At 67.1% G+C, this 55,354-nt stretch carries 55 protein-coding genes (1 of these 55 cut by a window edge); 28 read left to right on the top strand and 27 right to left on the bottom strand.

The window, feature by feature from the left end:
* Positions 1–697, top strand: the 3' portion of a protein-coding gene (locus VL129_RS13245) for a phosphoenolpyruvate carboxylase (protein ID WP_325413439.1). Its footprint begins 524 nt before the window's first position; 697 of the gene's 1,221 nt are visible here — the last part of the coding sequence; its start codon lies off the left edge, out of view; the stop codon is at positions 695–697.
* Positions 682–1,509, top strand: coding sequence for a DUF7281 domain-containing protein (locus tag VL129_RS13240; RefSeq protein ID WP_325413437.1), 828 nt, complete (start codon positions 682–684; stop codon positions 1,507–1,509). The genes VL129_RS13245 and VL129_RS13240 overlap by 16 nt, the downstream gene beginning before the upstream one ends.
* A gap of 259 nt (positions 1,510–1,768) precedes the next feature.
* Here the strand turns inward: VL129_RS13240 and thrH are convergent, their stop codons facing one another.
* Positions 1,769–2,386, bottom strand: a complete 618-nt coding sequence (gene thrH / locus VL129_RS13235) for a bifunctional phosphoserine phosphatase/homoserine phosphotransferase ThrH (RefSeq protein ID WP_325413435.1) — start codon at positions 2,384–2,386, stop codon at positions 1,769–1,771.
* A gap of 173 nt (positions 2,387–2,559) precedes the next feature.
* Here thrH and VL129_RS13230 point away from each other — a divergent pair, with 173 nt between their 5' ends.
* A complete protein-coding gene (locus tag VL129_RS13230; protein WP_325413433.1) occupies positions 2,560–3,294 on the top strand; it encodes a phosphoadenylyl-sulfate reductase in 735 nt (244 codons plus the stop codon).
* Positions 3,295–3,345: 51 nt separating this feature from the next.
* Here VL129_RS13230 and cysB read toward each other — a convergent pair whose 3' ends face one another.
* Positions 3,346–4,317 (bottom strand): HTH-type transcriptional regulator CysB, encoded by a 972-nt coding sequence (gene cysB, locus VL129_RS13225; protein ID WP_325413431.1) that lies wholly within the window; start codon positions 4,315–4,317, stop codon positions 3,346–3,348.
* Positions 4,318–4,555: 238 nt separating this feature from the next.
* Here cysB and VL129_RS13220 point away from each other — a divergent pair, with 238 nt between their 5' ends.
* Complete coding sequence (locus tag VL129_RS13220; protein ID WP_325413429.1) at positions 4,556–5,629, top strand: 3-deoxy-7-phosphoheptulonate synthase; 1,074 nt, start codon at positions 4,556–4,558, stop codon at positions 5,627–5,629.
* Positions 5,630–5,670: 41 nt separating this feature from the next.
* On the opposite strand, the gene VL129_RS13215 is transcribed toward VL129_RS13220, so the two are convergent.
* On the bottom strand, positions 5,671–5,943 hold the full coding sequence (locus VL129_RS13215) for a GNAT family N-acetyltransferase (RefSeq protein ID WP_325413427.1): 273 nt from the start codon (positions 5,941–5,943) through the stop codon (positions 5,671–5,673).
* 364 nt (positions 5,944–6,307) lie between these two features.
* On the opposite strand from VL129_RS13215, the gene VL129_RS13210 reads away from it, so the two are divergent.
* Entirely contained in the window at positions 6,308–6,559 is a 252-nt protein-coding gene (locus VL129_RS13210) for an Lpp/OprI family alanine-zipper lipoprotein (RefSeq protein WP_325413425.1), read from the top strand.
* A gap of 67 nt (positions 6,560–6,626) precedes the next feature.
* Here VL129_RS13210 and VL129_RS13205 read toward each other — a convergent pair whose 3' ends face one another.
* The 3 genes from VL129_RS13205 to VL129_RS13195 all read right to left on the bottom strand — a co-directional run bounded on the left by VL129_RS13205 (position 6,627) and on the right by VL129_RS13195 (position 8,670).
* Positions 6,627–7,598, bottom strand: coding sequence for a L,D-transpeptidase family protein (locus VL129_RS13205; RefSeq protein WP_325413423.1), 972 nt, complete (start codon positions 7,596–7,598; stop codon positions 6,627–6,629).
* Positions 7,599–7,736: 138 nt separating this feature from the next.
* Positions 7,737–8,021, bottom strand: coding sequence for a hypothetical protein (locus VL129_RS13200; protein ID WP_325413421.1), 285 nt, complete (start codon positions 8,019–8,021; stop codon positions 7,737–7,739).
* A gap of 55 nt (positions 8,022–8,076) precedes the next feature.
* Complete coding sequence (locus VL129_RS13195) at positions 8,077–8,670, bottom strand: arylesterase (protein WP_325413419.1); 594 nt, start codon at positions 8,668–8,670, stop codon at positions 8,077–8,079.
* Positions 8,671–8,680: 10 nt separating this feature from the next.
* Here VL129_RS13195 and VL129_RS13190 point away from each other — a divergent pair, with 10 nt between their 5' ends.
* Genes VL129_RS13190 through greB form a run of 3 tightly spaced genes read left to right on the top strand, consistent with a single transcriptional unit; the run spans position 8,681 to position 12,392 of the window.
* The gene (locus VL129_RS13190) at positions 8,681–9,364 is read left to right on the top strand and encodes an ABC transporter ATP-binding protein (RefSeq protein ID WP_325413417.1); all 684 of its coding nucleotides are present in this window, start codon (positions 8,681–8,683) and stop codon (positions 9,362–9,364) included.
* A complete protein-coding gene (locus VL129_RS13185; RefSeq protein ID WP_325413415.1) occupies positions 9,364–11,871 on the top strand; it encodes an ABC transporter permease in 2,508 nt (835 codons plus the stop codon). The genes VL129_RS13190 and VL129_RS13185 overlap by 1 nt, the downstream gene beginning before the upstream one ends.
* A gap of 17 nt (positions 11,872–11,888) precedes the next feature.
* A complete protein-coding gene (greB, locus tag VL129_RS13180; RefSeq protein ID WP_325413413.1) occupies positions 11,889–12,392 on the top strand; it encodes a transcription elongation factor GreB in 504 nt (167 codons plus the stop codon).
* A gap of 14 nt (positions 12,393–12,406) precedes the next feature.
* On the opposite strand, the gene VL129_RS13175 is transcribed toward greB, so the two are convergent.
* Positions 12,407–12,694 carry a class I SAM-dependent methyltransferase gene (locus tag VL129_RS13175; RefSeq protein WP_325413411.1) on the bottom strand — a complete coding sequence of 96 codons (288 nt, stop codon included), beginning with the start codon at positions 12,692–12,694 and terminating at the stop codon, positions 12,407–12,409.
* A 171-nt stretch (positions 12,695–12,865) separates the two neighbouring features.
* Here VL129_RS13175 and thpR point away from each other — a divergent pair, with 171 nt between their 5' ends.
* The 4 genes from thpR to VL129_RS13155 all read left to right on the top strand — a co-directional run bounded on the left by thpR (position 12,866) and on the right by VL129_RS13155 (position 16,237).
* Positions 12,866–13,402, top strand: coding sequence for an RNA 2',3'-cyclic phosphodiesterase (thpR, locus tag VL129_RS13170; protein WP_325413409.1), 537 nt, complete (start codon positions 12,866–12,868; stop codon positions 13,400–13,402).
* 114 nt (positions 13,403–13,516) lie between these two features.
* Entirely contained in the window at positions 13,517–13,831 is a 315-nt protein-coding gene (locus VL129_RS13165) for a lipase secretion chaperone (protein ID WP_325413407.1), read from the top strand.
* Positions 13,832–13,861: 30 nt separating this feature from the next.
* Positions 13,862–14,683 carry a TatD family hydrolase gene (locus VL129_RS13160; RefSeq protein ID WP_325413406.1) on the top strand — a complete coding sequence of 274 codons (822 nt, stop codon included), beginning with the start codon at positions 13,862–13,864 and terminating at the stop codon, positions 14,681–14,683.
* Between the two features lie 78 nt (positions 14,684–14,761).
* On the top strand, positions 14,762–16,237 hold the full coding sequence (locus VL129_RS13155; protein ID WP_325413405.1) for a methyl-accepting chemotaxis protein: 1,476 nt from the start codon (positions 14,762–14,764) through the stop codon (positions 16,235–16,237).
* Between the two features lie 44 nt (positions 16,238–16,281).
* On the opposite strand, the gene VL129_RS13150 is transcribed toward VL129_RS13155, so the two are convergent.
* The 6 genes from VL129_RS13150 to selD all read right to left on the bottom strand — a co-directional run bounded on the left by VL129_RS13150 (position 16,282) and on the right by selD (position 23,186).
* Positions 16,282–17,070, bottom strand: coding sequence for an acyl-CoA thioesterase (locus tag VL129_RS13150; protein ID WP_325413404.1), 789 nt, complete (start codon positions 17,068–17,070; stop codon positions 16,282–16,284).
* Positions 17,071–17,128: 58 nt separating this feature from the next.
* Positions 17,129–19,096: a transglutaminase TgpA family protein gene (locus tag VL129_RS13145; RefSeq protein WP_325413402.1), complete on the bottom strand. Its 1,968-nt coding sequence runs from the start codon at positions 19,094–19,096 to the stop codon at positions 17,129–17,131.
* Positions 19,093–20,028, bottom strand: coding sequence for a DUF58 domain-containing protein (locus tag VL129_RS13140; RefSeq protein ID WP_325413401.1), 936 nt, complete (start codon positions 20,026–20,028; stop codon positions 19,093–19,095). The genes VL129_RS13145 and VL129_RS13140 overlap by 4 nt, the downstream gene beginning before the upstream one ends.
* Positions 20,028–20,921 (bottom strand): AAA family ATPase, encoded by an 894-nt coding sequence (locus tag VL129_RS13135; protein WP_325413400.1) that lies wholly within the window; start codon positions 20,919–20,921, stop codon positions 20,028–20,030. The genes VL129_RS13140 and VL129_RS13135 overlap by 1 nt, the downstream gene beginning before the upstream one ends.
* A 130-nt stretch (positions 20,922–21,051) precedes the next feature.
* Positions 21,052–22,152 (bottom strand): tRNA 2-selenouridine(34) synthase MnmH, encoded by a 1,101-nt coding sequence (mnmH, locus tag VL129_RS13130; RefSeq protein WP_325413399.1) that lies wholly within the window; start codon positions 22,150–22,152, stop codon positions 21,052–21,054.
* Positions 22,152–23,186 (bottom strand): selenide, water dikinase SelD, encoded by a 1,035-nt coding sequence (gene selD, locus VL129_RS13125; protein WP_325413396.1) that lies wholly within the window; start codon positions 23,184–23,186, stop codon positions 22,152–22,154. Before selD ends, mnmH begins: the two co-directional genes overlap by 1 nt.
* A gap of 135 nt (positions 23,187–23,321) precedes the next feature.
* On the opposite strand from selD, the gene VL129_RS13120 reads away from it, so the two are divergent.
* Positions 23,322–24,305 (top strand): patatin-like phospholipase family protein, encoded by a 984-nt coding sequence (locus VL129_RS13120; protein ID WP_325413394.1) that lies wholly within the window; start codon positions 23,322–23,324, stop codon positions 24,303–24,305.
* A gap of 129 nt (positions 24,306–24,434) precedes the next feature.
* Here VL129_RS13120 and VL129_RS13115 read toward each other — a convergent pair whose 3' ends face one another.
* The 10 genes from VL129_RS13115 to VL129_RS13070 all read right to left on the bottom strand — a co-directional run bounded on the left by VL129_RS13115 (position 24,435) and on the right by VL129_RS13070 (position 32,969).
* Entirely contained in the window at positions 24,435–25,502 is a 1,068-nt protein-coding gene (locus VL129_RS13115) for an AI-2E family transporter (protein WP_325413392.1), read from the bottom strand.
* Between the two features lie 70 nt (positions 25,503–25,572).
* Entirely contained in the window at positions 25,573–26,373 is an 801-nt protein-coding gene (locus VL129_RS13110) for a DUF4892 domain-containing protein (RefSeq protein ID WP_325413390.1), read from the bottom strand.
* 8 nt (positions 26,374–26,381) lie between these two features.
* Positions 26,382–27,044, bottom strand: a complete 663-nt coding sequence (locus tag VL129_RS13105; protein WP_325413388.1) for a glutathione S-transferase family protein — start codon at positions 27,042–27,044, stop codon at positions 26,382–26,384.
* A 52-nt stretch (positions 27,045–27,096) separates the two neighbouring features.
* Positions 27,097–27,960: an alpha/beta hydrolase gene (locus tag VL129_RS13100; protein ID WP_325413386.1), complete on the bottom strand. Its 864-nt coding sequence runs from the start codon at positions 27,958–27,960 to the stop codon at positions 27,097–27,099.
* A complete protein-coding gene (locus VL129_RS13095) occupies positions 27,957–28,751 on the bottom strand; it encodes an alpha/beta fold hydrolase (RefSeq protein WP_325413384.1) in 795 nt (264 codons plus the stop codon). The genes VL129_RS13100 and VL129_RS13095 overlap by 4 nt, the downstream gene beginning before the upstream one ends.
* A gap of 105 nt (positions 28,752–28,856) precedes the next feature.
* Complete coding sequence (locus VL129_RS13090) at positions 28,857–29,297, bottom strand: hotdog fold thioesterase (protein WP_325413382.1); 441 nt, start codon at positions 29,295–29,297, stop codon at positions 28,857–28,859.
* A complete protein-coding gene (locus VL129_RS13085; protein ID WP_325413380.1) occupies positions 29,242–30,969 on the bottom strand; it encodes an AMP-binding protein in 1,728 nt (575 codons plus the stop codon). The genes VL129_RS13090 and VL129_RS13085 overlap by 56 nt, the downstream gene beginning before the upstream one ends.
* A 144-nt stretch (positions 30,970–31,113) precedes the next feature.
* A complete protein-coding gene (sixA, locus tag VL129_RS13080; protein ID WP_325413378.1) occupies positions 31,114–31,569 on the bottom strand; it encodes a phosphohistidine phosphatase SixA in 456 nt (151 codons plus the stop codon).
* Positions 31,566–31,901, bottom strand: coding sequence for a DUF4389 domain-containing protein (locus tag VL129_RS13075; protein WP_325413376.1), 336 nt, complete (start codon positions 31,899–31,901; stop codon positions 31,566–31,568). Before VL129_RS13075 ends, sixA begins: the two co-directional genes overlap by 4 nt.
* A 45-nt stretch (positions 31,902–31,946) precedes the next feature.
* Positions 31,947–32,969 carry an NAD(P)H-dependent glycerol-3-phosphate dehydrogenase gene (locus VL129_RS13070; RefSeq protein ID WP_325413374.1) on the bottom strand — a complete coding sequence of 341 codons (1,023 nt, stop codon included), beginning with the start codon at positions 32,967–32,969 and terminating at the stop codon, positions 31,947–31,949.
* A gap of 133 nt (positions 32,970–33,102) precedes the next feature.
* On the opposite strand from VL129_RS13070, the gene VL129_RS13065 reads away from it, so the two are divergent.
* The 7 genes from VL129_RS13065 (at position 33,103) to VL129_RS13035 (ending at position 42,533) form a co-directional block, all read left to right on the top strand.
* Positions 33,103–35,061, top strand: a complete 1,959-nt coding sequence (locus VL129_RS13065) for a TonB-dependent receptor plug domain-containing protein (RefSeq protein ID WP_325413372.1) — start codon at positions 33,103–33,105, stop codon at positions 35,059–35,061.
* Between the two features lie 4 nt (positions 35,062–35,065).
* Positions 35,066–35,983 (top strand): ABC transporter substrate-binding protein, encoded by a 918-nt coding sequence (locus tag VL129_RS13060; RefSeq protein ID WP_325413370.1) that lies wholly within the window; start codon positions 35,066–35,068, stop codon positions 35,981–35,983.
* Complete coding sequence (locus tag VL129_RS13055) at positions 35,980–37,920, top strand: ATP-binding protein (RefSeq protein ID WP_325413368.1); 1,941 nt, start codon at positions 35,980–35,982, stop codon at positions 37,918–37,920. Before VL129_RS13060 ends, VL129_RS13055 begins: the two co-directional genes overlap by 4 nt.
* Before the next feature lie 159 nt (positions 37,921–38,079).
* Positions 38,080–38,595, top strand: a complete 516-nt coding sequence (fabA, locus tag VL129_RS13050) for a 3-hydroxyacyl-[acyl-carrier-protein] dehydratase FabA (protein WP_027589720.1) — start codon at positions 38,080–38,082, stop codon at positions 38,593–38,595.
* A 12-nt stretch (positions 38,596–38,607) separates the two neighbouring features.
* Positions 38,608–39,828: a beta-ketoacyl-ACP synthase I gene (gene fabB / locus VL129_RS13045; protein WP_325413365.1), complete on the top strand. Its 1,221-nt coding sequence runs from the start codon at positions 38,608–38,610 to the stop codon at positions 39,826–39,828.
* A gap of 246 nt (positions 39,829–40,074) precedes the next feature.
* Positions 40,075–41,406, top strand: a complete 1,332-nt coding sequence (locus VL129_RS13040) for a deoxyguanosinetriphosphate triphosphohydrolase (RefSeq protein WP_325413363.1) — start codon at positions 40,075–40,077, stop codon at positions 41,404–41,406.
* A gap of 86 nt (positions 41,407–41,492) precedes the next feature.
* A complete protein-coding gene (locus VL129_RS13035) occupies positions 41,493–42,533 on the top strand; it encodes an FUSC family protein (RefSeq protein ID WP_325413361.1) in 1,041 nt (346 codons plus the stop codon).
* A 168-nt stretch (positions 42,534–42,701) separates the two neighbouring features.
* Here VL129_RS13035 and VL129_RS13030 read toward each other — a convergent pair whose 3' ends face one another.
* Both VL129_RS13030 and VL129_RS13025 read right to left on the bottom strand, forming a co-directional pair.
* Positions 42,702–43,694: a c-type cytochrome gene (locus VL129_RS13030; protein WP_325413359.1), complete on the bottom strand. Its 993-nt coding sequence runs from the start codon at positions 43,692–43,694 to the stop codon at positions 42,702–42,704.
* Between the two features lie 11 nt (positions 43,695–43,705).
* Entirely contained in the window at positions 43,706–44,344 is a 639-nt protein-coding gene (locus tag VL129_RS13025) for a c-type cytochrome (protein ID WP_325413357.1), read from the bottom strand.
* A 233-nt stretch (positions 44,345–44,577) separates the two neighbouring features.
* On the opposite strand from VL129_RS13025, the gene VL129_RS13020 reads away from it, so the two are divergent.
* The 3 genes from VL129_RS13020 (at position 44,578) to VL129_RS13010 (ending at position 49,581) form a co-directional block, all read left to right on the top strand.
* Positions 44,578–45,252, top strand: a complete 675-nt coding sequence (locus tag VL129_RS13020) for a response regulator transcription factor (RefSeq protein WP_325413355.1) — start codon at positions 44,578–44,580, stop codon at positions 45,250–45,252.
* Positions 45,249–46,562, top strand: a complete 1,314-nt coding sequence (locus VL129_RS13015) for a sensor histidine kinase (RefSeq protein ID WP_325413353.1) — start codon at positions 45,249–45,251, stop codon at positions 46,560–46,562. The genes VL129_RS13020 and VL129_RS13015 overlap by 4 nt, the downstream gene beginning before the upstream one ends.
* 91 nt (positions 46,563–46,653) lie before the next feature.
* On the top strand, positions 46,654–49,581 hold the full coding sequence (locus tag VL129_RS13010; protein ID WP_325413351.1) for an HD domain-containing phosphohydrolase: 2,928 nt from the start codon (positions 46,654–46,656) through the stop codon (positions 49,579–49,581).
* On the opposite strand, the gene VL129_RS13005 is transcribed toward VL129_RS13010, so the two are convergent.
* Positions 49,582–50,643, bottom strand: a complete 1,062-nt coding sequence (locus VL129_RS13005) for an SDR family oxidoreductase (protein WP_325413348.1) — start codon at positions 50,641–50,643, stop codon at positions 49,582–49,584.
* Between the two features lie 73 nt (positions 50,644–50,716).
* Between VL129_RS13005 and VL129_RS13000 the strand changes: the two genes are divergently transcribed.
* Positions 50,717–51,097, top strand: coding sequence for a MerR family transcriptional regulator (locus tag VL129_RS13000; protein WP_325413347.1), 381 nt, complete (start codon positions 50,717–50,719; stop codon positions 51,095–51,097).
* 58 nt (positions 51,098–51,155) lie between these two features.
* Positions 51,156–51,593 (top strand): methyltransferase family protein, encoded by a 438-nt coding sequence (locus VL129_RS12995; protein WP_325413345.1) that lies wholly within the window; start codon positions 51,156–51,158, stop codon positions 51,591–51,593.
* Positions 51,594–51,621: 28 nt separating this feature from the next.
* Here VL129_RS12995 and VL129_RS12990 read toward each other — a convergent pair whose 3' ends face one another.
* The gene (locus tag VL129_RS12990) at positions 51,622–52,968 is read right to left on the bottom strand and encodes a metal-dependent hydrolase family protein (RefSeq protein WP_325413343.1); all 1,347 of its coding nucleotides are present in this window, start codon (positions 52,966–52,968) and stop codon (positions 51,622–51,624) included.
* Between the two features lie 150 nt (positions 52,969–53,118).
* On the opposite strand from VL129_RS12990, the gene VL129_RS12985 reads away from it, so the two are divergent.
* The 3 genes from VL129_RS12985 to VL129_RS12975 all read left to right on the top strand — a co-directional run bounded on the left by VL129_RS12985 (position 53,119) and on the right by VL129_RS12975 (position 55,346).
* Complete coding sequence (locus tag VL129_RS12985) at positions 53,119–53,556, top strand: N-acetyltransferase (RefSeq protein ID WP_325413341.1); 438 nt, start codon at positions 53,119–53,121, stop codon at positions 53,554–53,556.
* A gap of 75 nt (positions 53,557–53,631) precedes the next feature.
* Complete coding sequence (locus tag VL129_RS12980; RefSeq protein WP_325413339.1) at positions 53,632–54,051, top strand: MAPEG family protein; 420 nt, start codon at positions 53,632–53,634, stop codon at positions 54,049–54,051.
* Positions 54,052–54,248: 197 nt separating this feature from the next.
* Positions 54,249–55,346, top strand: coding sequence for a carboxynorspermidine decarboxylase (locus VL129_RS12975; RefSeq protein WP_325413338.1), 1,098 nt, complete (start codon positions 54,249–54,251; stop codon positions 55,344–55,346).
* Positions 55,347–55,354 lie beyond the last annotated feature (8 nt).

Below are 55,354 nucleotides of genomic sequence, written 5' to 3'. Positions count from 1 at the left end.
CGATTTCCAGGATCTGGCCGATACCGCCGGCGACCTGCGCGAACTGCGCCGCCTGCTGGTCACCAGCCTGCAGCGCAGCGTCAGCGACGCCTACCTGGAACTGGGCGTGGTGCAGGCGCGCCTGCTCGACCTGCTCGGCCGCTTCCGCAAGATCCAGGGCCGAACCCGCCTGCTGCGTGGCTGGAGCCTGCATGTGGAGCAGCAGCCGGACTATCAGCCCGGCCAGCACACCGCCCTGCCGCAGATGCCGCAATTGCTCAACCTGGCCGAGGCGCTGCTCGCCCCGGCCGCCGTGGATATCCACGACAGCGTGCAGGAAGCCGAACTGCTGGCCCTGGCCGCGCAGGTGCGTGCGCAGCGCGAGGAGCGCGCCCTGGTGGCCCTGCCGGAAGCCGGCGAAACGCTGCTGGGCGAGGTGGAAAGCTTCGAGGTGCAGGCCAGCCCGATCCAGGAGGCCGTGCAGGAGTATCTCTGCCAGGTGATCGAGCGCGGCCAGCCGATATCCGCGCTCGCCTGGCGCGCCGAACAGCGCCTGCCCTGGGACGAGGAAACCTGGCTGTACCAGGTGATCGGCGGCTACGAGGCGCTACCCGACGAGCAGAAGGACTACTTCGAGCTGCTGCCCGAAGGCGAGGATCACCCGGTGTTCAGCGGCAACTTCATCGTGCGGGATCTGGCGCTGTGCCTGTCAGCCTAGGGAAAAGTCACGCCCGGGCGCTGCATCACCTGCTGCGCAACCACCTGCTGGAGGTGGCCTACAACGCGACCTGGCAGGACATCCACCGGGCGTTCGAACTGGGCCGGGTGGAGCGTCGCCGGCTGACGTTCACCCCGCGTGAGCGCGATCTGCTGCGCAAGGAAGCCGAACGCTATTTCGGCTGGGATCTGATCGAGCCGCTGCCGGCCGAGGACCGCATCCAGGCGGCGTCCCGGGCCATCGACGAAAAGCTCGCCCCGCAGCGGCCGGATGACGGTTTCGTGCTGGCCAAGGGCGTTCTGCCCGGGGTGCTGCCCGTCCTGCCCGCCGGCTGCGCGTTGCGCGTTGCGCTGGATCAGCTGGACCTGGCGGCCATCGGCCGCGTGCTGGTGGTCGAGAACCTCGACTGTTTCGACCAGATTCACCGCTTCGCCCTCCCCGCCAGCCTGCGCGAAGCACTGGTGCTGTATCGCGGGCATGGCGCCGCCACGCGCGGCACGCGGCAGTTGCTGCAACGCCTACCTGCCGCGGTTCCGGTTGTCGTCTTTGCGGACTACGACCCGGCGGGCCTGGTGATCGCCGCGACGCTGCCGCAAGCCGGCCAGCTGCTGGTCCCGCAGCTCACGCCCGAGTTGCTGGCCAAGGGCAGTCGCGAGCATTTCCACCGGCAACATCTGCAGGCCAGGCATCTGGACAACAGCGCGCTGGGCGGTTGGCAAACGGTGTGGGCGGAGATGAAACAGGGCGGGGTCAGCGTCAAGCAGCAGCATATCCTGGCGCTGGGCGCGCCGCTGCGCTGCATTGCCCGGTAGGGCGGTCAACGTTTTTTTTGGCCGCCGGGGTGGAATCTCGATTCGTGGTCCGGCGAGATGCCGCAACGGTGAACAAGAACGGCGTTGTCCATCCTACGTCCTGGGTTTCTGTGGGGCCGGGTTTATCCCGGCCGACGGAGCCAGATTCCCCACCACGGCTTCGGGCCCACCGCCGCTGGCCGGCATAAAGCCGGCCCCACAGGTGGACGGGATGGCCGGGACACACAAAAAAGGCGGCCATTTGGGCCGCCTTCTGGTCTTACAGGCTCAGCGCCCGATTCGACGCCTTGAGGAACTCCTGCTTCAGGTCCCCGTAAGTGTGCACCGCCGGGAACTGCGGGAACTCGCGGATGACGTTGTCCGGCGCGTGGAACAGGATGCCGGCATGCGCCTCGGACAGCATGGTGGTGTCGTTGTAGGAGTCGCCGGCAGCGATCACACGGTAGTACAGGCTCTTCAGCGCAATGACGGACTGACGCTTGGGGTCCTTCTGGCGCAGCTGGTAGCCCACCACGCGGTCGGTCTCGTCGACCACCAGCTTGTGGCACAGCAGGGTCGGGAAACCCAGCTGGCGCATCAGCGGCTGGGAGAACTCGTAGAAGGTGTCGGAGAGGATGACGACCTGGAAGCGCTCGCGCAGCCAGTCGACGAATTCCACGGCGCCTTCCAGCGGCTTGAGCGTGGCGATCACTTCCTGGATGTCGCGCAGCTTCAGGCCGTGCTCATCAAGAATGCGCAGACGCTGCTTCATCAGCACGTCGTAGTCGGGAATGTCCCGGGTGGTCGCCTTCAGCGCCTCGATGCCGGTTTTTTCCGCAAACGCGATCCAGATTTCCGGGACCAAGACGCCTTCCAGGTCGAGACAAGCGATCTCCACGAGAACACTCCTAGGGTGAGGTGAGAAAGGGCCGCACTCTAGCCGGTCGGCACAGACGGCGCAATTGGACTCTTATAACCGGCAAGGCGGGTACGGGGCATTTTGGTTATTTAATTGCATAGCGCGCCCGGTGCTACCATCGCGGCCCCAGGTTGCAACCCTCCGAGAAACACATGATCGAGCCCAGCCACATTGCCGAACTGGCAACCCGCTACGCCGAGAAAACGCCCCAGGACATCCTCAAGCTCGCCTTCGAGCACTTCGGCGACGACCTGTGGCTTTCCTTCAGCGGCGCGGAGGATGTGGTGCTGGTGGACATGGCCTGGAAGCTGAACCGGAACGTCAGGGTGTTCAGCCTGGACACCGGGCGCCTGCATCCGGAGACCTACCGCTTCATCGAACAGGTGCGCGAGCACTATTCACTGCCCATCGAGGTTCTCAGCCCGGACCACGCCCGGCTGGAAGCTTTGGTGCGCGAGAAGGGCCTGTTCAGCTTCTACAAGGACGGCCACGGCGAATGCTGCGGCATTCGCAAGATCGAGCCGCTGCGCCGCAAGCTGGCCGGCGTGCGCGCCTGGGCCACCGGCCAGCGCCGCGACCAGAGCCCCGGCACGCGCAGCCAGGTGGCGGTGCTGGAGATCGATGCCACCTTCTCCACCGCGGACAACACCCTCTGCAAGTTCAACCCGCTGGCGCAGATGACCAGCGCCGAGGTCTGGGGCTACATCCGCATGCTGGAGCTGCCCTACAACCCGCTGCACGAGCGCGGCTTCATCAGCATTGGCTGCGAACCCTGTACCCGCCCGGTGCTGCCCAACCAGCACGAGCGCGAAGGCCGCTGGTGGTGGGAAGAGGCCACCCACAAGGAATGCGGCCTGCACGCCGGCAACCTGATTCACAAGGGTTGAAACCCAGAAAAAACAGCCGGCAAAGCCGGCTGTTTTTTTAGATGCTGGACATCAGTAGACCGGCAGTTTGACGTCCGCGAACAGCTCGTCCAGCTCCAGCTTGTTGCGGCATTGCACCGCCTTGGCCTGCATGTCGCGGGTCAGGTGCGGCGCGAAGGACTCGATGAAGTCGCTCATGAAGCCACGCAGGAAGGTGCCGCGGCGGAAACCGATCTTGGTCACGCTGGACTCGAACAGCTCGCTGGCATCCAGGGTCACCAGGTCGTCATCGTGCTCGTCCACCGCCATGTGCGCCACGATGCCCACGCCCAGCCCGAGGCGCACATAGGTCTTGATCACGTCGGCATCGGCGGCGGTGAACACCACCTTCGGCGACAGGCCGCGCCGATTGAAGGCCTCGTCCAGCTTGGAGCGGCCGGTGAAGCCAAACACATAGGTGACGATCGGGTGCTCGGCCAGCGCCTCCAGCGTCAGCTTGGGTAGCGCGGTCAAGGGATGTCCCTTGGGCACGATCACGCAGCGGTTCCAGCGGTAGCAAGGCATCATGACCAGATCGCCGTACATCTCCAGGCCTTCGGTGGCGATGGCGAAATCCACCGTGCCGTCGGCGGCCATCTCGGCAATCTGCGTGGGCGAGCCCTGATGCATGTGCAGCGTCACGTCCGGGTAGCGCTTGATGAAGCGGTCGATGACCGGCGGCAACGCGTAGCGCGCCTGGGTGTGGGTAGTGGCGATGGACAGGTTGCCTTTCTTCTCGTTGGAGAATTCCTGGGCAATCTGCTTGATGCTTTCGACCTTGCGCAGGATCTCGCCGGCGGTCTGGATGATGTATTCCCCCGCCGGGGTGACGCGCGTGAGGTGCTTGCCGCTGCGGGCGAAGACCTCGACACCCAGCTCGTCCTCCAGCAGGCGAATCTGCTTGCTGATGCCCGGCTGGGAGGTATAGAGGCTCTGAGCCGTCGCCGAGACGTTCAAATCGTGATGCGCCACTTCCCAGATGTAGCGCAGTTGCTGAAGCTTCATGTCAGATCCTCTTTCGACTCGGTCGCCGCCTTGCTTATAACCATATGGCGAGTATACGAGCAACGATAAAAGTCATTCAGCAATAGTCATGCGGCCTAAATCCGTCTGGCCGCCGCCCTGTCCCATTGTCGAGCCGAGGGCTGTCGCGTTATGGTTCGCCCTCCCCGCCTCCGCGCATCCAGCTGTGCCCGCCGCAAGGGGATGCCAGGCGGCCGGCTCCGTGAATACGAGTACCTCGATGGCTGATTTACCGATCAACGACCTGAACGTGGCTTCCAACGAAGCCCTGATCACTCCCGAGCAGCTCAAACGCGAGATGCCGCTCAGTGAGACCGCCCTGCAGACCGTCAGCCACGGCCGCCAGGTGGTGCGCGACATCCTCGACGGCAAGGACCATCGCCTGTTCCTGGTGATCGGCCCCTGCTCGATTCACGATCTCAAGGCCGCCCTCGAGTACGCCGAGCGCCTGAAGAAACTGGCCGACGAAGTTTCCGACACCCTGTTCCTGGTGATGCGCGTGTACTTCGAGAAGCCGCGTACCACCGTGGGCTGGAAGGGTCTGATCAACGACCCCTACCTGGACGATTCCTTCAAGATCCAGGACGGCCTGAACATCGGTCGCCGCCTGCTGCTGGACCTGGCCGAGATGGGCCTGCCGACCGCCACCGAGGCGCTGGACCCGATTTCGCCCCAGTACCTGCAGGACCTGATCAGCTGGTCCGCAATCGGCGCGCGCACCACCGAGTCCCAGACCCACCGGGAAATGGCTTCCGGCCTGTCCTCGGCGGTCGGCTTCAAGAACGGCACCGATGGCGGCCTGGCCGTAGCCATCAATGCCCTGCAGTCGGTTTCCCGTCCGCACCGCTTCCTGGGCATCAACCAGCAGGGCGCGGTCTCCATCGTCACCACCAAGGGCAACCCCTATGCCCACGTGGTGCTGCGCGGCGGCAACGGCAAGCCCAACTACGACTCGGTCAGCGTAGCCCTGTGCGAGCAGGAGCTGAGCAAGGGCGGCATCCAGCCGAACATCATGGTCGACTGCAGCCACGCCAACTCCAACAAGGATCCGGCGTTGCAACCGCTGGTGATGGAGAACGTGGCCAACCAGATCGTCGAGGGCAACAACTCGATCATCGGCCTGATGGTGGAAAGTCACCTGGGCTGGGGCAGCCAGAGCATTCCCAAGGATCTGTGCCAGCTCAAGTACGGCGTGTCCATCACCGATGCCTGCATCGACTGGGACACCACCGAGAAGGCCGTGCTGGCCATGCGCGACAAGCTCAAGGATGTGCTGCCCAAGCGCCAGCGCTGAGAGCTCGCCACAAAAGAAAGCCGGGCTCTGCCCGGCTTTCTTCATTTCGCCTGACGCTGTCGCCGCTCCATGTAGCGCTCCACATAGGAGCAGGACGGAATCACCGAATAGCCCATGCGTTCCGCATATTGCAGCGCATGTTCGGTGAGCGCCGCCGCAACGCCCTTGCCGCGCAGGTCGTTGGGCACGAAGGTGCGATAGATATCCCAGGTCTGCTGACCCAGATCCATGTAGGCCAGATAGGCGCGGTGGCCATCCACGGTCATTTCGAACTGATGACCCGCCAGATCGTGGTGGATGGAAGCCTCTTTCATGTGTTCTCCCGCACGGCATCGAGCGTCAGGCCACCCTTCCTGCGGACTGCCCGGCGCGTCACTGGATCGCTTGCCATCCCGGCAATGGCCAACACTCTACACCCGCAGCCAGCGTTCCACCTAGTGCGTGGAAGAAGCCCGATTCCGACCGGCTCGCCCGGAACTTTATGCCACCGGAGTGGATCACATGGCGGCTTCATCGCAAGTCTCCGCGCACGGTATAAAACGTCGTGCCACGGAAACTGTCTTTAATTTGCAAGCTGTCCGTTCCGTGTCTAGAAATGTGATTGGCAGCGTGTAGGCCGCTGGTTTCCCGGTCGCGGGAAATAGCCGATACAGTAAAGCCCACCATAAGGGGAATCCAATGAACAACACTCTGAAACTTTCTGCTATCGCCTTGGCCGCCGTTCTGGCCGCTGGTTGCAGCAGCACCAGCAGCGATACCGAGGCCCGCATGACCGCCAGCGAAGACTCCGCCGCCCGAGCCCAGGCCCGCGCGGACGAAGCCTATCGCAAGGCCGACGAAGCCCTCGCCGCCGCGCAGCGCGCTCAGCAGACCGCCGACGAAGCCAACGAGCGGGCGCTGCGCATGCTGGATCGCGCCAGCCGCAAGTAAGGGACACACCCTTGGGAAGCCGATCCGGATCCGGATCGGCTTTTTTTTGTTTCCGACCCGCGCGACGTCAGGGCCCGTTATCGGCCAGCCCCTCTACCGGCTGCTGCGTCACGGCCGAATCGCGCCGGGCGATTTCCACCGGCAGGCCGTCCTCGGCAGCCACCACTTCGCGCAACATTTCCCAGTCCAGCTGCTGGGAACCGAGGTCGTCACGCGCCAGCAGCGCATTGATGATGCCCGCGTGCTTGTCCACCACCGACATCTTGCCGTCATCCTCCAGCGGCGCATGCACTTCCAGGAAATAGTGCCCACCGCCCACGCCCAGCTTGTACGGCTGGTTGATGATGCGCACCGGCGTGCCCACCGGCAGCATCTCGGCCAGCTCCAGCACGTTGTGGTTGAGCATGCGGAAGCAGCCATGGCTGACGCGCATGCCGATGCCAAACTTCTTGTTGGAACCGTGGATAAGGTAGCCCGGCAGCGCCAGGTTCATTTTCAGCGGCCCGAGGGGATTGTCCGGTCCCGGCGGAACCACGGCCGGCAGCGGATCGCCCTCGGCGGCATGTTCCTCACGGATCGATTTGGGCGGGTACCAGGCCGGGTTCGGCGTCTTGGCGGTGATACGGGTTTCCGTGACGGGCGACGACCAGCCCTCGCGACCGATGCCCAGCGGGTAGGTGTAAACGACGTTGCGCCCTTTCGGGTAGTAGTAGAGGCGGTATTCGGCAAGGTTGATGACGACGCCTGAGCGCGGCCCCGGCGGCAGGATGTAGCGCGTCGGCAGGATGATCTCGGTGCCTTCGCCAGGCAGCCAGGGATCCACCCCCGGATTGGCCGCGACCAGCTCCAGATAACCCAGATCGTTGGCCTCGGCGATGGCCGCGAAGGTGTCCTCGTAGCGACTCTCGATCACGCGCACCTGGCCGACCACATCCTCGCCCTCCGGCGGCAATGGCAATTCCAGCGCCTGGGCGATCCCCGTGGCGCCGAGGGTGAGCAGGACGGCACGGCGCAGCGAAACAAGAAGAGGGACAAACATCCGAAACGAACCCTTGGCTGACTGAACAGACGAAGCAGTGGACGGCCCATCGGGCCGACGAATTCAGACTGCGAGGCGGATCAAACGTTCAGCGGCAGCGACGGAATCAGGGAAAAACCGGACCAGCGGGCGCTGCCGCTACCAGACCGGCGTAGCCTCGTGCCGCCGGCCCTGGCGATGGGCCTTGAGCGTAGCCAGGCAACGCGGACAGAGGCGTCGATCATTCAGCCCTTCCGGCTCGACCGAACGGAAGTGAGGGCGGGCAGGCAGCAGATGGCCACAGAGCGTGCGGTCACCCTGGCCGGCCAGCTCCAGTTGCCGGACGACCAGGTGCACGCGCACCTCGCGACAGGCGAACAGGTCGAGCTGCTCGTCCGGCTCGATCAGCTGATAGGCGTACAGGGACCAGGCGTGACGCGGCATGGCAGGCTCCAGGAGGGGGCGCCACCTTAGCCGAAAGGGGCAAGCCGGGAAAGCGTCAGAGCAGCGGTTCAAGCACCGGCCAGAGATTGTCCAGCAGGCGTTGCTGGGCCTCGGCGCCGGGGTGGATACCATCGGCCTGCATCATGCCTTCGACACCGCCAACCCCCTCCAGGAAAAACGGCACCCAGGGCAGTTGGTGTTCGCGCGCCAGGTCGGCGAACACCTGCTCGAAGGCGCGGTTGTAGCGCACGCCGTAATTGGGCGGCAGACGCATGCCCAGCAGGATGGGCTGAGCGCCCGCCTCCCGGCTGCGCTGAATCATTGCGTCCAGATTCTGCCGCAGTTGCGCCGGGGGCAGACCGCGCAGCCCGTCGTTGCCGCCCAGCTCGATCACCACCCAGTCCGGCTGGTGCTCGGCCAGCAGCCGGGGCAGACGTGCACGGCCGCCGGCCGTGGTGTCGCCGCTGATCGAAGCATTGACCACCTGGTGGTCTGCCAGGCGCCGCTCCAGCAGGGCGACCCAGCCCTGGCTGGTATCCAGCCCCAGAGCGGCGCTGATACTATCGCCGACCACCAGCAGCGTACCGGCCAGGGCGGACTGCCCCCACAGCAGGCAAGCCAGGCCTCCCGCCAGAATCCACGCACGCATTGGAACCCCCATGATCAACAGCATTCTCAGCGCCCGGAACCTTAGCAAAGTGGTCCCCGGCACGGAAGGCGCGCTGACCATCCTACATCCCCTGTCGCTGGAACTGTCGGCCGGCGACAGCCTGGCCATCGTCGGCAGTTCGGGCTCCGGCAAATCCACCCTGCTCGGCCTGCTGGCCGGCCTGGATCGTCCCAGCGGCGGCGAGGTGGTGCTGGCCGGCAACGCCCTGGAGAACCTCGACGAGGATCAGCGCGCCCGGGTGCGCGCCGAGCATGTGGGCTTCGTCTTCCAGTCCTTCCAGTTGCTCGACAGCCTGAACGCCCTGGAGAACGTCATGCTGCCGCTGGAACTGGAGGGCCGCGCCGACGCCCGCCAGCGCGCCACCGAACTGCTCGAGCGGGTGGGCCTGGGCCAGCGTCTGCGTCATTACCCCCGGCAGCTGTCCGGCGGCGAGCAGCAGCGCGTCGCCATCGCCCGCGCCTTTGCCGCCGAGCCCGGCCTGCTGTTCGCCGACGAGCCCACCGGCAACCTGGACAGCCGTACCGGTGAGCGCATCAGCGATCTGCTGTTCGATCTGAATCAGGAGCGCGGCACCACCCTGGTGCTGGTCACCCATGACCAGCGCCTGGCCCACCGCTGCCGCCGGCAGATCCGCCTGGAAGGCGGTCGACTGATCGAGCAGGAAGAACCCTGATGCCCCGTCGCATTCCCTTCGCCCGCCTGTTTGCCCTGGCGGCCCGCCAGTTGCTGCGCGACCTGCGCGCCGGCGAGTTGCGCGTGCTGTTCGGCGCCGTGCTGATCGCCGTGGCGGCCAGTACCGCCATCGGCTACTTCGGCGCACGTCTGAACGGCGCCATGCTGCTGCGCGCCAGCGAATTCCTCGGCGCCGACCTGGTGCTCAGCGGCAGCGCGCCAGCCAGCGCCGAACAGCTCGCCCCGGGGCACGCGCTGGGCCTCGATCACGCCCGCGCGGTGGAGTTCTCCAGCGTCATCGCCACCGATCTGGGCATCCAGCTGGCCAGCGTCAAGGCCGCCGACGATGCCTATCCGCTGCGCGGCGAACTGCGCGGCGCAGCCGAGCCCTACGGCGTGGAAAACCCCGGCTCCGGCCCGCGACCGGGCGAAGCCTGGGCCGAGGCCCGGCTGTTCGCCGCACTGGAATTGCAGGTGGGTGACAGCATCGAAGTGGGCGAGAAGAGCCTGCGCCTGACCCGCGTGCTGACCCACGAGCCGGACCGCGCCGGCGACTTCTACAGCCTGACGCCGCGAGTGCTGATGCACCTGGATGACCTCGACGCCACGGGTGTGGTGCAGCCCGGCAGTCGAGTGCGCTACCGGGAACTGTGGCGTGGTTCGCCGTCCGCGCTGCAGGCCTACCGACAGGCCCTGGAAGGACAGCTGCAACCCAGCCAACGCCTGCAGGACGTGCGCGATGAGAACCGCCAGATCGGTGGCGCCCTCGAGCGCGCCGAGCAGTACCTGAACCTGGCCAGCCTGGCCGCCATCCTGCTCGCCGGCGTAGCCGTGGCGCTGTCGGCCAACCGCTTCGCCGTGCGCCGTTTCGACGCCAGCGCGCTGCTGCGCTGCCTCGGCCTGTCACGCCGCGAAGCCCTCGGCCTGTATGCCCTGCAATTGCTGATGCTCGGCATTGCGGCCAGCGTGGTGGGCGTGCTGCTGGGCTGGCTGGCGCAGCTTGGACTGTTCCGTCTGCTGGCTGGCCTGTTGCCGGCGGACATCCCGCCCGGTGGCGTGCTGCCGGCACTGGCCGGTACCGCCACCGGCCTGCTGGCCCTGGCCGGCTTCGCCCTGCCGCCGCTGGCCGCCTTGGGCCGTGTGCCGCCGCTGCGCGTGCTGCGCAGCGATGTGCAGCCGCTGCCACCGGGCGCCTGGCTGGTCTATGGTTCGGCGCTGCTGGCGCTGGGCGTGATCATGTGGCGGCTGAGTCTCGACCTGACGCTCACCCTGGCCCTGCTCGCCGGCGGTCTGCTGGCCGCCATCGTACTGGGCGGCCTGCTATTGGCGGCACTGACCGGCCTGCGCCGTCTGCTGCGCGACGCCGCGCTGCCCTGGCGCCTCGGCCTGGGCCAGTTGCTGCGCCATCCGCTCGCGGCCGTGGGCCAGGCGCTGGCCTTCGGGCTGATCCTGCTGGCCATGGCGCTGGTCGCGCTGCTGCGCAGCGAACTGCTGGACACCTGGCAGGCCCAGTTGCCGGAGAACGCCCCCAATCATTTCGCGCTGAACATCCTGCCGGATGATCGCCAGGCCTTCGCCGAACGCCTGGCGACCCTGCAGGCCACGGCCGCCCCGCTCTATCCGGTGCTACCCGGCCGCCTGGTGAGCATCAACGACCAGCCAGTGCGCGAGATCGTCAGCAAGGACTCGCAAGGCGAGCGCGCGATCCGTCGTGACCTGAGCCTGACCTGGGCCGCCGACCTGCCGGCCGACAATCAGCTGCTGTCCGGGGAGTGGTGGTCGCAACCGCAGCCGGGTGACCTGCCGGGCGTCTCGGTGGAAAGCGAGCTGGCCGCAAGCCTGAAGGTGACGCTAGGCGACCGCCTGCGCTTCAGCATCGCCGGCAGCGAGCACGAGGCGCGGGTCACCAGCCTGCGCCAGGTGAACTGGGACAGCTTCCAGCCGAACTTCTACATGATCTTCGAGCCGGGTTCGCTGCAGGATCTGCCGGTGACCTACCTGACCAGCTTCCATCTGCCGGCCGGCCAGGAACGCGAGCTGGTGGCCCTGGCCCGCGCCTTCCCTTCCGTGACCCTGCTGCAGGTGGATGCCCTGCTGGAGCAGCTGCGCGGCATCCTGGAACAGGTGACCCTGGCGGTGGAGTACGTGCTGCTGTTCGTGCTGGCCGCCGGGCTGGTGGTGCTGGCCGCCGGGCTGCAGGCCACGCTGGACGAGCGCATTCGCCAGGGCGCCCTGCTGCGCGCCATTGGCGCCTCGCGGCGTTTGCTGGTGCGCGCCCGGCGCAGCGAATTCGCCCTGCTTGGCGCCGCCAGCGGGCTGCTCGCCGCGCTGGGCTGCGAGCTGTCCAGCGCCCTGCTCTATCGTTTCGTCTTCGATCTGGAATGGCAGCCGCACCTGTGGCTGCTGGCGCTGCCACTGCTGGGCGCCCTGCTGATCGGCACCGCCGGCGTGCTGGGTACCCGCCGCGCCCTCAATGCCAGCCCCCTGCAGGTGCTGCGCGAAGGCTGAGTCGTCAGGAAGGAATCATGAGTCGCTATCGTCCCCCGCGTACCGCCGGTACGCCGCTGATCACCCCGGAAGGCGAGGCCCGCTTGCGCGCCGAGCTGCACGAACTGTGGAACGTGCGCCGACCTCAGGTCACCCAGGCGGTGAGCGAGGCCGCCGCACTGGGCGACCGCTCGGAGAACGCCGAATACATCTACGGCAAGAAGATGCTGCGCGAGATCGACAGCCGCGTGCGTTTCCTGCGCAAGCGCCTGGAGAACCTCAAGGTGGTGCGCGAGCGTCCGGCCGATCCGCACAAGGTGTATTTCGGCGCCTGGGTCACCCTGGAGGACGAGAACGGCGAGACGGCGCGCTACCGCATCGTCGGACCGGACGAACTGGACCTCAAACAGAACCTGATCAGCATCGACTCGCCACTGGCCCGCGCCCTGGTGGGCAAAAGCCTGGACGCCGAAGTGCACGTGCCCACGCCCACCGGCGACCGGACCTGGTATCTGGTGGAGATCGAATACCCTGAGGCCTGAACGGCGACGCGGTCTCAGCGTCGGATGATCAGGCCCTTGCGCGCCACCCGCACCAGTTGTCCGATGCAATCGAGGCCGGGCGCCTCGATCACCGCGAGATCGATACTGTCGGTCGCCAGCCTGGCCAGCGCCGCACCTTCCTCGGCGAAGCGGATGCGCAGCGGCCCACGCTGGCCGGGCAATGCATCGAGCTGCTTGAGCAATTCGACCTGGCGCTGGCCGCCGAGCAGGATCTGCAGGTCACGACCGGCCAGGCCGCGGGCAAGGGGAGCGGTACGCAGGGTGAACAGGGAGGAATTCATGGAGGGATGCTTCCGCCTCGCGAGAACCACTGGACAGCGGTGGGAGGCATCACCGGAACCAGCGCTTTAGCGGTATTTTGCTCAGGCGCCCCGCAAGTAGCTGACTAAATCGGCGCCGGGGCGAAATGCTAGGAAGCCCCACCCCACCTGTCAACCACGACGGCCGCCCGCATGACCCACGATCGCCTGCGCCTGTTCTTCGCCCTGCCCTGTCCCGAGCCTGTCGCCGAAACGCTGAGCGCCTGGTCCCGGGCCAACTGCCCGGACGGGCGCGCGCTGCACCCCGCCGACCTGCATATCACCCTGGCGTTTCTCGGCAGCCAGCCGGCAGAGCGGCTGCCGACCCTGACCGCCCTGGCGGAACGCCTGCCGCTGCCCGGCTTCGAACTGGAGCTAGCGCTACTGGAGCGCTGGTCCGACCTGCTGGTGCTATTGCCCGGCCAGGCCCCGGCTGCGCTGCTGGAATTCCAGGCCAGCCTGCTGGAGCACTTGCAGGCGGCTGGGGTGACCTACGAACAGCGCCCTTATCGTCCGCATCTGACCCTGGTGCGCCGACTCGCTGCCACCCATCTACCGCCCCTTGCCCCGCAGGTCGCCTGGCCGGTCCGCGAATGGGGCCTGTACCGGAGTGTCGAGCAGCAGCCGCGTTACCAGTGCCTGGCCCGCTGGCCGACTGTGTCGGGCTGTAACAGTTTTGCCGCCCCTTGAACCGCTGCGCCGACCCGGATGCCCGTCGTCACAGGGCCTGGGCGCTTGGGCACGATTCCTGCTCGGCCAAGTGACCGCGAAGCAGGACGCTTCGCCCCAGTCATCGAGTCGCCGATGAAGAAGCTGTTGCTGGCCCTGGGCCTGATGCTGATATTCGCCTTCGGCGGCCTGCGCCTGCTGCCCGGCGATACGGATGACACCCATCATCTGCTGCCGCTCAGCGCCAGCGAGGCGCGGGCCTGGGAGCACCGCCTGCGCGCCTATCACCGAGCCAGGGCGCGCATCCAGCTCAATGACCGGCTGGACAACGACGCGCAGCGAATGGCCATCGAACAGCTGCAGATCGATTACTTCGACGACACCGAGCGGGCGCGCCTGCGCCAGTACGAAACCCTGCGGGATAGGCAGCGGCAGGCGCTTGATTTATAAGGACACTTCCTCGCCGTCTGTGGAAGCGCCATGCTCATCGATATCGGAGTGAACCTCACCCACCCCAGCCTCGCCGCCGACCTGGACGGCGTGCTGGAGCGCGCCCGCCAGGCCGGCGTCGCGCAGCTGATGGCCACCGGCACCAGCCTGGCCGAAAGCGAGCAGGCGCTGCGTCTGTGCGAAGAGCACGATCCCGATGGTGGCCGCCTGTTCTGCACGGCCGGTGTTCACCCGCACGATGCCAGCCAGTGGCAGGATGACCACCGCCGCCAGTTGCAGGCACTGCTGCGCCACTCACGCGTGCGCGCCGTGGGCGAATGCGGGCTGGATTTCAACCGCGACTTCTCGCCCCGCCCGGTGCAGGAGAAAGTCTTCGCTGCGCAACTGGAACTGGCGGCCGAACTGGGCATGCCGGCATTCCTGCACGAGCGCGAGGCCGATCAGCGTCTGCTGGCCATCCTCAGGGACTTCCGCGATCACCTGCCGGCCGCAGTGGTGCATTGCTTCACCGGCGAGCGCCGTGCGCTGTATGCCTATCTGGATCTCGATCTGCACATCGGCATCACCGGCTGGATCTGCGACGAACGTCGGGGCACGCACCTGCAGGAACTGGTGCGCGACATCCCCGCCGGCCGCCTGATGCTGGAAAGCGACGCGCCCTACCTGTTGCCACGCACGTTGCGGCCGAAACCGAAAAGCGGTCACAACGAGCCGGCCTATCTGGGCGAGGTGCTCGCCATGGTGGCTCGCCAGAGAGGCGAAACGCCGGAGGCCGTCGCCGCTCATACCAGTGCCTGCGCCCGCGCCTTCTTCGGCCTGCCCGACGCCTCGGCGGGCGACCGGGTTTCTTGATTTTTCTCATGCCGGCCGGCATGGCGCCGATATAGTGTTGCCTGCGTCACATTCCTATAACGATAAAAAGACCATTCCATGGGACTCCACCTTCGCGACCTCTCTCTCAAGTACAAGTTCTGGGCGCTCAACGCCGTCTCCTTCGCCATCACCCTGCTGCTGGTGCTGTTCGCCATGCATCAGGAACAGGATGCCCGCGAAACGGCGGCGCGCCAGCAGGCGCAGGCCCAGGCCGAACTGCTGGCCCGCTGGCCCGCTGGCACGGCGTTGCCGGCCAGCGAGCGGGTGCTGGTGTACGCCCCCGACGAGCAACCGCGTCACAATGGCGCCCTCCTGCCACTGCCGCGACAGAGCGGCTGGACGGCACTGGAGCATGGCCTGCTCGAGCGGCAGCCGCTGATAGGCGCACAGCTGATCGACCTCGCCGATGGCCGCCGAGCCGCCGTGCTGGCGGTGGGCGCGGGACTGGGCGAGGTGTTTTTCGAACGGGCCGGTAGCTACGCGGTGGCGGTGCTGGTGCTGATGCTGGCGCTGCTGGCCAGTTCGCAGTTGCTGATCCGCTTCCTGCTCACCCACCTGAACACCCTGCGCGGGGTCATGCTGCACGTCGAACGCAGCGGCGATCTCTCCGCCCGGGTGCCGCTCGACAGCCACGATGAAGTGGGCGAGATGGCCAGCGCCTTCAACGCCATGCAGGCCGGCTACCAGCGCATCGTCGGCGTGGTGGCACAGAGCGCCGCGCAATTGGACGAAGGCGCCACCCGCCTGGCGACCGCCATGGGCCAGGTACAGCAGGGCATGGTTGGCCAGCAGAGCGAAACCGACCAGACCGCCACGGCCATTAACGAAATGTCAGTGACCGTGCACCACATTGCCCAGCACGCCGCCGACACCCGCGACCAGTCGCTGGCGGCGGACCGCCTGGCCAGCACCGGGCAGACGGTGGTGGAGCGGGTGGAGCAGTCCATCGCCGGGCTCTCCAACGGCATCCAGGAAACCGCGCAGATGGTCGAACGCCTGGCCCAGGACAGCGAGAAGATCAGTGGTGTGGTCAACGTGATTCACGGCATCGCCGAGCAGACCAACCTGCTGGCGCTCAACGCCGCCATCGAGGCGGCCCGCGCCGGCGAGCAGGGACGCGGCTTTGCGGTGGTGGCCGATGAAGTGCGCAACCTGGCCCGCCGGGTGCAGGATTCCACGGACGAGATCACCACCATGGTCGGCACCCTGCAGGGCGGCACTCGGGACGCGGTGGAGTTCATGCGGGAAAGCTCGCTGCGCGCCGATGACTGCGTGCAACTGGCCCGCGAGGCCGAGCAGGCCCTCGGGGAGATCGCCCAGGCGGTCGAGCAGATGCGCGACAGCAACATGCAGATCGCCACGGCCGCCGAGCAGCAGAGCCAGGTGGCGGAGGAGATGACCCGCTCGGTGATCGGCATCCGCGACTTCTCGGAGAAGACCGTGCTGCAGACCCGCGACTCCACCAGCACCAGTACCGAGCTGGCCAATCTGGCCAGCCAGCTCAACCAGGCCATCGGCAAGCTGAAGCTGTAGCCCTTCGCCGGCGAAAGTGCCTGGGGAAGCCCAGGCGCTTTCGCTCAGTCGAAGACCACTACGGTCTGGCGACTGATCGCCACCAGCTCGCCCCGGGCCGTCCAGAGCTTGGCAGCCACATGCCCGTAACCGTCGCGGGCATGCTCGATGCGCGCCTGGTAGAGGAAGTACTCGCCGACCTCCGCCACTGGCAGCGGCTGCATGAACTCTATGGTCCAGGTCAGCGAACTGCCCGGCGCCGGGCGCCGCAGGTGACTCAACAGGGCCGGCGGCCAGGCGTCCACCAGCGCCAGCAGCGCCGCCTCATCCACCGGTTGTTGGGGCGCTTCGCCACGCAAGCGCACCCAGCCCCCCATTTCCCGGGCTAGCGTGGCCGAAAATGGCAGGCCACCCTGGGCCCAGCTCATCTCCAGGTGGCGGGTGAACTCGGGCGTGATGCCCGGCAGATAGGGGAATTTCTGGCTGTCCTCCGGGGCTTTCAGCGTCGGCGCCGGCTCGGCGTCCACCACCACTGAAGACGGACGTCCGGCCCCGAAGCTGGCCTGCACCAGAGTCACCACCTCGCCGTTCTGCAGCGCCCGGCCCAGCAACTGGCTGACGGCGCGCCCCTCGCGCAGCACTTCGACCTCGATGCGCAGTGGCGTTTCACATTGCATCGGGGCCACGAAGGTGATGGCCAGCGAACGCACCGGGCGATCGGCCGGCGCCCGCTCCCGCAGGGCCCGGTAGACCAGCGCGGCGGCCAGGCCACCGAACACCGAGCGACCCTGCCCCCAGTGCGCCGGGATGCTGAGCTCGCTCGTCGGGGTTTGCATCAGTTGGAAAAAATTCATGGTGGTCTCCGTTCCTGAAGGCGCAGCTTAGCCAGCGAGGCGGCGCAACAAAAGCCAGTCAGCGCAGGCAACGACGCAACTCGGCCAGCGCCGCCCGCAGCGCACGCCGAGGTTGCGGCTGGCCAGCATAGCGGGCCTGCTCGAACAGCCGCGCAAAACCGAGGATCGGTTCGCGCTGTGCCGCCAGCACCTGGGCCGCCCGCTCCGCGAAATCGCGTGGCCCTTCCCCGCTGGCGCGCCGCAGGCCGTGCCGGGCCAGCAGCGCTTCGAAGCGTGCGTACAGGCGCGACAGGGGGTCCGCGCGGCGTCGCCAGGGCGCCAGCAGCCAGAGCGTCAGCAGGGTCAGCGGCACCGCCAGCGCCATCAGCATCAGCCCGCCGAGCGCGCGCCAATCGACTACGCCAAACCATTCCTTCAACAGACGCCACTGTTGCTCGGCCTGGTAGCCCAGCACCCAGCGCTGCCAGCCATAGTTGATACGTTCCCAGCCCAGGCGCAGGTCATTGAGCCAGGCGACATCCCGGTAGCGCAGCAGGTTCAGCGGCGCATCGGCCAGGAAACTCTGTTCCTCGTCGAGGGCTTGTTCCAGCCCCTGCTCGATGCGCTCGGGCGCCACCGCGAAGGTGGGATCGACGCGCTGCCAGCCCTGCTCCGGCTGCCAGTACTCCACCCAGGCATGGGCATCGAACTGGCGCACCGTGAGGTAGTTTCCGGCCGGGTTGTATTCTCCGCCCTGGTATCCCACCACCAGGCGCGCGGGTATGCCCGCGGCGCGCAGCACGAAGGTCATGGCCCCGGCATAGTGCAGACAAAAGCCCTTGCGGCTGGCGAACAGGAAGTCATCGACGATGTGCACGCCCAGCGGCGGCGGGCGCAGGCTGTAGACATAGGGCTGCTCGCGGAAATGCTCGAGCATGGCCTCCACCAGCGCCTGCGGCTGCTCATGCTCGGCGCGCAGCCGCCGGGCCCAGAGCCGCGCCTGCGGATTGCCCGCCTCGGGCAACTGCAGCGCGCGCTGCAAGGTGGCCGGTGGCGCCGTGATCTCGCGCAGCGCCGCCGGCCAGGAGGTGACCGGGTAGAGCAGCGGCTGATCCACCGGCCGCCAGTGCTCCAGCCGGAAGTCCGCGCCCTGACGCACCCGTGGCAGATCGGTCTGCGCCACCTCCAGGCCGTACAGCCAGGACCGGCCACTGGGTTCCATCACCACGCTGTAGCGCAGCGGCTCGCCACGCGCCCGCCACTGCGGCGCGCTCGGCGTTGCATTTGCGGCGTCCTGGCTCCATTCCCGGCCGTCGAAGCGCTCCAGGGTCAATGCGCGCCAGTACAACTCGCCACGCGGCGGTGGCGCGCCCTCGAAGCCGACCCGGAAGGCCAGCGCGCTGGACTGGCTCAGTTCGACGATATCCGCCGGCGCCATGCGGTCGGACAGGCCGCTCACGCCCTGCGGCTTGGCCTGGGGCAGCGACCATAACGGCCCCAGGCGAGGGAACAGCAGGAACAGCACCAGCAGCAACGGCAGCGCCTGCAGCAACAGCGTGGCGGCCAGGCGCAGGGTGGCACCGGGCTGCAGGGCCAGGCGACTTTGCTGCAAGCCGATCAGCGCCGCCACCAGCGCGGCGATGGGCAGCAGGCTGTAGAGCGCGGCCAGCAGGCCGGATTCGAACAGATAGCCGGTCACCAGCACGAAGAAACCGAGGAAGACCACCACCAGCGCATCGCGGCGCCGGCGCATTTCCAGCACCTTGAGGATGAACGCCGAAACCAGCAACGCGGCGGCGGCGTCCAGATCGAACCCGGCGCTGGACACCACCAGCCCGGCAACCACCGCCAGCAACAGCAGCCCCTTGAGCCAGGCCGGCGGGAACGCGGCACGCATGCGATAGACCTGGATTCGCCACAGCGCGCAGCCCAGCCAGATTGGCGCCAGCCATACCGGCAGGTGCGGCACGAACGGCAGGATGACCAGCACCTGCGCCGCCAGCAGCCAGCTCAATGCGATACGCGGCATGTCCCTGACCTGGCTCATGAGGCGAGCCCGTGCAGCGCCAGGGCGCGCAGGCAGGCCTCGCGATGTGCCGCGCCGCTCGCCGGTCCCAGGTGCCTTCCGCTCAGACGAAGCGCGAAGGGCCGGCCCTCGGCCGACAAGTGCAGCACCGCCTGGCACAGGCGCGACAGGCGCTCTTCCAGCGGGCCGGACAGGCTGTCCAGGTCCAGCAACCAGTCCCCGCCCGCCAGCGCGGCGAAGTCCTTCACCCGCAATCCCTGGCCCCGGGAGAAGGCTTTCCAGTCCACGCGCCGGATGCCATCGGCGGGCTGGTGCTGGCGCAGGCCGCGAAAGTCATCCACGCCCTCGCCGGCAGGCTGACCGCCCTCTTGGTCACCACCGGCGCGGCCGAGCGTCAACGGCCCGCTCGCCGGTTGCGGGTACACCAGTGCCCGCTGTTGCAGATCCACCCAGCTCCAGGCCACCCACAGCCCCAGCGGAAAGCGGCTTTCTACGCGCAGGCGCGGTACCGTCAGCCAGCCACGGCGTGGCGCCGCCAGCAACAGTTCGACGCGGGCCTGGCCATTGGAGGGAATGTCGACAAACACCCGCTCGCTGCGCGACCAGCCCAGGGCGATGGCCTGACGGGCACCGTCGGATTCCAGCAGCACCTGAAAGCCGGCGGCCTGCCCGGCGAAGGTGGCTCCGACGGAGCCGGCCCGCAGCTCGATGCCCAGCAGGGTGCGCCAGGTATGCAGCAGGGACACCAGCGCCAGCGACACCAGCAGGAAGCACAGCGCATAGGCCAGGCTGTTCTGGTAGTTGATCGCCACCAGCAGCATCGGCAGCAGCGCGCCGGCGAACAGCAGGCCGGCGCGGGTCGGCAGGATGAACACCTGGCGGCGCCCCAGGCGGATATGCCGTGCGGCCGGAACACGCCGCGCCAACCAGCGCTCGCTACGCAGGGCGGGCATCACAGCACCGGCACCTCGTCGAGCAGCCGTCGAATCTGCGCGCCGTCGCCGCCCAGACGGTGCCCCGCGACCGCCGGCAGCACCGCCTGCACGTCCTCGGGAATCAGATAATCGCGCCCGGCCAGCCAGGCCCAGGCCCGTGCCGCCGCCAGCAACGCCAGGGTCGCGCGCGGCGACAGGCCGCTACCGCTGGGTTCGTTCTGGCGAGTCGCCGTGGCCAGGCGCAGCACGTAATCCACCACCGCGCCGCTGGCATGCACGGCGCTCGCCGCCCGTTGCGCCTCGGCCAGTTCGCCGCGGGCGAGCAACGGCTGGATGTCCGCCAGCAGCTCGCGACGCGCGGTGCCCAGCAGCAGATCCCGCTCGGCCGCCGGCGCCGGATAGCCCAGTGACAGGCACATCAGAAAACGATCCAGCTGCGATTCCGGCAACGCAAAGGTGCCGCTCTGGCTGCTGGGATTCTGCGTGGCGATGACGAAGAACGGCGACGGCAGCGCGTGGGTGATGCCCTCGTGGGTCACCTGCCCCTCTTCCATCGCCTCCAGCAGGGCGCTCTGGCTCTTCGGCGTGGCGCGATTGATCTCGTCGGCCAGCACCAGCTCGGCAAAGATCGGCCCGGGATGGAAAGTGAAATGGCCGCTGCGCTGATCGAACACCGAGGTGCCGAGAATGTCGCCAGGCAGCAGGTCGGCGGTGAACTGGATGCGCTGGAAGCCCAGCCCCAGCACGCGCGCCAGGGTATGGCTGAGCGTGGTCTTGCCCATGCCGGGCAAGTCCTCGATCAGCAGATGCCCCCGGGCCAGCAGGCAGGCCATGGCCAGCCGCACCTGGGTTTCCTTGCCCAGCACCACCTCATTGATTGCCGCCAGGCAACGTTCCAGTTTCGTGCGCATGCAGCCTCCTTGGTGAGCGGTCGATGCTACTGACCACTCTGGGGCGGGCAAGGCCGCACGCGGCGATTCTGTGAACTGGCCAGACGCCTGGCCGTGCGGCGTGCACATTTTGCACGCCGCCGCGCGAACGCTAGCGGCAGGTCAGCCGCGACAGGTAATCGATGACGTCTTTGCGATTGCCGGTAAACACCACCCGCTCGCGCTTCTTTTCCTGCTGGAAGGCGTACATGGGGTCGTAGTATTCGCGCAGCAGACCATCGATCCAGGCCCGGTGCAGATCCACCGCCCCGTTTCTGGCCTGCTCGGCCAGCGCCTCGTCCATCAGCGCCATCAGACGCTGGGCACGCTCGCCGCCGAGGCGGCGCTGGATGTTCGACAGGCTCTGGCGCAGCCGCTCGGCGAACACCGGAAAGCCCTGTTCGGCGCCGTGCTGGGCGACGAACTCGGCCAAGAGGTCGATGACGTAATCCTTGAGGATGCGCTCGACGCGGTTCTCGAAGCTGTCCACCAGCCAGACCAGCGGGTACTCCTGCATGCCCTGGCACAGCGACACCGGCAACGAGCAGCTGCCGACCATGCGCCCCTCGTCTTCCAGCACGAAATGCTCGATGCCGGCGGCACGCTTCTTGAGGATGTCGATGGCCAGGCGGTTGTCGAAGTCGATCTGCGCCGGCTGCGGCGTGGCGTGGCGGCCGAAGCTGGAGCCGCGATGGTTGGCGTGGCCTTCCAGATCCAGCGCGCTGGGCAGCTGCGCCAGGACTTCGGTCTTGCCGATGCCGGTGTAGCCGCCGAGTACCACGAAACGGCACTCGGCCACGGCCTGTTCGGTGGTGTCGATCAGGAAGGTGCGCATCGCCTTGTAGCCGCCAACCACGCGCGGATAGTCGATGCCCGCCTCGCTTTTCAGCCACTGCTGGACGATCTGCGAACGCAGACCGCCGCGGAAGCAGTAGAGGTAGCCTGCGGGATTGGCGCGGGCGAAGGCCGCCCAGGCCGCGATGCGCTGTTCCTTGAGCGCGCCGGACACCAGGTGGTGGCCCAGGTCGATGGCCGCCTGCTGCCCGCGCTGCTTGTAGCAGGTGCCGACCTTCTCGCGCTCGGCATCGTCCATCAGCGGCAGGTTGATGGCCTGCGGGAAGGCGCCCTTGTGAAACTCGATCGGCGCCCGCGCGTCCATCAGCGGCCGGTCGTTGAGGAAGATGTCGCGGTAGTTACTGCTGTTGTCTCGCATCAGATCACCTGGACCGAGTATTGCTGTCGCTCCGTCAGTTCGCCGATGGGCGAAAGGCTCATACCCAGCTCGGCCGCCACGGAGAGGAATTCCGCCTCGCCTTCCGGGGCCACCGCCACCAGCAGGCCACCCGAGGTCTGCGGGTCGCACAGCAGCAGCTTGTGCAGCTCCTCCAGGGGGGCGGCCCGCTGGCCATAACTGTCGAAGTTGCGATGGGTGCCACCGGGCACGCAGCCCTGTTCGAGGTAGTGCTCCACCGCCGGCAGGCGCGGCACCCGCTCGAACGCCACACGGGCCGACAGGCCGCTGCCGTCGGCCATTTCCAGCAGATGGCCGAGCAGGCCGAAGCCGGTGACGTCGGTCATCGCCTGCACCCCGGCCAGCCTGCCGAAGCGGCTGCCGGCGCGGTTCAGGGTGCACATCAGGTCGCGGGCCACGCCGACATCCTCGGCGCGCAGGGCGGCCTTCTTTTCCGCCGTGGTGTAGATGCCGATGCCCAGCGGCTTGGTCAGGTACAGGCGCGCGCCGGCCTGGGCCGTGTCGTTGCGCTTGAGGTGACGCTTGTCCACCAGACCGGTGACCGCCAGGCCGAAGATCGGCTCCGGCGCGTCGATGGAGTGCCCGCCGGCCAGCGGGATGCCGGCGGCCTCACAGGCCGCCCGGCCGCCGGCCACCACCTCGCGGGCCACTTCCGGCGCCAGCACGTTCACCGGCCAGCCAAGGATGGCGATGGCCATCAGCGGGTCGCCGCCCATGGCGTAGATGTCGCTGATGGCGTTGGTGGCGGCGATGCGCCCGAAGTCGTAGGGATCGTCAACAATGGGCATGAAGAAATCGGTGGTGGAGACCACGCCGCGCTCGCCGTCGATGCCGTAGACGGCGGCATCATCCCGCGAGGCGTTGCCGACCCACAGGGCCGGGTCGAGGTTCTGCGCGCCGCTGCCGGCGAGGATCACGTCGAGAACCTTCGGGGAAATCTTGCAACCGCAGCCGGCACCGTGGCTGTACTGGGTCAGGCGAATGGTCTCGGGCATGGTGTCTCCGGGCGAGGGTTCAGATCGGGGCGGGGATTCTAGCGCCCCGCGGGGCTTCCTGTCCGCGCCGACATCGGGCTTGGCGACGACAGAGGCGCCACGCTATCGTGAGCCCTTTTTACGCGAGGGAGCGGCATGAGCAAGCGGGTGGCACTGGTACTGGGCTCGGGCGGGGCGCGCGGTTACGCCCATATCGGCGTCATCGAGGAGCTGGAAGCGCGCGGCTACGAGATCACCTGCATCGCCGGCTGTTCCATGGGCGCGGTGGTGGGCGGCATCTACGCGGCCGGCAAGCTGCCGGAGTACCGCGCCTGGATCGAAAGCCTCGACTACCTGGACGTGCTGCGCCTGGTGGATGTGAGTTTCTCGCTGGGCATGATGCGCGGCGAGAAGGTCTTCGGGCGGATTCGCGAAATCCTCGGCGAGGTGAACATCGAGGATCTGGCGATCCCGTTCACGGCGGTGGCCACCGACCTCACCAACCAGCAGGAAATCTGGTTCCAGGAAGGCGACCTGCACCAGGCGATGCGCGCCTCGGCGGCGATTCCCAGCATCTTCACCCCGGTGGTGCAGGATCAGCGCACCCTGGTCGATGGCGGCCTGCTCAACCCGCTGCCCATCGTGCCGGTGGTCTCCAGCCACAGCGACCTGATCGTGGCGGTCAACCTCAACGCCGCCGGGCATCGCCATTACCGCCTGCCGGAGATCGAGCGACCCCCGGCGATGCGCAACCGTTTCGAAGGCATGCTCAACCGCCTGCCCTTCATGCGCACCGGCAATGGCAACGGCCATGCGCCAAGCGCCCCTGAGGAAGCCAATCCGGAAGCCCAGCAACCGATCGCCGCGCCGCTCAAGGGCGGCTCGCCGCGCTCGGCCAGCGGCACCCGCGTCGTGGATCAGGTCGGCCCGGCCTCGCTGCTGGAACTGGTCAACCAGAGCTTCGAGGCCATGCAGACGTCGCTGGCCCAGTACAAGATCGCCGGCTACCCGCCGGACATCCTGATCAACGTGCCACGCAAGGTCTGCCGTTTCTTCGACTTCCACCGCGCCCAGGAACTCATCGCGCTGGGCCGGCAGATCGCCAGCGACACCCTGGACAGTTACGAAGACACGATCTGAGACCACCGTGCTTTTGTAGGAGGGGCTTCAGCCGCGACGCTTGCGCATGCCCCAGAAGCTCGCGACTGAAGTCGCTCCTACCGGACCTGCGTGGCGGCCGGAAAAGCGCCGGCAGCCCTCGCCCCTCGCTTACGGTGTAGGGCCGGTTTCCGAGGCCTTTTCCTCCTCGGCCTTGCCCACCCAGTCGCTGAGCAGGCTGTAGGCCACCGCCAGCAGGGTGGGCCCCAGGAACAGGCCCATGAAGCCGAACGCCAGGATGCCGCCGAACACCCCAAGCAGCACCACCACCAACGGCAGGTTGCCGCCACGGCTGATCAGGTAGGGCTTGAGCACGTTGTCCACACCGCTGATCACGAAGGTGCCCCACACCGCCAGGAAGATCGCCATGCCGTAGCTCTCCTGCCCCACCAGCCACACGGCGGCGGGAATCCACACCAGCGGCGGCCCCATGGGAATCAGGCTGAGGGCGAAGGTGAGCAGCGCCAACGGCAGCACCCCGGGCACCCCGGCAATGGCCAGGCCGACGCCCGCCAGAGCCGCCTGCGCCGCGGCGGTGCCGATCACCCCATTGACCACGCGCTGAATGGTGGCTGCCACCAGTTCCAGATAGTGCTCCGCGCGCCGACCGATCAGGCGCTCCAGCACGCTGTGCGCGAAGGCCGAAAGACGCGGGCCGTCGCGATAGAAGAAGAACACCAGCACCAGACTCAGCGCCAGTTCGATCATGCCTCCGGCGATCTGCGCGCTGCGCGCCAGCAGCCAGTTGCCCAGGAAGCCCAGGTGCGGACGCAGGGTATCGAACAGCGCCGCACCCTGCTCATCCAGCTCGCGCCAGCTTTCCCGCAGCCAGTCGCCGATCAGGGGAAGCTCCCCCAGCCACGCGGGGGCCGGCGGCAGGCCGGCGCTCTGCAGGTCATGGATCAGCGCATTCAGATCGCGAATGTGATTGGCCATGTTCAGCCCCAGCAGCACCAGCGGCACGGCCACCAGCAGCATCCAGCCGGCGGTCAGCGCGGCGGCGGCCACCGTCTGGCGGCCAGAGAACCAGCGGGTCAGCAGGCGCATCAGCGGCCAGGAAGCGAACGCCAGCACCGCCGCCCAGAACAGGGCGGACACGAAGGGTGCCAGCACCCATAGGCTGGCGCCCAGCAGGCTCAACAGCAGGATCTGAATCAGCAGGCGATCATTGCTCATCATCGGAGGTCAGCCGCTCCCGGCGGCGCAAGGGGAAGCGGGCCACGCGCGGCCCGGGTACGCATGGGATGCATCAGCGCAGCAGTTCGATACGCAAGCCTTGGTCACCATTCGCCGCCAGCTCCAGACGCCCGGCGCGCACACGGCCCGCCACCAGGGCGTCGCGCCAGGCCGCCGCTTGCGGGCCGGCCAGGCTGACCCGCAGGGTACTGTCCAGGTTCAGGGCGCGCACCAGCAGTCGTACCCACTGTTCATCCGGCTCGCCCGACAGGTCGGGCAGCGCCAGGGTGCCGTGCTCGCGCAACTGGCGCAGCAGCGTGGCGGCGCTGGGCAGCAGCACGCCCAATGGCGCGTCGGCGTCCAGGCGTTCGGCGTGCAGATAGGCACGGCGGTTGCCACGGGTGATCATGTACAGCGCCAGCAGGCTGTCGGCGCGGGGTTCGTCCAGGCGCAGCAGCAGGTAGCCCTGCTGGTTGTCCGGCCCGTACAGCCGGGCGTTGCCGAAGATGCTGTTGGCCCACAGGCTGCTGGCGCCGCAGTCGCGGCCCTCGCACCAGTAGAGCAGTTGGGCGCCCTGCTCGATGAGCGTCAGCCGGGCCTGAGCGAAGGCCTCTTCCAGATGACCTTCATCGGGCAGTTGCCAGGTCAGCGCCGTCAGCTTGCCGCTGACCTCGACGGACTGATCGATGCGCAGACGTCCGCTGATCCGGCTGATCGAGCTTTGCGGGTAGACGCGCTGGACACCCTCTGTCTCGCGTGCCTCGCTCAGTTGCGCCTGTTGCGGGGTCGGCAGCTCGGGCAGGCGCACCTCCGCACTGGCGAGCGGCATGGCGATCAGGTTCAGCAGCAGCGCGGAAAACAGAAACTGACGCATCCGTGCCCTCACCGGGTCAGGATCGATTGGGCAGCCTTGACCTGTTCGGCCTCGGCCTTGTCGCTCGGCGGCACCTGCAATCCGCGCTGCACGGCGGGCCGGGCTTCCAGCGCGGCCATCCAGCGTTGCAGATGGTCCAGGCCATCGACGCTCACGCCGGCCCAGTCGTGGATGCGCACCCAGGGAAAGGTAGCGATATCGGCGATGCTGTAGTCGCCGGCCAGGTATTCCACCTGGGCGAGACGGCCATCCAGCACTTCATACAGACGACGGGTCTCGTGCTGGTAGCGCTCGATGGCGGCGGGAATCTTTTCCGGGAAGTAGCGGTGGAAGACGTTGGCCTGGCCCTGCATGGGTCCGACGCCGCCCATCTGGAACATCAGCCACTGGATCACCGTGGAGCGGCCCTTGAAGTCGCTGGGCATCAGGCGCCCGGTCTTCTCGGCCAGGTAGATGAGGATGGCGCCGGACTCGAAAACGGCGAAGTTGTCGTTGTCGCGGTCAACGATGGCCGGGATGCGCCCGTTGGGGTTGATCTTCAGGTACTCGGGCGCCTTCTGTTCCCGATTGGCGAAACTGAGCGCATGCACCTCGTAGGGCAGGCCCAGTTCTTCGAGGGCGATGGACACCTTGAAACCGTTCGGGGTATCGGCCGTATACAGATCAATCATGGCTGCTCTCCACTCACAATGGACTGCAGCCTCGCCAGTTGGCCCCCGCAAGTCAAGGCGCGGCAAAGGCTCGATTGAAACAGTCTGCGACGGCCTGTGCGCCGGTTTCGTCGTCCAGGTGCAGGTGATGCCCGCCGGGCAGGCGATGAATAGTGAATGGCAGCATGGTGAGCCACGCCATCAACCGCGGTTCACCCACCAGCATGCCCTGCTCGGCCAGCACCAGGTCCACCGGGCAGCGCAGCGCCTCGACGAAGGCGCGCGCATGGGAGCGGGTCAGGCGCAACGGGCTGGGCAGGGTGAGCCGCGCATCGGTGCGCCAGGTGTAACCGCCCGGCACCGGCATCAGTCCACGCGCGGCCAGCAGCTCGGCCGCTTCCCGGGAGACATCCCCGACGCCCTTCATGCGCGCCTCGACGGCCTGCTCGATGCTCGCGTAAACCGGCTTGCGCTTGTCGCGCAGGTCCAACTGCGCCTGCAGCGCCTCGCCGAGTTTCTGCGGCGCCTGCTCGGCTTCGCCGACATAGGGCACCAGGCCGTCGATCAGCGCCAGGCGCTCGACGCGCTCGGGCATCGAGGCCGCCAGCATCATGGAAATGATCCCACCCAGCGAATGGCCGAGCAGCGAGAAGCGCTGCCAGCCCAGCTCCTCGGCCACCAGCAGCACGTCCATGACGTAGTCCCACAGCTGGTAGCCGGCGCCAGCGCCGCGATGCGCGGAGTGTCCGTGCCCGGCGAAGTCCAGGGCGACGATGCGCAAGCCCTGCAGCCTGGGCGCCAGACGGCTGAAGGTGGCGGCGTTGTCCAGCCAGCCATGCAGGGCCAGCACCGGCCGGCCATCCTCGGGGCCGTACAGGTGCGCGGCCAGTTCGACATGGGGCAGGTTGAGGCGGATTTCTTCGACCCGGGCGGTCATGGGGCTTGCTCCTCCCAGCGCTGCAACAGGCCGCGCAGCAGTTCGGCGGTGTGTTGCGGGTGTTCCAGTGGAAACATGTGGCCGCCCGGCACCGACAGGCATTCGCCACGCGGCAGCCGCTTGGCCAGACGAGTGTGATGGGGCAGCACCGTACGGCTGTGACGGCCATGCACCATGGCCAGCGGCACGGCCAGACGGCGCGGCTGGTCCGGCACACGGTGTGGCACGCTGCGGTAGATGTCGATTTCGGTGGCCGGATCGAACTTCAGGCGCAGACCCTGGTCGGCGGGCACCAGACCATGGCGGATGTAATCGTCCAGGCAGTCGGGATCGAAGCGACGAAACAGCGTCTTGCCGGCGAAATAGCGTCGGGCTTCCTCGGGGTCGTCGAACCTGTCCCGACGGCCCAGGCTGCGACCCGCCGGGGTCAGCCGGTCAATGAAGCCGAAACGCTTGGCAGCACGGATGGTTAGACGATCGACCAGCGTCAGCGCGGGCGAATCGAGCATCACCACGCCCCGATACAGTTCCGGCCGGCGCAGCGCGGCATGCAGGTGCAGGATGCCACCCAGCGAATGTCCGACGCCCCACACCGGCCCGTCGAGCCGTTCCAGCGCCGCGATCAGCTCACCGACCAGGTTGCCCCAGTTGTCATCCACCGGAAAGCGCGGATCGTGACCGTGCTGTTCCAGGCGATGAATACGGTAGGCGGGTTCCAGCCCGGCGAAGAGCTTGCGGTAGGTTTCCGAGGGGAACCCATTGGCATGGGCGAAGAACAGGTCACGGGACATCGGCGAGGCTGGCGACAGGGAAACAGGCCGGAATTGTTGCCTCCCGGCCAAGCGACGGCAACGGCCGGAAGCGCCGCGCAGGACGACACTCCGGCCAAGCCGCTGTCAGGCCGGCGGCGTGGCGGCGTGAGGTACCACTGCCACGGTCAGCCGCGCAATACAGCTCGGCTTGCCGTCATCCCCGTGCAGGCGGATATCCCAGACATGGGTGGTGCGGCCCAGATGCACCGGTCGGGTCACGCCGGTGACCCGGCCGCTGCGCAACGCGCGCAGGTGGTTGGCGTTGACCTCCAGACCCACGCAGTGGTGGGTCTGCGGATCGATGCACAGGTAGCTGGCCATCGATCCCAGGGTTTCGGCCAGCACCACCGAGGCGCCCCCATGCAGCAAGCCATGGGGCTGGCGGGTACGCCGGTCGACCACCATGCTGGCGGTCAGCGAGTCGTCGTCAACCGCCTCGAAGCGGATGTCGAGCAACTCGCCGATGGTGTCAGCCAGCTGGGCTGTTAGCCGCTCGAGGTCCGGAGTCCGCTGCCAGATCGCCATCACCTGTCTCCTTGCTTTCATGCCAGAGAACCGCCTGGCCATGATCACCCCACTGTTCGAAACAGCTGCCGTAATGACGCTCGATCATGGCGCGGCGAATCTTCAGCGTAGGCGTCAGGAAGCCGTTTTCCACCGCCCACAGGTCGCCGATGATCACCAGTCCCTTGAGCTTCTCGTGCTTGTCGAGCCGCTCGTTGACCTGTTCAAGCAGTTGGCGCAGGTGCTCCTCGACCCCGTCGCGTTCCTGCGTCTTGCCGGCGTCCGACAGCACGCAGAGCGCCAGCGGCTGCGGCAGGCCGTCGCCGATGACGCACACCAGCTCGATCTGCTCGTGTTCCGCCAGGCGGTTCTCGATGGGCGCGGGCGCCACGTACTTGCCCTTGCTGGTCTTGAAGATTTCCTTGATGCGTCCGGTCAGCCGCAGGTAGCCCTCGCCATCCTGCTCGCCCTTGTCGCCCGTGCGCAGGAAGCCATCCTCGGTGAGGGTTTCGGCGGTCATCGCCGGTTCCTTGTAATAGCCCTGCATGACCGCCTGGCTGCGGACCTGCACTTCGCCCTCGGGGCTGATGCGCACCTCCACGCCCGGATTGCCGCGGCCGATCCAGCCCGGCTTGCGCAGCCCGGGGCGGCCGACATGGGAATAGCCGCAGTTCTCGGTCATCCCGTAGACCTCGTTGATCTCCAGGCCCAGGCGGCGATACCAGCCCAGCAGCGACTCGGGCACCGGCGCGCCGCCGGAAAACCCGGCGCGCACGGCATCCAGACCCAGCCCGGCGAGGATCTTGCGCTTGAACACCCCGCCGAGGATCGGCAGCTTCATCAGCAGGTCCACACGGCGCGGCGACATGCGGGTGAACACGCCGTGCTGGAACTTGGTCCAGATGCGTGGCACGGCGAAAAACAGCGTCGGCCGGGCGCGGCGGATATCGTGGATGAAGGTGTCCAGGCTCTCGGCGAAGAACACCGTCTGGCCACCGTAGAAGGACGCCACCTCGACAAAGATGCGTTCGGCCACATGGCACAGCGGCAGGTAGGAAAGTCCGCGATCCTCCTCACGCACAGCAAACAGGTCCACCGCCTTTCTGCCGGTGAAGCCGAAGTTGCCGAAGCTGTGCATCACGCCCTTGGGCACGCCGGTGGTGCCGGAGGTGTAGATGATGGTGGCCAGCTGGCTGGCCCGGGTGGTTGGGCTGTCGGTGATCGGCGCGCAGGCCTGCAGGTCGCTCCACAGGTGATCGAAACGACCGGTCGGGCGCAGCGGCAGACCGACCGTGCGCACGCCTTCGGGGACCCCGGGCGCCATGGCCGGCCAGTCATCCAGCTTGCCGATGAAGGCCACGCTGGCTTCCGAGTGCTCGAGGATCTGGCGTACCGATTCGGCAGTGAGGTTGGGGTAGAGCGGAACGGAGACGTGCCCCGCCATCCAGATCGCCAGGTCGGCGATGATCCAGTGGGCACAGTTCTTGGAAATGATTGCGATGTGACTGCCCGGCGCCAGCTCCAGCTGACGCAGCCAGGCCGCCGCGCGGCGCGCCTGTTCGCCAACCTGTCCCCAGGTCAGCTCTTCGATCTGTCCGCCCACCTGGGGCTGGATCAGGTAGCGACGCTCGGGGTGTCGTTGTTCGCGCCAATAGAATTGCTCAAGCGGCAGCAATGGTTGCGTGGTGGCCACCTGCGTCCCTCCGGATTTCTTGTTGTTATTTTTAGTCTACCAAGCACTTGCTTGGTTAATGTTTCACGGTAGGACCGATTGCGCAAGCAGGCACAACCGGCGCAAGCGAAATCTGCGCCGGCTGTACACACGCAATTGGCGAATTCAGCGCGGAGACGGGACGATGCGCTCCATGCCGCCGGCGAGCAGGTAGTCACCCTGCAGGCCGAGCAGCGCCGCAGTGCCCATGGGCAGCGGCGATTGGCGATGACCGTGCAGCAGCAGGCCGGCCAGAGAGCCCACGAAGGGCTGGTGGGTGACCACCAGCAGCTCCGCTTCGGGACGCCGGAACAGCTGATCCAGGGCGTCGGCCGGATCACTGTCGGGGGTCAGCCACGGCTGGATTTCCACCACGCCGGGGTAATCCAGCGCCTGGGCGACCAGCTCCGCGGTCTGCCGGGCACGCAGGTAGGGGCTGGCCAGAATGGCTTCCAGCGGACGTCCGCGCAGCCGACCGGCGCTTTCCAGCACTTCCTGGCGGCCCTGTTCGGTCAGCGCCCGCAGGGCATCCTGCGGGGCGAAGCGTTGCGCTTCGCCATGGCGCAGCAGCCAGAGCCTCATGCCCGGGGCGGGGTGTCGACCGGGGCCGGCGGGACCGGATCGATGTCCCGCTCCGGATCGCGCGCTTCCGGCCAGTCGGCAAACGGCCAGGGCTTGCGGTCGCTGTGGAAGCTCGCGAAGCGACCGATCTGCGCCAGGTAGCGGCTCAGGCGGTCGCCGAAATCCATCAGTGCGCCGTTCGGCTCACCCTGCACCAGGCGCACCAGCAACTGCGCGACCACCAGGCAGAGCAGCACCAGCTCGGCAACCTGCCAGACAATGACGAATACCAGCATCCACAGCACGCGCAGCAACAGGGCTTCGCGGCGCAGCTCGGCTTTCGGGTCCTGCATGCTCAAACTCCTTCGAAAGGGGGCCGGGCGGCATGCCCGGTCCGGTCAGAAACCACTGCTCGGGATGAAATCCACATCGGTCTTGGGATCGCCGCGCATCAGCGCCTCGCTGACCTGATCCACCGTGCGACCCTCGAACAGGATCGCGTGCAGTCCGGCCACCAGCGGCATGTAGACGCCCATTTCCTCGGCCTTCTCCTTGAGCACCTTCAGGGTATTGACGCCCTCCGCCACTTCGCCCAGGCGGCCGACCGCCTCGTCGAGGGACAGGCCCTGGCCGAGGGCGTAACCCACCTGATAGTTGCGGCTCTTGGGGGAGAAACAGGTGACGATCAGGTCACCGACACCGGCCAGGCCCAGAAAGGTCATCGGGTTGGCGCCCAGGCGCACGGCGAAACGGGTCATTTCCGCCAGAGCGCGAGTCACCAGCATGCTCTTGGTGTTTTCCCCGGTGCCCATGGCGGCGGCCATGCCGGACATGATGGCGTAGACGTTCTTGAGCGCGCCGCCCAGCTCGACACCAAAGCGGTCGTTGCTGGCGTAGACGCGAAAGGTGCGGCCGTGCAGCGCGTCCTGCACGCGCCGGCAGAGCTCCTCGTCGGTGCTGGCGATGACGCTGGCGGTCAGGGCATGTTCCGCCACCTCACGGGCCAGATTGGGACCGGACAACACGCCGATGCGGGCCTGGGGTGCGATGTCCTCGAGGATCTGGCTCATCAGCATGAAGCTCTGGGCTTCGATGCCCTTGGTGGTGCTCACCAGCAGCTTGCCGCTCAGCGCCTCGGCCACCGGCTGCAGCGCCTGGCGCAGCGCGCCGGAAGGCAGCGCCACGAACACCAGCTCGCAGGCGGCCAGCACCTCGCGCAGGTCGCTGCAGGGCTCGACGTTGTCATGGATCCGGATGCCGCGCAGATAACGGGGATTTTCCCGCTCGCGACGCATCGTTTCCGCCTGCACGGCATCACGCATCCACAGTCGCGCGATCTGACCGTTTTCCGCCAGCAGATTGGCGATGGCCGTGCCGAAGCTTCCCCCGCCCAACACCGCAATGGGCTGTCGTTCTGTCATTCTTCTCTCTCCAGCCACCTCGTGGCGATGGCGCATTATACGGAGCGTTGCCACCTCGGACAGTCCCACCTTGCCCGGGGCACCACCGTCTCGGTTAACATGCCGGCCTTTTCAGCCTGAAACGAGTCGTACCGTGCCATCGCCCGGATTCGCCAGAGCGCTGCCCCTTTGCCTGGGGCTTACCCTGACCAACCTTGCCCCCGCCCACGCCTTCGAGCTGTTCCTCGGCAGCCCGGAGCTGCCCGAGGTGCTAACCGCCACGCGCCTGCAGCAATCGCCCGCCGCAGTTCCTGGCAGCATCAGCGTGCTGGACCGTGAGCTCATCAAGGCGAGCGGCGCGCGGGAACTCACCGAGCTGCTGCGGCTGGTGCCGGGAATGCTGGTGGTGCCGGAGGGCAATGCCACCCACGTCAATTACCACGGTGGCCTGATCGCTGCGGCGCGACGCCTTCAGGTGCTGGTAGACGGCCGCTCGGTGTACCGCCCGGCATTGGCTCAGGTCGACTGGGTGGACATCCCTGTGGCGCTGGAAGACATCGAGCGCATAGAGGTGTTTCGCGGGCCGAACACGGTCAGCTACGGCGCCAATGCTCTGCTGGGGGTGATCAACATTATTACCCGATCGCCGAGCGACAGCCTGGGAACGCAGGTGACCTACACCTCCGGCAAGCGCGGCATCAAGGACTGGTATGCCCGCCATGGGTTCGGCTGGGAAGATGGCTCGATGCGCGTTTCGCTCTCGGGCTTCGAACATGACCGCTTCGACACGGATAATTTCGGCCGGGACTTCGAAGACAGCCAGCGCCTGTCGCGCTTCAATCTGCGCGCCACTCATGAGCTGGACCGTCAACACTCTCTGGATTGGCAGCTGGCGTTCAAGGATGGCATCAATCAGGACAGGAATTACGCTTTTAACGACTACCCAGACAAGCTGCCCCCACAGCTTAACATTTACGCCCGCGACTATGCCGCCAGCCTGCGCTGGAACATTGATCTCTCGCCGACTCACAGCCTGTACGTACAGAACTCGGCCCAACACTGGGCACGCATCAAGGAGTGGCGTACCTGCTTTGAATATGCGACATCAACAATCTGTGGCGATGTAAACGAGAACAGCCGCGAAACCCGTTACGACCTTGAGGTGCAGGACACGCTGAGCCTCAGCGATACGCTCAGACTGGTCAGCGGAGCCAGCTACCGCCACGATGCTGTTACCTCGGAGACCTACTTCAAAGGCTCGCGCCACAAGGACATCACCCGGTTGTTCGGTCACTTTGAATGGTATGCAGCACCGCAATGGCTGCTGCAAGGCGGCGCATTGTACGAATACGACACCATGATCGGCGATTCACTGTCGCCGCGCTTGTCCCTCAATTACCTTCCGCACCCAGCACACGGCCTGCGAGCGGTCTACGCCGAGGCGGTGCGCTCACCCGACATGTTCGAGGAAGCGGCCGACGCGCAATACTACATTCGCAATCTGAACCCCAAACTGTTCGGGCAGGCTGCCGCCTATCTCCCGGAACGTCTCCTAGCACCCGGCGGCCTTTCGCAGGAAAGAATCGCGTCCCGGGAACTCGGCTACAACGGCCATTTTTCCAGTCTGGGCCTGCATCTCGACTTGCGCCTGTTCGACGAAGAAATCACCGAACTGCTTACGTTCTGGCCGGGGAGCGATCCCATGCCCGCCAGTAATGATGATCGCCTGAGCTTTCGAGGCTGGGAAACCGAGGCCAATTGGCACCTTGGGTTAAGTGATCGTTTGAGGCTGAGTTACGCCTATATCGAGCACGAGGCCACTCATTGGCGCGACATCAAGCTGACCCCTCGGCACAGCGGCTCGTTCAGCTGGCTGAGCGACTGGAGCCACGGTTGGAGCAGCAATGTCACTTACTTGGGCGCCAACAGCCTCAACGGGCATCGATTCGAGCGTGTCGACCTGAACCTCGGCAAGCGGCTGAATCTCGGCTCCACGCGCCTGGAACTGAGCGGCACTTGGCAGCAGCGACTGGACGACAACCCCCTCGGCGGAGCCAACACCAACTATCGCCAACGCCACGTCTACTGGCTGACCGCAGGAGTAGAACTCTGACTCCATGACCACGCATTCACGGATGAAAGCGCTGCGGGGGCTTTGTCTCGCCGCGCTACTGCTGGCCGGAGCGCCAGCCGTTCAGGCCCTGGAAATTCTGGTGGCGGCGCGGGAAAACAGCCCGGCCCTGCAGCGCTTCCTGGTCGGCCTGCAGGCCGCTCGGCCAGCGGATCGCGTGCGCCTTGCGACCACCGATCAACTGCCGGCGGAGGCCGCCACCTTGCCGCCGGATCTGCGCCTGATCCTCATCGGCCCGCAGTTGCTGGACTGGCGCCAGCGCTCCGTGGACGGTCCGCCAACGCTGGTGATGCAGGTCAACCGGGTCGAGGCGCGGCAGATCCTCGGGCGCCGACAGCCACTGGGCATCACCCTGCTGTGGAGCGACCCGCCCCCGGCCCGCCAGCTCAACCTGATCCGCCTGCTGCTGCCCCAGGCCCGTCACATCGGCGTGCTGTACAGCAATGACAGCGCCTTCCTGGTTCAGGAACTGCGCCAGGCGACCCCCGAAGGCGATCTGCAGATCAACGCACATTTCTGGCCGAACACCCGGGACCCGCGCGTACTGAGCCGCCTGCTGGACCAGAGCGACGTGCTGCTGGGGCTGGACGATTCTCAGCTGTACAACCCGCACACCATCAAGACCCTGTTGCTCAGCAGCTACGGGCGGCGCCAGGCGCTGATCGGGCCAACCGCCGCCTTCGTGCATGCCGGCAGCCTGGTCAGCAGCTACAGCGATCAGCAGGACTGGCTCGCCACCCTTGGCACGCTGCTCGACGGCAACCCCGCCGACTGGCCACACGAACACTACCCGACCCACTTCAAAGTCATGGGCAATACCCGGGTAGCCCTGTCGCTCGGTATTCCGATGCCCGACCCGCACCAGCTGGAACTAGGGCTGCAACGCCTGGAGGCCACTCCATGAAATCCATCAAGCGGTCCTTCTTCGTCTGGCACAGCCGCAACATCCATACCCACACGCTGATGGTCAGCCTGATGCCGGCACTGGCCCTTGGCCTGGTGCTGATCGCCTACTTCACCCACTCACGCCTGCAGGATCTGCGCGCCGAGCGCGACCAGGTCGGCCAGCTGATTGCCGACCAGTTGGCCCCGGCCACCGAATTCGGCGTGATCACCGGCAACTCGCTGGTGCTGGAGAGCCTGTTGCAGGGCAGCATGGATACGCCCTATCTGCGCGCCGTGGAGGTCTACGACCACAACGACCGGCTGCTGGCGGTGGCGGGCCAGCCGGCTGGGCCCAACGAGGCGAACATTTCCCTGTATGTGGCCTCGATCCGCCGTCAGCCGATCCCGCTGAGCGACCCGTTCCTGCCGGGCGGGTACGAGCGTCCCGCCGCCACGGAGGAGCGGCTGGGCTGGGTGCGTGTCAGCATGACCGACAACCCGTTCAGCGAGCGCCAGCGACAGATTCTGATGAGCGCCGGCCTGCTACTGGCCTTCGCCCTGTCCTTCACGCTGCTGCTCGCCCAGCGCCTGGCCCGCGGCCTCTCGCGACCGATCGGCAACATGGACCGCGCGGTGCTCTCCATCGGCCGTGGCCAGCAGGTCGCGCTGCTTCCGGAGCCACGCATTCGCGAGCTGGGCGACCTGGCCCGCCACATCAACCAGTTGGCGGTGGCACTTGCCACCGCCAACCGCGAGCAGCAGATCAGCATTCGCCAGCTGACCCTGGCCCGTGAGGAAGCGGAGGCGGCCAACCGTGCCAAATCGGACTTCCTGGCCATGATGAGCCATGAACTGCGCACCCCCATGAACGGCGTGCTCGGCATGCTGCAGCTGCTGGAAACCACCCCCCTGGATTCCGAGCAGGCCGAGTACACGGCACTGGCCAACGAATCCACCGAACACCTGCTGAAGGTGATCAACGACATCCTGGATTTCTCGCGCATCGAACGCGGATCGCTGGACTTCGAACACATCCCGTTCAACCTCGCCGAGCTGCTGCAGAACACCCTGCAGGCCTTCCAGCCGGGCGCCCAGCAGCGCGGCCTGAGCCTGGAGGCCGACACTCAGCCGGGCCTGGAAGACTACGAGGTGCGCGGCGATCCCACCCGCCTGCGGCAGATCCTGGTCAACCTGCTGGGCAACGCCCTTAAGTTCACCGAGCGTGGCGGCGTGCGCCTGGAAGTTCGCTGGCAGCAGGTGGACGAATCGCGCCTGCGGCTCAGCTGCGCCGTGCAGGATTCGGGCATCGGCATCGAGGCCGAGCGGCTGGCGCGCATGTTCGATCCCTTCCAGCAGGCCGACAGCTCGATCTCCCGCCGCTATGGCGGCACCGGCCTGGGCCTGTCCATCGCCCGCACCCTCGCCGAGGGCATGGGCGGCCAGCTGTTTGCGCGCAGCCAGCCCGGCAGCGGGTCCACCTTTACCCTGGAGCTGACCCTCGACTGCACACTGCAAGACGCGAACGTACCGGATCGGGAACCGCTGGACGCGGCACTCGGCGGCGGCCAGCACATCCTCATCGTCGAGGACAATGCGGTGAACCAGGCCGTCACCCAGGCCATGCTGCGCAGCCTGGGCTATCGCATCAGCCAGGCCTACACCGGTCGCGAAGCCCTGCGCATGGCCGAGACGGAACGTTTCGACGCCCTGCTCATGGACTGCCAGCTTCCCGAACTCGACGGCCTCAGCGCCACCCTCGAGCTGCGCAGGCTGCCGGGCTACGCCGAGGTCCCGGTCATCGCGCTGACCGCCAACGCCCTGCCCGGCGACCGCGAAGCCTGCCTGGCGGCGGGCATGAATGATTATCTGGCCAAGCCCTTCAAGCGGGCCGATCTGCAGCGCCTGCTGCTACGCTGGCTGACCGAACGCAAGGAGTCGCCCGACCGCGAGTGCTAAAGTCTCAGCACTTCGGATTCGCGTTTGGCGAACACTTGTATCCCGTCGCCTGTGACTTTCTCGTGCAGGCGGCTGTCTCTTAGGCTGATTTGCACAGCCACGCGCGTGCAGACGAACGATTTACCCCAGAGCCAATACTGGGACTTTTGAGGAACTCGCATGACACAACAGAACGCCTTCACCCGGGAAGACTTGCTGCGCTGCAGCCGCGGTGAGCTGTTTGGCCCGGGTAATGCGCAACTGCCCGCGCCGAACATGCTGATGGTCGACCGGATTACCCATATCTCCGACGTCGGTGGCAAATACGGCAAGGGCGAGATCGTCGCCGAGCTCGATATCCACCCGGACCTGTGGTTCTTCGGCTGCCACTTCGAAGGCGACCCCGTCATGCCCGGCTGCCTTGGCCTGGACGCCATGTGGCAGCTGGTCGGTTTCTTCCTGGCCTGGCAGGGCAACCCCGGCCGGGGCCGCGCCCTGGGTTCGGGCGAAGTGAAATTCTTCGGCCAGGTGCTGCCCACCGCCAAGAAGGTCACCTACAACCTGCACATCAAGCGCACCATCAACCGCTCGCTGATCCTGGCTATCGCCGATGGCAGCGTCAGCGTCGATGGCCGCGAAATCTACAGTGCCGAAGGCTTGCGCGTCGGCCTGTTCACCTCCACTGACAATTTCTAAGGGTCAATCCGTATGCGTCGCGTCGTGATTACCGGCCTGGGCATCGTTTCCTGCCTGGGCACCGATAAAGAAACCGTCTCCGCCAGCCTGCGCGCCAGCCGCCCGGGCATCCGTTTCAATCCGTCCTATGCGGAAATGGGCCTGCGTAGCCAGGTATCCGGCTCGGTGGACCTGAATCTGGAAGAGCTGATCGATCGCAAGGTCTACCGGTTCATGGGCGACGCTGCGGCCTTTGCCTACCTGTCCATGCAGCAGGCCATCGCCGATGCCGGCCTGAGCGAGGAGCAGATCTCCAACCCGCGCACCGGCCTGATCGCCGGCTCGGGCGGCGCTTCCACCTTCAACCAGATGGAAGCCATGGACATCCTGCGCGAGAAGGGCGTCAAGCGCGTCGGCCCGTACCGCGTGCCGCGCACCATGGGCAGCACCGTATCCGCATGCCTGGCCACCCCCTTCAAGATCAAGGGCGTCAACTACTCGATCTCCTCGGCCTGCGCCACCAGCGCGCATTGCATCGGCAACGCCGTCGAGCAGATCCAGATGGGCAAGCAGGACATCGTCTTCGCCGGCGGCGGTGAAGAAGAACACTGGAGCCAGAGCTTCCTGTTCGATGCCATGGGCGCCCTGTCCACCCAGTACAACGACGCCCCGGAAAAGGCCTCCCGCGCCTACGACGCCAAGCGTGACGGCTTCGTGATCGCCGGCGGTGGCGGCATGGTGGTGGTCGAGGAGCTGGAACACGCCCTGGCCCGTGGCGCCAAGATCTACGCGGAAATCGTCGGCTACGGCGCCACCTCCGACGGCTACGACATGGTCGCCCCGAGCGGTGAAGGCGCGGTGCGCTGCATGCAGCAGGCCCTGGCCACCGTCGACAGCCCGATCGACTACCTGAATACCCATGGCACCTCGACTCCGGTCGGCGACGTCGCGGAAGCCCGCGCCGTGCGCGAAGTGTTCGGCGACAAGGCCCCGGCCATCAGCTCCACCAAGAGCCTGTCCGGCCACTCCCTGGGCGCCGCCGGCGTGCAGGAAGCGATCTACTGCCTGCTGATGATGGAAGGCAACTTCATCGCCGGCTCGGCCAACATCGAGGAACTGGACCCGGAAGTCGCCGACCTGCCGATCCAGCGCACCACCGTCGAGAACGCCAAGCTCGACACCGTGATGAGCAACAGCTTCGGCTTCGGTGGCACCAACGCCACCCTGGTGCTGAAGCGCTGGCAGGGCAAGTAAGCCCGGTCCGCAGAAATGAAAAAAGGCGCCTTCGGGCGCCTTTTTCGTTTCAGGCCCCGTGGAGGACCGTAGGGTAGACAACGGCGCAGCCTTGTCTACCGCAGCCCCCTTCGGTGGGTAATCGCTGCGCGAGTTACCCACCCTACCTGGCTGGCAAGCGCACCGCGAACGACGCCCTGTTCTCAGCTTGTCCAATCTGCCGGAAGTGGCCAAGCTTCAGCCTCCGCCCCTTCTGGAGACCCGCCCTTGGACTGGCACTCCCTGCTCAGCCGCGAACGCCTCGGCAAGCCCGCGCACGGCACCGAGGAACTTGGCCGCTCGCCGTTCCACAAGGACCACGACCGGGTGATCTTCTCCGGCGCCTTTCGGCGCCTGGGCCGCAAGACCCAGGTGCACCCGGTATCCAGCAACGACCACATCCACACGCGCCTGACCCACTCCCTGGAAGTCAGCTGCGTCGGCCGTTCGCTGGCCATGCGCGTCGGCGAGATGCTGCGCGGCGAGCTGCCGGAATGGTGCGACCCGGGCGACCTGGGCATGATCGTGCAATCCGCCTGCCTGGCCCACGACATCGGCAACCCGCCGTTCGGCCATTCCGGGGAGGACGCCATTCGCCACTGGTTCCAGCAGGCCGGCGAACGTGGCTGGCTGGACGACATGGACGACGACCAGCGCAACGACTTCCTGCATTTCGAAGGCAACGCCCAGGGCCTGCGGGTGCTGACCCAGCTCGAATATCACCAGTTCGACGGCGGCATGCGCCTCACCTACGCCACCCTCGGCACCTACCTGAAGTATCCCTGGAGCTCCCGCCACGCCGACGCCCTGGGCTACAAGAAGCACAAGTTCGGCTGCTACCAGAGCGAGCTACCGGTGCTGGAGCAGATCGCCGGCAAGCTGGGCCTGCCACAGCTGGACGAGCAGCGCTGGGCGCGGCATCCGCTGGTCTACCTGATGGAGGCGGCGGACGACATCTGCTACGGCCTGATCGACCTGGAAGATGGCCTGGAAATGGACCTGCTCGATTACGCCGAGGTGGAAGCCCTGCTGCTCGGCCTGGTCGGCGACGACCTGCCGGAAACCTACCGCCAGCTCGGTCCGCACGATTCGCGCCGGCGCAAGCTGGCGATCCTGCGCGGCAAGGCCATCGAGCACCTGACCAACGCCGCCGCGCGGGCCTTCGTCGACCAGCGCGACGCCCTGCTGGCCGGCACCCTGGAAGGCGACCTGGTGGAGCACATGCAGGGGCCGGCGCGTTATTGCGTGCAGCAGGCCAAGGCCACCGCGCGGGAGAAGATCTTCCAGGACAAGCGCAAGACGCTGCACGAGATCGGCGCCTACACCACCCTGGAAATCCTGCTCAACGCCTTCTGCGGCGCGGCACGCGAGCAGCATGGCGGGCGTACGCCCTCGTTCAAGCATCGCCGGGTGCTCGACCTGCTGGGCAACAACGCGCCCGATCCGCACTGGCCGCTGTACCGGGGCTATCTGCGCATGCTGGATTTCATCGCCGGGATGACCGACAGCTACGCCAGTGAGATGGCCCTGGAACTGACCGGCAGGGCACGCCCGCTGTGACTGAACGTTGCCTGCGTGAGTCAGTCTACTCAGCGCAGGCAACCCGCTTCGCCGCAGAGTCCCGATCCCGACACGACACCCGAACCATGCGTCTTCGTATTCCCCATGCCGTCCGCCACGGCTTTTCGGCACCGGTCTGGGGTGTCGCCACTGTCGCCACGCTCGGCTGCGCCCTGCCCTTGATACTCGGCCTGGTCAGCGGCCATAACGGCTTCCTGTGGGCAGCCCTGGGGGCGTTCCAGGCGGCCCTGGCCAATCCGCTGCACCGCTACGGCATGCTGCGCATGCTGCTCATGGGCACCTTCGGCGCCGCTGCGGCCGCCCTCGGCTACACCGCCGCCACGCATCCGCTGCTCAGCCTGGTGCTGTTCGCCGCCATGGGCCTGCTGCTGGCCCGCCTGCAACGCTACGGCAACGAAGCCGGCAAGCTCGGCCTCGGCCTGGCGGTGTGCCTGTGCCTCGGCCAGGGCAGCCTGAACCACAGCGACCTGAACAATGCCGGGGCGATCGCCATGCTGTTCCTGCTCGGCGCCCTGTGGACCGCATTGCTGGCCTTCATCCTGCGCGGCCTGCATGCGTTGCGCACCTGGCCGTACATGCCGCGCCTGCTGGCGGTGTTGCGCGTGATGCGGCGCCAGGCCCGCAGCGTTCCGCGCGAACCGTGGCTGCTGCACGCACTGGCCTGCGTGCTGTCCCTGGGGCTGGCCGGCCTGTTCATCGAACGGCTGGAACTGGCCCACGGCTACTGGCTGAGCCTGACGGTGGTGATCATGCTGCAGCTCAACCTGGTGCAGGGGCTGCGCCCGCTGCTGTACATGGCCCTGGCCGTGCTGCTGGTCAGCGCACTGATGACCGCCGTCGGCCACAGCCTGCAGCGGCCGTTGCTGCTCAGCGCTCTGCTGCTGCCGGTGATCTTCGTCAACCGCGCCTTTCAGGCCAGCCATTACCTGCTGTTCGCCATCCAGACCACGCTCGGCTGCCTGCTGCTGCGCGAAGGGCTGGCCACGGACTGGCAACAGCCGCAGGGCCGCTTGCTGAACGTGATATTGGGGATCGTGCTGGTACTGCTGATGGCCGCCCTGGTGCAGGCATTGCAGCGCGCCCTGGCGAGGCGGCGAGCGGTATAAACCCGTAAGCCGCCGCCCCCCTTGTAGGGCCGGGTTTATCCCGGCCGGCGGGGATGAGCCCGGCGCCACGGCGCGGGCTTAAGCCCGCCGGCCGGCGTAAAGCCGGCCCTACAGGGCAGATCGGAAGCCGGCGCACACCGCTCGGTGGGCGCCGGCTCGGGGACGGGCTTATTCAGCCCGGAAGGTGCGCGGCTTGAGCGCTTCGGGCTTGAGGAAGTCCTTCTCACCCACATTGTCGTGGTCGCCCAGCAACTTGCCATTGACGGTCAGGCCATAGCTGGTGGTCTTGTGGAAGGTAGCCTCGTACTTGGCACGGGTTTCCTTCACGTCACCGGTGTAGCGCGGGTCCTGCGGGCGCTCCTGGGTGTTGATGTACTGCGCCACGTCCCAGGCTTCCTGGTCGCTCAGGGTGCCGCGCTGGCCCAGCGGCATGTTGTGCTTGACGAAGGCCGCCAGGGTGAAGTGACGGGAGATGCCGGCGCCCCAGTTGTAGGAGCGGTCGCCCCACACCGCCGGGAACACCACCTTGTCGTTCTGCACCAGGCCGGCGCCGTCCTTGCCGTGGCAGATGCTGCACTTGGCCTCGTAGATCTGCTTGCCACGCGCCTGATCCGGCTTCTGCTGCGGGTCGCTCAGCTTCGGATAGCCACGCCCGTAGATCGGCGCAGTGGGATACATCTCGGCACCCTTGGCCAGCCACTGATGGTAGGCGGACAGCGCCAGCATGTCGTCGCTGCCATAGGCCGGCGGCTTGCCGTTCATGGAAAAGCTGAAGCAGCCGGCGATGCGCTCTTCCAGGTTGTTCACATGGTTGTTCTTCGGCCGGAAGTCCGGCAGGGTGACGGCCGCCGGCCACACCGGACCGGCGTAAGGCAGGCGCCCTTCGCCCATGTGGCAGCTGCTGCAGTTCATGCTGTTGAACACGTTCTTGCCGCGCAGCTGCTGGGTGTTCATGAACAGGTCATGGCCACGGCGGATCACCCGCTTCAGCTCCGGGTGCATTGCGCTCTTTTCCAGGTCGTCCATGGTCGGCGGCACATGCACCAGCTGACCTTCCTTCGGCTTGGGCATCTCGACCGGGAAGCGCACTTCCGCGCTGGCGTTCAGGCTCAGCAGGCCGACCGCGACGGCGGCGGCCAGTTTCACGAATGGGGTATTCATCGACTCGCTCCTCACTTGGCCGGCTGCCGGGACAGCCACTGGGATACCGCGCGGATATCCTTCTCATCCATACGCTCGGCAATCGCCAGCATCAGATGCAGGGGGTCGTTGTCGCGGGTGCCGTTCTTCCAGGCGTGCAACTGATCGGCGATATAACCCGCGTTCTGACCGGCCAGCGCCGGGAAGTTTGCGCCCACGCCCTGGTTGTTCGGCCCATGGCAGCTCTGGCAGGGCACGATGTAGCGCTCCCAGTCGCCGACGGTGGCGAGCTTTTCGCCGTGGGCCAGTTCCTCGGCGCTGGCCTGCTCGCCGCCCTTGCCGGCGGTGGCGGGAAGCTGGCTGTAATAGACCGCCACATCACGCATCTGCTGATCGGTCAGCATGTTCACGAACGGCATCATCACCGGGCTCTGGCGGCTGCCGGCCTTGATGTCGTTCAGCTGCTTGTACAGGTAGTCGGCATTCAGGCCCGCCAGGCGCGGCCAGGATTGGCCACCGGCGATGTTCATGCCGCCGCCATCGGGCTGGTGGCAGCTGGTGCAGACGGCCGCGGCCTGCTGGCCGGCCTTGGCGTCGCCTTCCAGCGCCTGGGCGCTGGTGGCCGCGCTCAGCGCCACGGCCAGGGTCAACGGGGTCAGAAGCTTCTTCATTGCGCTCCCCTCATCATTGGAGATGTACATCGGGCAGATCCTTTCGCCGTCTGTGGGCACGACGCAAAGACCCTATGAAACCACCGTGCCAAATTGCCGCAGCTCGATTAAGGCTGCGTTAAGTTCGGACTGCCGGCCTCCCTCCAAAGGTCGCAGACCGTCTGATCCGGATCAGCATTCGCGGCGCGCGGCAGGGCATAATGCCGCCACGTTTCTGTCGTAAGTGATTTGCCATGCTTGTCCTGCTCGTCGAAGACGACCCCCTGATCGCCAGCGCCATCGTCGCCGGCCTCAATGTTCAGGGGCTGACCACCGAGCATGCGGCAAGCGCCGCCGCCGCCGAGGCCTTGCTGCGCGCGGCGATCTTCGATGTGCTGGTGCTCGACGTCGGCCTGCCCGACGAGGATGGCCTGTCGCTGCTGCAACGCTTGCGCCGGCAGGGGTTGACCACCCCGGTGCTGATGCTCAGCGCCCGCGACACGGTGAGCGACCGGGTCGCCGGCCTGCAGGCCGGCGCCGACGATTACCTGCTCAAGCCCTTCGACTTGCGCGAACTGACCGCGCGCCTGTACAGCCTGAAGCGACGTGCCGGCGGCCGCTGCGTGAATCCGGTCGAGCACGGCCCGCTGCGCTACGACCCCAGCACCCGCGAAGCGCTGCTCGACGGCCTGCCGGTGGAACTGACCCGGCGCGAACACGCCCTGCTGGAAACCCTGCTGGACAACCCGGGGCGCATTCTCAGCGGGGAACAGCTGAAGAACGCGCTCTACGGCTTCGCCGACGACGTGGAGAGCAATGCCCTTAACGTGCATATCCACCACCTGCGCCGCAAGCTGGGCAGCCAGATCATCGAGACGGTACGTGGCCTGGGCTACCGCCTCGGCGAACCCGGGCGGACCGACGCATGAGCCTGCGTCTGCGCCTGAGCCTGATCCTCGGCAGCGCCTTCCTGCTGCTCTGGACCCTGACGGCCACCTGGCTGCTCTTCGATCTGCGCAATCAGACCATGCTGGCCCTGGATCAGCGCCTGGCCGCCTCGGCACGCATGGTCGCCGGGCTGGTGGCGCAACTGCCGGCAGACCTGCTCAACAGTCTGGATGAGCAGCGTTTGAGCGCGCAACAACTGGGCATTCCCAATGGCCTGCGCTGCCAAGTCAGCTCCCTGCGCGGCACCGTACTGGCGCGCAGCCACGCCCTGCCTGGCGACCCGCTGGACCCGGCGCAGAAGGGGTACCGTTCGCAAACCATCGATGGCCTCCTCTGGCGCAGTTACACGCTGATCAACGACGAGGGCCTGCGCATCACCACAGCCGACCGCCTCGACGAACGTTCGCAACTGGAACGCTCCATCTGGCTGAGCGCCATGGTGCCAGCCCTGGTCGCGCTGCTCGGCAGCCTGGCCATTCTCTGGCTGGGCATCGGCAAGGGCCTGGCGCCGCTGACGCGCATCCGCGAAGCCCTGGCACGGCGCAGCGCCGACGATCTGCGCGCACTGCCCGATCAGGACCTGCCCAGCGAACTGCAGCCGCTGGTGACCTCCCAGAACCTGCTGCTGGAACGCATCGCCGCAGCCATGGAGCGCGAACGCAGCCTGACCAACAACATGGCCCACGAGCTGCGCAGCCCGCTGACGGTGATCAAGACCTGCCTGCAGGTGGCGCGCATGACCGATGGCGCCGCCGCCGAACAGGCGCTGGCCAATGCCGAACAGGGTGCCGATCGCCTGCAGCGCACCCTGGAGCAGTTGCTGCTACTGGCGCGCCTGGAAGGCCAGCTGCCGCTGGAAGACGACGAACCCCTGTCGGCCCGCGAAGTGGCCGAACTGGCCATTCACGATGTCAGCCCGGCGCCTGTCGCGCTGCAGCTGACGGAGCCACTGACCAGCACCCCGCTGGCCATGCCCACGGTGCTGGCCATCACCGCGTTGCGCAATCTGCTGGAGAATGCCGTGCGCCATACGCCGCCGGGCACCCGCGTGGAGCTGTGGGTGGCGGAAGATACGGGCCGGGTACGCTTCACGGTGCGCGATCATGGCGCCGGCGTGCCCGACACACACCTGTCCCGGCTGACCCAGCGTTTCTGGAGCCAGGGCAACGGGAACGGCCTGGGCCTGGCCATCGTCCAGGCGATTGCCGAGCGCTGCGCGGCCCGGCTCGACTTCGACAACCGCCCCGACGGCCTGCGCGTCAGCCTGAGCGTGCCGCTGCGCGCCAGCTGAGGGCGCCACGGCGCGGGGCACCGACCCGGCCGTCTACGCTTCCAGTACCCGTCGCGGGCCAGGGATCATGGCCTGCTCTGGAGCGCACTCGATGCCCAAGGCCGTTCACCGCTTGCCTCTGCATGTCCTGATCACCCTGCTGTTCGGCAGCCTGCTGCTGCTCAGCGGCTTCGTGCTGGGCGTGTTTCATTACCGCCAGGCCAGCCAGATCATCTATGACAGCAGCGCCCAGCTGTCGGCGCAGATCCAGGAAGCCGTGGAGCAAGACCTGCAGAACACCTTCACGCCGATCCGCCGCTTGCTGCAGCTGCTGTCCCAGGCACCCTCGACCCTGGGCCGCGATCTGGACCAGCGCCTGCCGCTGCTGCGGCCCTTCAGCCAGGCGCTGCGCGACAACCCGCAACTGGACTCTCTCTACGTCGGCTATCCGGATGGCGACTTCTTCATGGTCCGACCGCTGCGCGATACACGCCTCAGAACGCTGCTCGACGCCCCGCAGGGCGCGCGCTTCCAGGTCTGGTCGATCGAGCGCAGCGGCCGGCGCATCGTCTCCCAATACCGTTTCTACGACGACACGCTGAATGTCATCAGCCGCGTGACGCAACCCACGGAGGCCTACGACCCACGCGGCCGCAACTGGTATGTCGCCGCCCGGGAAAGCGCCCGGATCACCACCACCGAGCCGTATGTGTTCTATTCCAGCCGCCAGGTCGGCACCACCCTGGCCCTGGCCGTGCACGGCGAGGCCGTGCTGGCCGCCGACCTTACCCTGGCCGACCTGTCCGCCACCCTGGCCCGCCACAACGTCACGCCGGATACCCAGCTGGTGCTCTACGACAGCCAGGGGCGCGCCGTGGCCTTCCCCAGCAGTTCGCTGGTGATCGACGACGCCCCGGACCAACTGATTCCCGCCCGGCGCCTCAGCCCCGGGCTGGCCGCGCTGTTCGACATGCCCACCCTGCTGCAGGGCCGCCTGCGCCTGGCCGGGCGCGACTGGCTGGTGTCGCGCAGCCGCATCGCCGAAGGCGGGCCGCAGGGTCTCAACCTGGCCATTCTGGTGCCGGAGGACCAGTTGCTCGACGACGCCTATCGCGTGCGCTGGCAGAGCGCGCTGATCACCATTGGCGTCACCGTCCTCGGCATGCTGCTGGCCTGGCTGGCCTCGCGACTGCTGGTACTGCCGCTGCGCAGCCTGGCGCGCAACGCCGAAGCCATCGGCCGTTTCGATTTCAGCCAGACGGTGGACAACCGCTCGCCGGTGCTGGAGATCGACCAGTTGGCCGGGGTGATGCGCCACATGCGCACCAACCTGGCCAGCTTCCTGGAAATCAACGCCTCGCTGGCCGCCGAAACCCGCTACGAGGCCCTGCTCGAACGGGTGCTGCGCGAAACCCTGGGCATTGGCGGCGCCGACGCCGGCCTGCTGTACCTGCGTGACACCGACAGCGGCCGCCTGGAGCCCCAGGGCTGGCTGCTGCGCGATTCCCATGACGCGCCGGTGCGCGGCGGGCTGCTGGCCTACCGGAACAGCGCCAGCGCGCCGGTCTGGCTGCGTCAACCGGCGGAAGGCGGCGAGAGCCTGCTGATCGCCCTGGGCTACGAGCAGGCCGGCGACCTGCGCGAGCTGATGGAGCGACTCGACTGTCGTCAGCTGCAGTTGTTATGCGTCGGCCTGCACAACCGCCAGGGCGATACCCTGGGCGTGCTGTTGTTGCTCAACCGCATCACCGGCTCGCAGAGCGATCCCAGTCTGCTGCAGCCGGCGCGCATCGCCTTCGTGGAAGCCGTCTCCGGCGCCGCCGCGCTGAGCATCGAGAGCCAGCGCCTGCTGGATCGCCAGAAGCGCCTGCTGGAAGCGTTCATCCAGGTGATCGCCGGCGCCATCGACGCCAAGAGCCCCTACACCGGCGGGCATTGCCAGCGGGTACCGGAACTGACCCTGATGCTGGCGCGCGCGGCGGCCGCCAGCCACGAGCCGCCCTTCGCGAACTACCGGCCTTCCGACGAGGACTGGGAAGCCCTGCATATCGCCGCCTGGCTGCATGACTGCGGCAAGGTCACCACCCCGGAATACGTGGTGGACAAGTCCACCAAGCTGGAAACCCTCTACAACCGCATCCACGAGATCCGCACCCGCTTCGAGGTGCTCAAGCGCGACGCCTGGGTCGATTACTGGCGCGCCCTGGCCGAAGGAGGCGACGCGACGCCGCTGGCGGAGCGCCGCGACCGCCAGCTGGCCGAGCTGGACGACGACTTCGCCTTCGTCGCCCGCTGCAACCAGGGCGGCGAGAGCATGGCCGACGAGGATCTGCGCCGCCTGCAGCGCATCGCCCGGCGGCGCTGGCAACGCACGCTGGACGATCGCCTCGGCCTGTCCTGGGAAGAAGCCCAGCGCAAGGCGCGGGAACCGGCCGCGCCCCTGCCGGTGGAGGAGCCGCTGCTGGCCGACCGGCCGGATCACCTGATCGAGCGCCCCGAGCCGGAACGCATCGCTCCGGACAACCCCTGGGGTTTCCAGATCCGCGTGCCCGACTACAAGTTCGACCTGGGCGAGCTGCACAGCCTGTCGGTCCGCCACGGCACCCTCACCGAGGAGGAGCGTTACCTGATCAAGCACCACATCATGCAGACCCTGATCATGCTCAGCCACCTGCCCTTCCCGCCGCACCTGAAGGACGTGCCCGACATTGCCGGCAGCCACCACGAACGCATGGACGGCAACGGCTATCCGCGCCGCCTGACTGCCGAACAGCTGAGCCTGCCGGCGCGCATGATGGCCATCGCCGACATCTTCGAAGCCCTCACCGCCGTCGACCGGCCCTACAAGCGCGGCAAGACCCTCGGCGAGTCCCTCATGCTCATGGCCAACATGTGCCGCAACGGCCACATCGACCCGGACCTGTTCCGCCTGTTCGTGCGCAGCGATCTGCCGCGCCGGTACGGCGAGCGCTTCCTGGCGCCAGAGCAGGTCGACGTGGTGGATGAACGGGCCGTGCTGGCGCGCGCGGGCATCGCCTGACTAGCGCCCGGCCGGGCCGACAAACCGTGCGGTCGCTTCCAGCGCCGCGCCGATATCCGGCCAGGGCACGCCTTGACGCGCGGCGAAGGCGCGGGTCACCGAGGTATCGAAGCGTTGCGTCTGGATGAAATGCAGCGACTCCGGCTCGGTGCGCAACAGCTGCGTCGCGCCCGGCACCTGCAGGATGGCGTGCAGCACGCCGAGCGGCAGGTACCGACGCGGCGGCGCGACGGCCAGCGCCCGCGCCAGCCGCTCGAGCAGACCGGCCAGGTTCGGCGTGGCATCGTCCAGGACCAGCAGCTCGCCACCGACCAGCGCCGGATCGAACGCCGCCAGGCGCAGCAGCTCGGCCAGGAAATCCACGCACACCAGCGGCAACCAGTGCGCCGGCGTGCCGGGGATCGCCCGCAGACGCCCTCGGGCCAGGTTGTCGATCAGCCCGGCCAGCGGTTGCGCCGGCAGCATGTGGCCGGTCCGGCTGTGCCCGCAGAGCGTCGCCGGGTGCACGCAGGTCAACGCGCCCGCCAGCTCGCGCATCCGCCGGTTGACCAGGAAGTGCGCCTCCAGCTTGCTGCCCTCGTAGCCACCGCTGCGCCGGTAGACGCCGGCCCAGTCGGTGCGCGCAGGGTGCTCCGTATCGATACCCAGACGCCGCAGGTGCGTGGAGTTGTGCAGCATGAAGCCGCCCACCATCAGCAATCGACTACCGGAGGCGGCGGCCAGCTCGGCGATCTGCCGGGCGCCGTGCACGTTCACGGCGCGCGCCCGGTCCACCGGCAAGCGCCAGGCGAACTGGGCACCCAGGTGAAACACCACCGCCGCCTGTCCAGTGCGTCGCCGATCCGAGTCGCTCAGGCCCAGGCCGGAGCTGGCGAGATCACCGGCCAGCGCATGCAGCAGTTCGCCATGCCCGCCCAGGGCATCGACCTGCTCGCGCAACGCCGGCAGCGTCTCGGGGCGGCGCAGCAGGGCCAGCACCGGGTGTCCGTGGGCAGTGAGAGTGGCCAGCAGGTGGCGGCCTATGAAGCCACTCGCTCCAGTTACTAGGCATGTCGGATTCATCGTGTCGCTTCCTTCGTGGAGAGGCGGCGCAGGCTAAACTGTCGAGCCCAGTCGAAGGTCAAGGGGGCACGAAATGCGTATCGGCGAACTGGAAATTCGCAGCGGCGCCAGCCGTCACACGCTGCGCTATTACGAGCGCATCGGCCTGCTGCAGGCCCGCCGGCGCGCCAACAACTACCGTGAGTACGACGAGCAGGCAGTGGCCGAACTGGCCTTCATCCGTCAGGCCCAGACGATGGGTTTTGCCCTGGAGGAGGTCCGCGAGCTGCTCGCCGCGCGGCGCAACCGGCAACTGGACTGCGCCCGTGGCGCCGCGCTGATCGCCGACAAGCTGGTCGCCCTGGACGCCCGCCTGGACGAGCTGAACCAGCTGCGCGAGCGGCTGCGGACCGAGCGCGAGCGCCTGCTGCTCAGCGCGGCGCGGTCCGGAGTCGACTGCGGCGCCGCATCCTGATAGGCAGCGCCGGGGTGCTCCGCGTAGACTGCTCCGGCACCGCACTCCAGGAGGCTTCATGGCGCGCTATCCCCTGCTGGTCATGCTGGCTCTGCTCGGCCTGGCCTGGCTGTTCGACCGCCTGTCATCCGTGCCCCTGGGCCTGCCCGGGCTGTCATGGCTCGGCATCGCCTTGCTGCTGGCCGGCGGGCTGCTGCTGACCCTCGCCGCCGGGCTGTTCCGCGCACGCGGCACCACCGTGGACCCGACGCGCAGCCCGGACACCCTGGTCACCGACGGCCTCTATCGACTGTCACGCAACCCCATGTACCTCGGCATGCTGCTGGTGCTGACCGGCTTCGCCCTGTGGCGGGACTCCTGGCTCGCGCTGCTCAGCCCGCTGGCCTTCTTCCTTTACATGAACCAGGTGGTGATTCCCCGCGAGGAACGCATGGTGGAAAGCCGCTTCGCCGAGCAGTTCCAGCGCTACCGGCAACGCACCCGCCGTTGGCTCTGAGCTGCCTTGGCGGCGGATGGCGGCCCCGCTATGGCAGCAGGTTCTTGAAGACCACCCCGTCCTTCATGATCAGCAGGAAGTTCTTCTCCGGGTCGCCGATCAGCGACAGGTCCTGGGTGGGATCGCCGTCGACCAGCAGCAGATCGGCCATCGCCCCCTCCTCGATCACCCCGACCGGCCCCTCCAGCGGGTAGCGTGGCCCGGCCAGCGCCAGCAGCTGGCCATTGTTGCGGGTGGCAATCTGCAGGACCTCGCCGGGGCTGTACCAGCGCTGCATCGAGACCAGCAGCGCGTTCTGGTGATTGCCGACGGTGCCGCGGCCGAGGATATCGGTGCCGAAGGCGACCTTGGCCTTGTGCTTCTTGGCCAGCTCGAAGGCGCGATCGGTGCCCGTGCTGACCATCAGCTGCTTGGCGCGCGCCGCGCCGGTCTTGGGGTTGGCCAGCTCATTGTCAAGGAACGGCTGCAGGCTCCACCAGGCGCCCTTTTCGACCATCATCCGCACGGTTTCCTCGTCCACCAGCTGGCCGTGCTCGATGCTGCGCACGCCGGCCTCCAGGGCCATGCGCACGGCCTTCGAGGTGTAGGCATGCACGGCCACGTAGGTGCCCCAGTTCTCCGCCGCCAGCACGGCGGCGCGCAGTTCCTCGGGGCCGAACTGGGTGACGTCGATCGGGTCGTACAGCGAGGTCACTCCGCCGCCGGCCATCAGCTTGATCTGGGTGGCGCCGAGCATCAGCTGCTCGCGAGCACGACGCAGCACCTCATCCGCGCCATCGGCGATGGCGGTGACGCGCACCTGATCGCTGTAGGTCAGTGGCGCGCCTTCGGGACGCGGCACTTCGTGGGGCAGGCGGAAATCGCCGTGGCCACCGGTCTGCGAAATCATCGCGCCCGACGGCAGGATGCGCGGCCCCGGCACCAGGCCTTCCTCGATGGCTCGCTGCAGACCGAAGGACGGCCCCCCCATGTCGCGCACCGAGGTGAAGCCGCGCATCAGGGTCGCCTCGGCCACGGTGCCGGCCAGCAGGTGCAGATAGGCGATATCGGCGGTCAGGGCCTGCACGGTACTGGGGCTGGCCAGCAGTGAGTGCCAGTGCGCGTCAATCAGCCCCGGCATCAGGGTGCGCCCACCGCCGTCGATGATCTGCGGCTGCATGTCCGCTTCAAGCGGGATGGGGGATGCGGAGATGCTCCGGATCCGCCCTTCGACGATCAGCACATTGGCCGGAGTCGCGGCGCGCCGGGTCGACTTGCCGTCGAACAGGTGGACGTTCTTCAGCAGCACCGGCGACGGCTCGGCGGCGGCCGCCGTCCCCAGCCAGGCGCACGTGCAAGCGAGGGCGGCGGCACGCAACAGACTGAGTCGTTTCATCACCGCACCCCCGCTCGCCTTATTCGTCCCGGATCAGCATAGCCAGCCGCCTCCACACCGCTCGCCGGACGCGCCTGCCCTTCGCCGGTTGGCCTGGCCCGGGCTTCTGTGCGAGCATCCGGCCATCCGATCCGCATAGAACAACAACACATGATCCGACCCTTTACCCCCACCGACATGGACGCCGTGCTGGGCGTCTGGCTGAACGCATCCATCAAGGCCCACGATTTCATCGCCCCGGACTACTGGGTGGCGCGGGTCGGCGACATGCAGCAGGTCTACCTGCCCGCCGCCGAGTCCTATGTGTATGAAGAGGACGGCGAGGTACTGGGCTTCCTGTCCCTGGTCGGCACCACCCTGTCCGCGCTGTTCGTTGCCCCGGACCGCCAGGGTGAAGGCATCGGCACGCGGCTGCTCGAGCATGCCCAGCAGCTGCGGCCCGAGCTGACCTTGTGCGTCTATGCGGCCAACGTGCGCAGCATCGCCTTCTATGAAAAGCACGGTTTCCGCCGGCTGGGCAGCCAGGCGGATGAACACACCGGCCACGAAGAATGGACCATGAGCTGGTCCGATCCGCAGTCCGCCTGAGTTTGCGCGCCAGTGCCGGCCATGGGCCGGCGCGATCGCTACCCTGCAGCCTTCCCCTCTCCTGGAGTTCAACGGATGAATGCCGCTCTGATTTTCTGGCCGGTTCTGGCTCAGATCGCCCTGACCCTGTCCATCTACGTCATCCTGGCCCGGCGCAAGGCCGCCGCGATCAAGGCCCGCACCGTCAACATGAAGGAAGCCGCCTTGGATAACCGGGCCTGGCCGGAATCGGTGGTCAAGGTGTCCAACAACCTGGCCAACCAGTTCGAAGCCCCGGTGCTGTTCTATGCCCTGTGCCTGACGCTGTATGTCATCGATGGCGTCGGCCTGGCCGCGCTGCTGCTGGCCTGGCTGTATGTGGCGCTACGCGTGGTGCATGCGGTCATTCACATCGGCTCGAACTACGTGCCGCGGCGCCTGCAGGTGTTCGTGCTGAGCGTTGGCGTGCTGCTGGCACTGCTGGCGGTCAGCGCCTGGCAGCTGCCGGGCGTCTGAAACGGCGACAAGAACCTGCTTTTCGGCGCCATTTACCGGCGTTGTAACCTGTTCGCCACCTCGACTTGAGACAACCCGAAACGAGATAGTCGGCTTGCGGCCTTCCAGTCCGCGACGGTTATCGGCACAATGCGCCCCCTCTTTGAAAAGGGGGGGTGCCGAAGCGCCTCCGCCAGCCGACTCGCACGGGTTTACAGATGCTCAAGACGCCCTATTACCTGATCGACAAGCAGAAACTGCTGCCCAATCTGGAAAAGATCGCCTACGTGCGCGAACACTCCGGAGCCAAGGCGCTGCTGGCGCTGAAGTGCTTCGCCACCTGGTCGGTGTTCGACCTGATGCATCAGTACATGGACGGCACCACCTCGTCCTCCCTGTACGAAGTGAAGCTCGGGCGCGAGAAGTTTCCCGGCGAGACCCATGCCTACAGCGTGGCCTGGGCCGACGACGAGATCGAGGAGGTGCTGGCCGCCTCGGACAAGATCATCTTCAACTCCATCGGCCAGCTGCAGCGCTTCGAACAGGCTTCGGCCAACCATGTGCGCGGCCTGCGGGTGAACCCGGGCGTCAGCAGCTCGGACTACCTGCTCGCCGACCCGGCCCGTCCGCACAGCCGCCTGGGCGAGCATGACCCGGCGAAGATCGAGGCGGTGATCGGCCAGATTTCCGGCTTCATGTTCCACAACAATTGCGAGAACGGCAGCTTCGAGCTGTTCGACCAGATGCTCACCCACATCGAGGAACGCTTCGGCCACCTGCTGAAGCAGGTGCAATGGGTGAGCCTGGGTGGCGGTATCCACTTCACCGGCGAAGGCTATCCGCTGGACGCCTTCTGCGCGCGCCTGAAGGCCTTCGCCGAGCGCCACGGCGTGCAGGTTTACCTTGAGCCGGGCGAAGCCGCGATCACCCTGAGCGCGTCGCTGGAAGTGACCGTGCTCGACACCCTCTACAACGGCAAGCCTCTGGCGGTGGTGGACAGCTCCATCGAGGCGCACATGCTTGATCTGCTGATCTACCGCCTGAACGCCAAGATGGCGCCCAGCGAGGGTGAGCACACCTATATGGTGTGCGGCAAATCCTGTCTGGCCGGAGACATCTTCGGCGAGTACCGCTTCGATCGTCCGCTGGCCATCGGCGATCGCCTGTCGTTCATCGACGCGGCGGGTTACACCATGGTCAAGAAAAACTGGTTCAACGGCCTGAAAATGCCGTCCATCGCCGTGCGGCAGCTCGATGGCAGCATCGAACTGGTCCGTGAATTTGGTTACGACGACTACCTGTCCAGCCTTTCCTGAAGGCCGGC

This window comes from Pseudomonas sp., assembly GCF_035497915.1.
Classification (GTDB): domain Bacteria; phylum Pseudomonadota; class Gammaproteobacteria; order Pseudomonadales; family Pseudomonadaceae; genus Serpens.
This window is presented reverse-complemented; position numbering and strand designations above follow the sequence as displayed.

Coding starts and splice junctions, on each gene's coding strand:
- VL129_RS13230 (WP_325413433.1), top strand. CDS start 2,560: ATGATCGAGCCCAGCCACATTGCCGAACTGGCAACCCGCTACGCCGAG.
- cysB (WP_325413431.1), bottom strand. CDS start 4,317: ATGAAGCTTCAGCAACTGCGCTACATCTGGGAAGTGGCGCATCACGAT.
- VL129_RS13220 (WP_325413429.1), top strand. CDS start 4,556: ATGGCTGATTTACCGATCAACGACCTGAACGTGGCTTCCAACGAAGCC.
- VL129_RS13215 (WP_325413427.1), bottom strand. CDS start 5,943: ATGAAAGAGGCTTCCATCCACCACGATCTGGCGGGTCATCAGTTCGAA.
- VL129_RS13210 (WP_325413425.1), top strand. CDS start 6,308: ATGAACAACACTCTGAAACTTTCTGCTATCGCCTTGGCCGCCGTTCTG.
- VL129_RS13205 (WP_325413423.1), bottom strand. CDS start 7,598: ATGTTTGTCCCTCTTCTTGTTTCGCTGCGCCGTGCCGTCCTGCTCACC.
- VL129_RS13200 (WP_325413421.1), bottom strand. CDS start 8,021: ATGCCGCGTCACGCCTGGTCCCTGTACGCCTATCAGCTGATCGAGCCG.
- VL129_RS13195 (WP_325413419.1), bottom strand. CDS start 8,670: ATGCGTGCGTGGATTCTGGCGGGAGGCCTGGCTTGCCTGCTGTGGGGG.
- VL129_RS13190 (WP_325413417.1), top strand. CDS start 8,681: ATGATCAACAGCATTCTCAGCGCCCGGAACCTTAGCAAAGTGGTCCCC.
- VL129_RS13185 (WP_325413415.1), top strand. CDS start 9,364: ATGCCCCGTCGCATTCCCTTCGCCCGCCTGTTTGCCCTGGCGGCCCGC.
- greB (WP_325413413.1), top strand. CDS start 11,889: ATGAGTCGCTATCGTCCCCCGCGTACCGCCGGTACGCCGCTGATCACC.
- VL129_RS13175 (WP_325413411.1), bottom strand. CDS start 12,694: ATGAATTCCTCCCTGTTCACCCTGCGTACCGCTCCCCTTGCCCGCGGC.
- thpR (WP_325413409.1), top strand. CDS start 12,866: ATGACCCACGATCGCCTGCGCCTGTTCTTCGCCCTGCCCTGTCCCGAG.
- VL129_RS13165 (WP_325413407.1), top strand. CDS start 13,517: ATGAAGAAGCTGTTGCTGGCCCTGGGCCTGATGCTGATATTCGCCTTC.
- VL129_RS13160 (WP_325413406.1), top strand. CDS start 13,862: ATGCTCATCGATATCGGAGTGAACCTCACCCACCCCAGCCTCGCCGCC.
- VL129_RS13155 (WP_325413405.1), top strand. CDS start 14,762: ATGGGACTCCACCTTCGCGACCTCTCTCTCAAGTACAAGTTCTGGGCG.
- VL129_RS13150 (WP_325413404.1), bottom strand. CDS start 17,070: ATGAATTTTTTCCAACTGATGCAAACCCCGACGAGCGAGCTCAGCATC.
- VL129_RS13145 (WP_325413402.1), bottom strand. CDS start 19,096: ATGAGCCAGGTCAGGGACATGCCGCGTATCGCATTGAGCTGGCTGCTG.
- VL129_RS13140 (WP_325413401.1), bottom strand. CDS start 20,028: ATGCCCGCCCTGCGTAGCGAGCGCTGGTTGGCGCGGCGTGTTCCGGCC.
- VL129_RS13135 (WP_325413400.1), bottom strand. CDS start 20,921: ATGCGCACGAAACTGGAACGTTGCCTGGCGGCAATCAATGAGGTGGTG.
- mnmH (WP_325413399.1), bottom strand. CDS start 22,152: ATGCGAGACAACAGCAGTAACTACCGCGACATCTTCCTCAACGACCGG.
- selD (WP_325413396.1), bottom strand. CDS start 23,186: ATGCCCGAGACCATTCGCCTGACCCAGTACAGCCACGGTGCCGGCTGC.
- VL129_RS13120 (WP_325413394.1), top strand. CDS start 23,322: ATGAGCAAGCGGGTGGCACTGGTACTGGGCTCGGGCGGGGCGCGCGGT.
- VL129_RS13115 (WP_325413392.1), bottom strand. CDS start 25,502: ATGATGAGCAATGATCGCCTGCTGATTCAGATCCTGCTGTTGAGCCTG.
- VL129_RS13110 (WP_325413390.1), bottom strand. CDS start 26,373: ATGCGTCAGTTTCTGTTTTCCGCGCTGCTGCTGAACCTGATCGCCATG.
- VL129_RS13105 (WP_325413388.1), bottom strand. CDS start 27,044: ATGATTGATCTGTATACGGCCGATACCCCGAACGGTTTCAAGGTGTCC.
- VL129_RS13100 (WP_325413386.1), bottom strand. CDS start 27,960: ATGACCGCCCGGGTCGAAGAAATCCGCCTCAACCTGCCCCATGTCGAA.
- VL129_RS13095 (WP_325413384.1), bottom strand. CDS start 28,751: ATGTCCCGTGACCTGTTCTTCGCCCATGCCAATGGGTTCCCCTCGGAA.
- VL129_RS13090 (WP_325413382.1), bottom strand. CDS start 29,297: ATGGCGATCTGGCAGCGGACTCCGGACCTCGAGCGGCTAACAGCCCAG.
- sixA (WP_325413378.1), bottom strand. CDS start 31,569: ATGAGGCTCTGGCTGCTGCGCCATGGCGAAGCGCAACGCTTCGCCCCG.
- VL129_RS13075 (WP_325413376.1), bottom strand. CDS start 31,901: ATGCAGGACCCGAAAGCCGAGCTGCGCCGCGAAGCCCTGTTGCTGCGC.
- VL129_RS13070 (WP_325413374.1), bottom strand. CDS start 32,969: ATGACAGAACGACAGCCCATTGCGGTGTTGGGCGGGGGAAGCTTCGGC.
- VL129_RS13060 (WP_325413370.1), top strand. CDS start 35,066: ATGACCACGCATTCACGGATGAAAGCGCTGCGGGGGCTTTGTCTCGCC.
- VL129_RS13055 (WP_325413368.1), top strand. CDS start 35,980: ATGAAATCCATCAAGCGGTCCTTCTTCGTCTGGCACAGCCGCAACATC.
- fabA (WP_027589720.1), top strand. CDS start 38,080: ATGACACAACAGAACGCCTTCACCCGGGAAGACTTGCTGCGCTGCAGC.
- fabB (WP_325413365.1), top strand. CDS start 38,608: ATGCGTCGCGTCGTGATTACCGGCCTGGGCATCGTTTCCTGCCTGGGC.
- VL129_RS13035 (WP_325413361.1), top strand. CDS start 41,493: ATGCGTCTTCGTATTCCCCATGCCGTCCGCCACGGCTTTTCGGCACCG.
- VL129_RS13030 (WP_325413359.1), bottom strand. CDS start 43,694: ATGAATACCCCATTCGTGAAACTGGCCGCCGCCGTCGCGGTCGGCCTG.
- VL129_RS13025 (WP_325413357.1), bottom strand. CDS start 44,344: ATGAAGAAGCTTCTGACCCCGTTGACCCTGGCCGTGGCGCTGAGCGCG.
- VL129_RS13020 (WP_325413355.1), top strand. CDS start 44,578: ATGCTTGTCCTGCTCGTCGAAGACGACCCCCTGATCGCCAGCGCCATC.
- VL129_RS13015 (WP_325413353.1), top strand. CDS start 45,249: ATGAGCCTGCGTCTGCGCCTGAGCCTGATCCTCGGCAGCGCCTTCCTG.
- VL129_RS13010 (WP_325413351.1), top strand. CDS start 46,654: ATGCCCAAGGCCGTTCACCGCTTGCCTCTGCATGTCCTGATCACCCTG.
- VL129_RS13005 (WP_325413348.1), bottom strand. CDS start 50,643: ATGAATCCGACATGCCTAGTAACTGGAGCGAGTGGCTTCATAGGCCGC.
- VL129_RS13000 (WP_325413347.1), top strand. CDS start 50,717: ATGCGTATCGGCGAACTGGAAATTCGCAGCGGCGCCAGCCGTCACACG.
- VL129_RS12995 (WP_325413345.1), top strand. CDS start 51,156: ATGGCGCGCTATCCCCTGCTGGTCATGCTGGCTCTGCTCGGCCTGGCC.
- VL129_RS12990 (WP_325413343.1), bottom strand. CDS start 52,968: ATGAAACGACTCAGTCTGTTGCGTGCCGCCGCCCTCGCTTGCACGTGC.
- VL129_RS12985 (WP_325413341.1), top strand. CDS start 53,119: ATGATCCGACCCTTTACCCCCACCGACATGGACGCCGTGCTGGGCGTC.
- VL129_RS12980 (WP_325413339.1), top strand. CDS start 53,632: ATGAATGCCGCTCTGATTTTCTGGCCGGTTCTGGCTCAGATCGCCCTG.
- VL129_RS12975 (WP_325413338.1), top strand. CDS start 54,249: ATGCTCAAGACGCCCTATTACCTGATCGACAAGCAGAAACTGCTGCCC.